Origin of the sequence: Streptomyces sp. NPDC090045 (assembly GCF_044747975.1) — a bacterium.
GTDB lineage: Bacteria > Actinomycetota > Actinomycetes > Streptomycetales > Streptomycetaceae > Streptomyces.
Genome location: NZ_JBIVFA010000012.1, coordinates 57672 through 113654, shown reverse-complemented (window position 1 = coordinate 113654; position 55983 = coordinate 57672). Strand labels below are relative to the sequence as shown.

The 55983-nt window shown below is 72.2% G+C and carries 48 protein-coding genes and 5 pseudogenes (2 of these 53 running past the window's edge); 28 read left to right on the top strand and 25 right to left on the bottom strand.

Annotation, left to right across the window (positions count from 1 at the left end):
- Both ACIPYQ_RS28455 and ACIPYQ_RS28450 read left to right on the top strand, forming a co-directional pair.
- On the top strand, positions 1-1033 hold the 3' portion of the coding sequence (locus ACIPYQ_RS28455) for an APC family permease (protein WP_401256516.1). The gene continues 1022 nt to the left of window position 1, outside the view; only the last 1033 of its 2055 coding nucleotides appear in the window; its start codon lies off the left edge, out of view; its stop codon occupies positions 1031-1033.
- 92 nt (positions 1034-1125) lie between these two features.
- Positions 1126-2463: a class I SAM-dependent RNA methyltransferase gene (locus tag ACIPYQ_RS28450; protein ID WP_401256514.1), complete on the top strand. Its 1338-nt coding sequence runs from the start codon at positions 1126-1128 to the stop codon at positions 2461-2463.
- 769 nt (positions 2464-3232) lie between these two features.
- Here ACIPYQ_RS28450 and ACIPYQ_RS28445 read toward each other — a convergent pair.
- Positions 3233-4312, bottom strand: a complete 1080-nt coding sequence (locus ACIPYQ_RS28445; RefSeq protein ID WP_401256512.1) for a TerC family protein — start codon at positions 4310-4312, stop codon at positions 3233-3235.
- A 280-nt stretch (positions 4313-4592) separates the two neighbouring features.
- Here ACIPYQ_RS28445 and ACIPYQ_RS28440 point away from each other — a divergent pair.
- Positions 4593-4876 (top strand): annotated as a pseudogene (locus ACIPYQ_RS28440) (Tn3 family transposase); the annotation flags it as partial.
- Positions 4877-5002: 126 nt separating this feature from the next.
- Here the strand turns inward: ACIPYQ_RS28440 and ACIPYQ_RS28435 are convergent.
- Positions 5003-5821, bottom strand: a complete 819-nt coding sequence (locus ACIPYQ_RS28435; RefSeq protein ID WP_401256510.1) for a helix-turn-helix transcriptional regulator — start codon at positions 5819-5821, stop codon at positions 5003-5005.
- A 173-nt stretch (positions 5822-5994) separates the two neighbouring features.
- On the opposite strand from ACIPYQ_RS28435, the gene ACIPYQ_RS28430 reads away from it, so the two are divergent.
- Positions 5995-6981 carry an aldo/keto reductase gene (locus ACIPYQ_RS28430; RefSeq protein ID WP_401256508.1) on the top strand — a complete coding sequence of 329 codons (987 nt, stop codon included), beginning with the start codon at positions 5995-5997 and terminating at the stop codon, positions 6979-6981.
- A 180-nt stretch (positions 6982-7161) separates the two neighbouring features.
- On the opposite strand, the gene ACIPYQ_RS28425 is transcribed toward ACIPYQ_RS28430, so the two are convergent.
- Positions 7162-8025 (bottom strand): LysR family transcriptional regulator, encoded by an 864-nt coding sequence (locus tag ACIPYQ_RS28425; protein ID WP_401256506.1) that lies wholly within the window; start codon positions 8023-8025, stop codon positions 7162-7164.
- Positions 8026-8117: 92 nt separating this feature from the next.
- Between ACIPYQ_RS28425 and ACIPYQ_RS28420 the strand changes: the two genes are divergently transcribed.
- Positions 8118-8855 (top strand): SDR family oxidoreductase, encoded by a 738-nt coding sequence (locus ACIPYQ_RS28420; RefSeq protein ID WP_401256504.1) that lies wholly within the window; start codon positions 8118-8120, stop codon positions 8853-8855.
- A 231-nt stretch (positions 8856-9086) separates the two neighbouring features.
- On the opposite strand, the gene ACIPYQ_RS28415 is transcribed toward ACIPYQ_RS28420, so the two are convergent.
- Together ACIPYQ_RS28415 and ACIPYQ_RS28410 are read right to left on the bottom strand one after the other, a co-directional pair.
- The gene (locus tag ACIPYQ_RS28415; protein WP_401256502.1) at positions 9087-9668 is read right to left on the bottom strand and encodes a TerD family protein; all 582 of its coding nucleotides are present in this window, start codon (positions 9666-9668) and stop codon (positions 9087-9089) included.
- 284 nt (positions 9669-9952) lie between these two features.
- Positions 9953-10528: a TerD family protein gene (locus ACIPYQ_RS28410; protein WP_401256500.1), complete on the bottom strand. Its 576-nt coding sequence runs from the start codon at positions 10526-10528 to the stop codon at positions 9953-9955.
- 217 nt (positions 10529-10745) lie between these two features.
- Here ACIPYQ_RS28410 and ACIPYQ_RS28405 point away from each other — a divergent pair, with 217 nt between their 5' ends.
- The 4 genes and pseudogenes from ACIPYQ_RS28405 to ACIPYQ_RS28390 form a co-directional block, all read left to right on the top strand.
- The gene (locus ACIPYQ_RS28405) at positions 10746-11147 is read left to right on the top strand and encodes a BlaI/MecI/CopY family transcriptional regulator (protein ID WP_401256698.1); all 402 of its coding nucleotides are present in this window, start codon (positions 10746-10748) and stop codon (positions 11145-11147) included.
- A gap of 5 nt (positions 11148-11152) precedes the next feature.
- Positions 11153-12085: a M56 family metallopeptidase gene (locus ACIPYQ_RS28400; RefSeq protein ID WP_401256498.1), complete on the top strand. Its 933-nt coding sequence runs from the start codon at positions 11153-11155 to the stop codon at positions 12083-12085.
- 124 nt (positions 12086-12209) lie between these two features.
- Complete coding sequence (locus ACIPYQ_RS28395; RefSeq protein ID WP_401256496.1) at positions 12210-13097, top strand: universal stress protein; 888 nt, start codon at positions 12210-12212, stop codon at positions 13095-13097.
- A pseudogene (locus ACIPYQ_RS28390) lies at positions 13003-13335 on the top strand (CNNM domain-containing protein); the annotation flags it as partial. The gene ACIPYQ_RS28395 and the pseudogene ACIPYQ_RS28390, both read left to right, overlap by 95 nt.
- A gap of 180 nt (positions 13336-13515) precedes the next feature.
- Here ACIPYQ_RS28390 and ACIPYQ_RS28385 read toward each other — a convergent pair.
- Positions 13516-14406 (bottom strand): annotated as a pseudogene (locus ACIPYQ_RS28385) (NAD(P)/FAD-dependent oxidoreductase); the annotation flags it as partial.
- A 37-nt stretch (positions 14407-14443) separates the two neighbouring features.
- Positions 14444-14697, bottom strand: a pseudogene (locus ACIPYQ_RS28380) (phosphotyrosine protein phosphatase); the annotation flags it as partial.
- 119 nt (positions 14698-14816) lie between these two features.
- Here ACIPYQ_RS28380 and ACIPYQ_RS28375 point away from each other — a divergent pair.
- From ACIPYQ_RS28375 to ACIPYQ_RS28365, 3 genes are all read left to right on the top strand, one after another.
- The gene (locus ACIPYQ_RS28375) at positions 14817-15164 is read left to right on the top strand and encodes a GntR family transcriptional regulator (RefSeq protein WP_401256494.1); all 348 of its coding nucleotides are present in this window, start codon (positions 14817-14819) and stop codon (positions 15162-15164) included.
- The gene (locus tag ACIPYQ_RS28370; RefSeq protein ID WP_401256492.1) at positions 15161-16129 is read left to right on the top strand and encodes a DUF1648 domain-containing protein; all 969 of its coding nucleotides are present in this window, start codon (positions 15161-15163) and stop codon (positions 16127-16129) included. The genes ACIPYQ_RS28375 and ACIPYQ_RS28370 overlap by 4 nt, the downstream gene beginning before the upstream one ends.
- Before the next feature lie 177 nt (positions 16130-16306).
- Positions 16307-17206 carry a hypothetical protein gene (locus ACIPYQ_RS28365; protein WP_401256491.1) on the top strand — a complete coding sequence of 300 codons (900 nt, stop codon included), beginning with the start codon at positions 16307-16309 and terminating at the stop codon, positions 17204-17206.
- A gap of 415 nt (positions 17207-17621) precedes the next feature.
- Here ACIPYQ_RS28365 and ACIPYQ_RS28360 read toward each other — a convergent pair whose 3' ends face one another.
- Positions 17622-18632, bottom strand: coding sequence for an Lrp/AsnC family transcriptional regulator (locus ACIPYQ_RS28360; RefSeq protein WP_401256489.1), 1011 nt, complete (start codon positions 18630-18632; stop codon positions 17622-17624).
- A 141-nt stretch (positions 18633-18773) separates the two neighbouring features.
- Here ACIPYQ_RS28360 and ACIPYQ_RS28355 point away from each other — a divergent pair, with 141 nt between their 5' ends.
- From ACIPYQ_RS28355 to ACIPYQ_RS28345, 3 genes and pseudogenes are all read left to right on the top strand, one after another.
- A complete protein-coding gene (locus ACIPYQ_RS28355; RefSeq protein WP_401256487.1) occupies positions 18774-19574 on the top strand; it encodes an inositol monophosphatase family protein in 801 nt (266 codons plus the stop codon).
- A pseudogene (locus ACIPYQ_RS28350) lies at positions 19571-20414 on the top strand (alpha/beta fold hydrolase). Before ACIPYQ_RS28355 ends, ACIPYQ_RS28350 begins: the two are co-directional and overlap by 4 nt.
- Before the next feature lie 34 nt (positions 20415-20448).
- A complete protein-coding gene (locus ACIPYQ_RS28345) occupies positions 20449-21705 on the top strand; it encodes an RICIN domain-containing protein (protein WP_401256486.1) in 1257 nt (418 codons plus the stop codon).
- 100 nt (positions 21706-21805) lie between these two features.
- Here ACIPYQ_RS28345 and ACIPYQ_RS28340 read toward each other — a convergent pair whose 3' ends face one another.
- Positions 21806-22720: a PaaX family transcriptional regulator C-terminal domain-containing protein gene (locus ACIPYQ_RS28340; RefSeq protein WP_401256484.1), complete on the bottom strand. Its 915-nt coding sequence runs from the start codon at positions 22718-22720 to the stop codon at positions 21806-21808.
- Positions 22717-23361: a GNAT family N-acetyltransferase gene (locus ACIPYQ_RS28335; RefSeq protein ID WP_401256482.1), complete on the bottom strand. Its 645-nt coding sequence runs from the start codon at positions 23359-23361 to the stop codon at positions 22717-22719. The genes ACIPYQ_RS28340 and ACIPYQ_RS28335 overlap by 4 nt, the downstream gene beginning before the upstream one ends.
- A 98-nt stretch (positions 23362-23459) precedes the next feature.
- On the opposite strand from ACIPYQ_RS28335, the gene ACIPYQ_RS28330 reads away from it, so the two are divergent.
- The 3 genes from ACIPYQ_RS28330 to ACIPYQ_RS28320 are packed head-to-tail and all read left to right on the top strand — an operon-like array spanning position 23460 to position 26208.
- The gene (locus ACIPYQ_RS28330) at positions 23460-24518 is read left to right on the top strand and encodes an alpha/beta hydrolase family protein (RefSeq protein WP_401256480.1); all 1059 of its coding nucleotides are present in this window, start codon (positions 23460-23462) and stop codon (positions 24516-24518) included.
- Complete coding sequence (locus tag ACIPYQ_RS28325) at positions 24515-25753, top strand: DUF418 domain-containing protein (RefSeq protein ID WP_401256478.1); 1239 nt, start codon at positions 24515-24517, stop codon at positions 25751-25753. Before ACIPYQ_RS28330 ends, ACIPYQ_RS28325 begins: the two co-directional genes overlap by 4 nt.
- On the top strand, positions 25750-26208 hold the full coding sequence (locus tag ACIPYQ_RS28320; RefSeq protein ID WP_401256477.1) for a hypothetical protein: 459 nt from the start codon (positions 25750-25752) through the stop codon (positions 26206-26208). Before ACIPYQ_RS28325 ends, ACIPYQ_RS28320 begins: the two co-directional genes overlap by 4 nt.
- A gap of 85 nt (positions 26209-26293) precedes the next feature.
- Here the strand turns inward: ACIPYQ_RS28320 and ACIPYQ_RS28315 are convergent, their stop codons facing one another.
- Positions 26294-26959, bottom strand: coding sequence for an ArsR/SmtB family transcription factor (locus ACIPYQ_RS28315; RefSeq protein WP_401256475.1), 666 nt, complete (start codon positions 26957-26959; stop codon positions 26294-26296).
- An 86-nt stretch (positions 26960-27045) separates the two neighbouring features.
- Between ACIPYQ_RS28315 and ACIPYQ_RS28310 the strand changes: the two genes are divergently transcribed.
- The 6 genes from ACIPYQ_RS28310 (at position 27046) to aac(3)-VIII (ending at position 32148) form a co-directional block, all read left to right on the top strand.
- Positions 27046-28410 (top strand): rhodanese-like domain-containing protein, encoded by a 1365-nt coding sequence (locus tag ACIPYQ_RS28310; protein WP_401256473.1) that lies wholly within the window; start codon positions 27046-27048, stop codon positions 28408-28410.
- A complete protein-coding gene (locus ACIPYQ_RS28305) occupies positions 28407-29681 on the top strand; it encodes an MFS transporter (protein ID WP_401256471.1) in 1275 nt (424 codons plus the stop codon). The genes ACIPYQ_RS28310 and ACIPYQ_RS28305 overlap by 4 nt, the downstream gene beginning before the upstream one ends.
- A gap of 195 nt (positions 29682-29876) precedes the next feature.
- Positions 29877-30473, top strand: coding sequence for a DUF2589 domain-containing protein (locus ACIPYQ_RS28300; RefSeq protein WP_401256469.1), 597 nt, complete (start codon positions 29877-29879; stop codon positions 30471-30473).
- Entirely contained in the window at positions 30470-30787 is a 318-nt protein-coding gene (locus ACIPYQ_RS28295; RefSeq protein ID WP_401256467.1) for a hypothetical protein, read from the top strand. The genes ACIPYQ_RS28300 and ACIPYQ_RS28295 overlap by 4 nt, the downstream gene beginning before the upstream one ends.
- Positions 30788-30836: 49 nt before the next feature.
- Positions 30837-31181 carry a hypothetical protein gene (locus ACIPYQ_RS28290; protein WP_401256465.1) on the top strand — a complete coding sequence of 115 codons (345 nt, stop codon included), beginning with the start codon at positions 30837-30839 and terminating at the stop codon, positions 31179-31181.
- Between the two features lie 100 nt (positions 31182-31281).
- Positions 31282-32148 (top strand): aminoglycoside N-acetyltransferase AAC(3)-VIII, encoded by an 867-nt coding sequence (gene aac(3)-VIII, locus ACIPYQ_RS28285; protein WP_401256463.1) that lies wholly within the window; start codon positions 31282-31284, stop codon positions 32146-32148.
- A gap of 4 nt (positions 32149-32152) precedes the next feature.
- On the opposite strand, the gene ACIPYQ_RS28280 is transcribed toward aac(3)-VIII, so the two are convergent.
- Positions 32153-36001: a hypothetical protein gene (locus ACIPYQ_RS28280; RefSeq protein WP_401256461.1), complete on the bottom strand. Its 3849-nt coding sequence runs from the start codon at positions 35999-36001 to the stop codon at positions 32153-32155.
- Positions 36002-36080: 79 nt separating this feature from the next.
- On the bottom strand, positions 36081-37331 hold the full coding sequence (locus ACIPYQ_RS28275) for an aminotransferase class III-fold pyridoxal phosphate-dependent enzyme (protein ID WP_401256459.1): 1251 nt from the start codon (positions 37329-37331) through the stop codon (positions 36081-36083).
- Positions 37332-37450: 119 nt separating this feature from the next.
- Between ACIPYQ_RS28275 and ACIPYQ_RS28270 the strand changes: the two genes are divergently transcribed.
- Positions 37451-39370, top strand: coding sequence for a hypothetical protein (locus ACIPYQ_RS28270; RefSeq protein ID WP_401256457.1), 1920 nt, complete (start codon positions 37451-37453; stop codon positions 39368-39370).
- A gap of 131 nt (positions 39371-39501) precedes the next feature.
- Here ACIPYQ_RS28270 and ACIPYQ_RS28265 read toward each other — a convergent pair whose 3' ends face one another.
- The 12 genes from ACIPYQ_RS28265 to ACIPYQ_RS28210 form a co-directional block, all read right to left on the bottom strand.
- Positions 39502-40386, bottom strand: a complete 885-nt coding sequence (locus ACIPYQ_RS28265) for a PIG-L deacetylase family protein (RefSeq protein ID WP_401256455.1) — start codon at positions 40384-40386, stop codon at positions 39502-39504.
- Positions 40376-41428, bottom strand: coding sequence for a hypothetical protein (locus ACIPYQ_RS28260; RefSeq protein WP_401256453.1), 1053 nt, complete (start codon positions 41426-41428; stop codon positions 40376-40378). Before ACIPYQ_RS28260 ends, ACIPYQ_RS28265 begins: the two co-directional genes overlap by 11 nt.
- Positions 41421-41708: a DUF6137 domain-containing protein gene (locus tag ACIPYQ_RS28255; protein WP_401256451.1), complete on the bottom strand. Its 288-nt coding sequence runs from the start codon at positions 41706-41708 to the stop codon at positions 41421-41423. Before ACIPYQ_RS28255 ends, ACIPYQ_RS28260 begins: the two co-directional genes overlap by 8 nt.
- A gap of 5 nt (positions 41709-41713) precedes the next feature.
- Positions 41714-42403, bottom strand: a complete 690-nt coding sequence (locus ACIPYQ_RS28250; protein ID WP_401256449.1) for a histidine phosphatase family protein — start codon at positions 42401-42403, stop codon at positions 41714-41716.
- The gene (locus tag ACIPYQ_RS28245; protein ID WP_361754621.1) at positions 42400-43302 is read right to left on the bottom strand and encodes a radical SAM protein; all 903 of its coding nucleotides are present in this window, start codon (positions 43300-43302) and stop codon (positions 42400-42402) included. Before ACIPYQ_RS28245 ends, ACIPYQ_RS28250 begins: the two co-directional genes overlap by 4 nt.
- 63 nt (positions 43303-43365) lie before the next feature.
- On the bottom strand, positions 43366-44991 hold the full coding sequence (locus ACIPYQ_RS28240) for a GMC oxidoreductase (RefSeq protein ID WP_401256447.1): 1626 nt from the start codon (positions 44989-44991) through the stop codon (positions 43366-43368).
- A gap of 84 nt (positions 44992-45075) precedes the next feature.
- Entirely contained in the window at positions 45076-46866 is a 1791-nt protein-coding gene (locus ACIPYQ_RS28235) for an ABC transporter ATP-binding protein (RefSeq protein WP_401256446.1), read from the bottom strand.
- Positions 46863-48782, bottom strand: a complete 1920-nt coding sequence (locus ACIPYQ_RS28230; RefSeq protein ID WP_401256444.1) for an ABC transporter ATP-binding protein — start codon at positions 48780-48782, stop codon at positions 46863-46865. The genes ACIPYQ_RS28235 and ACIPYQ_RS28230 overlap by 4 nt, the downstream gene beginning before the upstream one ends.
- Positions 48779-50044: a glycosyltransferase family 4 protein gene (locus ACIPYQ_RS28225; RefSeq protein WP_401256442.1), complete on the bottom strand. Its 1266-nt coding sequence runs from the start codon at positions 50042-50044 to the stop codon at positions 48779-48781. The genes ACIPYQ_RS28230 and ACIPYQ_RS28225 overlap by 4 nt, the downstream gene beginning before the upstream one ends.
- A gap of 156 nt (positions 50045-50200) precedes the next feature.
- Positions 50201-51361, bottom strand: a complete 1161-nt coding sequence (locus tag ACIPYQ_RS28220; protein WP_401256440.1) for a 2-deoxy-scyllo-inosose synthase — start codon at positions 51359-51361, stop codon at positions 50201-50203.
- Positions 51362-51438: 77 nt separating this feature from the next.
- The gene (locus tag ACIPYQ_RS28215; RefSeq protein WP_362232583.1) at positions 51439-52713 is read right to left on the bottom strand and encodes a DegT/DnrJ/EryC1/StrS family aminotransferase; all 1275 of its coding nucleotides are present in this window, start codon (positions 52711-52713) and stop codon (positions 51439-51441) included.
- A 67-nt stretch (positions 52714-52780) separates the two neighbouring features.
- Complete coding sequence (locus tag ACIPYQ_RS28210) at positions 52781-53803, bottom strand: zinc-binding dehydrogenase (protein WP_401256439.1); 1023 nt, start codon at positions 53801-53803, stop codon at positions 52781-52783.
- A gap of 226 nt (positions 53804-54029) precedes the next feature.
- Between ACIPYQ_RS28210 and ACIPYQ_RS28205 the strand changes: the two genes are divergently transcribed.
- The 3 genes from ACIPYQ_RS28205 to ACIPYQ_RS28195 form a co-directional block, all read left to right on the top strand.
- On the top strand, positions 54030-54512 hold the full coding sequence (locus ACIPYQ_RS28205) for a hypothetical protein (RefSeq protein ID WP_401256437.1): 483 nt from the start codon (positions 54030-54032) through the stop codon (positions 54510-54512).
- Positions 54513-55152: 640 nt separating this feature from the next.
- Positions 55153-55668 (top strand): hypothetical protein, encoded by a 516-nt coding sequence (locus ACIPYQ_RS28200; protein ID WP_401256434.1) that lies wholly within the window; start codon positions 55153-55155, stop codon positions 55666-55668.
- Positions 55658-55983 carry the 5' end (the start) of an MAB_1171c family putative transporter gene (locus ACIPYQ_RS28195; RefSeq protein WP_401256431.1) on the top strand. 868 nt of this gene lie beyond the right edge of the window, so 326 of the gene's 1194 nt are visible here — the first part of the coding sequence; its start codon is at positions 55658-55660; the stop codon falls past the right edge of the window. The genes ACIPYQ_RS28200 and ACIPYQ_RS28195 overlap by 11 nt, the downstream gene beginning before the upstream one ends.

Genomic DNA, 55983 nt, shown 5'->3' with positions numbered 1-55983 from the left:
GGCCGCGAACACCGCGTACAACGGCTTCCCGCTGCTCGGCTCGATCCTCGCCCAGGACCGCTACCTGCCGCGCCAGCTGCACACCCGCGGCGACCGGCTCGCCTTCTCCAACGGCATCGTGCTCCTCGCCGGCGCCGCGATCCTGCTCGTCTGGATCTACGACGCGGACTCGACCAAGCTGATCCAGCTCTACATCGTCGGCGTGTTCGTCTCCTTCACGCTGAGCCAGATCGGCATGGTCCGGCACTGGAACCGCCACCTGAAGACGGAGCGCGACACCGCCGCACGCCGCCGGATGCACCGCTCCCGGGCCATCAACACCTTCGGCGCCTTCTTCACCGGCATGGTGCTCGTCGTCGTCCTCGCCACCAAGTTCACCCACGGCGCCTGGGTCGCCCTGCTGGGCATGGTGATCTTCTACGGCACCATGAGCGCGATCCGGAAGCACTACGACCGCGTCTCTGCCGAGATCGCCGCCGCCGAGGGCCCCAGCGACGACAGCGTGCGGCCCTCCCGGGTCCACTCGATCGTCCTGGTCTCCAAGGTCCACAAGCCCACGCTGCGCGCCCTGGCCTTCGCCAAGCTGACCCGCTCGGACACCCTGGAGGCGCTCAGCATCAGCGTCGACGCGGCCGAGACCAAGGCGCTGCGCGACGAGTGGGACCGGCGCGGGATCAACGTACCGCTCAAGATCCTCGACTCGCCGTACCGGGAGATCACCCGCCCGGTGGTCGAATACGTGAAGGGCCTGCGCAGCGAGAACCCGCGCGACGCCGTCAGCGTCTACATCCCGGAGTACGTCGTCGGACGCTGGTACGAACACCTCCTGCACAACCAGAGCGCCCTGCGCCTGAAGGGCCGGCTGCTCTTCACGCCCGGTGTGATGGTCACCTCGGTGCCCTACCAGCTGGAGTCCTCGGAGCTCGCCAAGAAGCGGGCGAAGAAGCGCCAGGACTGGAACGCCCCGGGTGCGGTGCGCCGCGGCCCGGTCGACACTCCGCGGCCGCCGAAGGAGCCCGCCTCGAAGGGCTGACCGGGTTGGTGAACGGCCGGACGAGATCCACGTAAACTGGTGGGTCGGTCGTCCGGCCGTTCCCCGTTTCAGGTTTTTGGAGTCTCCCCACCATGACGAGCGCCGAGCAGAACGAGAAGCAGTCACTGGTGGGGGAGGAGTACGAGGTCGAGGTCGGCCCCGTCGCGCACGGCGGGCACTGCATCGCCCGCACCGCGGACGGCCGTGTCCTGTTCGTCCGCCACACCCTGCCCGGTGAGAAGGTCGTCGCCAAGGTCACCGAGGGCGACGTCGACTCCCGCTACCTGCGCGCCGACGCCATCACCGTGCTCGACGCCTCCAAGGACCGCGTCGAGGCCCCGTGCCCGTACGCCGGCCCCGGCAAGTGCGGCGGCTGCGACTGGCAGCACGCCAAGCCGGGCGCACAGCGCCGGCTCAAGGGCGAGGTCGTCGCCGAGCAGCTGAAGCGGCTCGCCGGGCTCACCCCGGAGGAGGCCGGCTGGGACGGCACCGTGATGCCGGCCGAGGGCGACAAGCTGCCGGCCGGTCAGGTGCCGCAGTGGCGCACCCGCGTGCAGTTCGCCATCGACGAGGACGGCAACGCGGGCCTGCGCAAGCACCGCTCGCACGACATCGAACTGATCGACCACTGCATGATCGCCGCCCCGGGCGTCTCGGAGCTCGGCATCGAGCAGCAGGACTGGCCGCAGATGGCCACGGTCGAGGCGATCGCGGCGACCGGCTCCCAGGACCGCCAGGTCGTCCTCACCCCGCGCCCGGGCGGCCGCCTCCCGCTCGTCGAGCTGGACAAGCCGGTCTCGGTCCTCCGCGTCGAGGAGAAGGACGGCGGCGTGCACCGCGTCCACGGCCGCCCCTTCGTACGGGAGCGCGCGGACGGCCGTACGTACCGCGTGGGCATGGGCGGCTTCTGGCAGGTCCACCCGCAGGCCGCCGACACCCTCATCAAGGCCGTCATGCAGGGCCTGATGCCGCGCAAGGGCGAGATGGCCCTCGACCTGTACTGCGGCGTCGGCATCTTCGCGGGCGCCCTGGCCGAACGCCTCGGCGAGACCGGCGCGGTGCTCGGCATCGAGTCGACGAAGCGCGCGGTCGAGGACGCCCGGCACAACCTGGCGGACTTCCCCCGGGTCCGCATCGAGCAGGGCAAGGTCGACCAGATCCTCCCGAAGACCGGTATCACGGAGTGCGACCTGGTCGTCCTGGACCCGCCCCGCGCGGGCGCCGGCAAGGGCACGGTCCGCCACATCGCGGGCCTCTCGGCCCGCCGCATCGCCTACGTGGCCTGCGACCCGGCAGCCCTGGCCCGCGACCTGGGCTACTTCAAGGAGGCCGGCTACCGCGTCCGCACCCTCCGCGTCTTCGACCTCTTCCCGATGACCCACCACGTCGAGTGCGTCGCGATCCTTGAACCCATCGCAAAGGGCGTCTGACCTGCAGGTTTCCCAGTGTGCGTTATGCGCATTGTGGGCGTTACGGGCGATATCTTGACGCTGAAATGACGCTCGAATGACGCTTGTTCTGACGGAGCGTCAGGGCTGTGATCGTGCAGGTAGCGCCGGGTGCTGAGCTCGGTTTGTGCGGTCTGGCTTTGCGGAGACTTGAAGAACATCGGTCCGTTTCGCCGTCGCTGGTTGCGGCGGCGGGCGCGCTGCCAGGTGTGGCATCGCGGCCGGCAGCCGGGCTCGAGTGGGTGCTCAGTAGCTGGGTCCGTAGGGGCTCAAGCCCTGCATGAACGGCTTGAGGTCCTCGGCCCGGGGCTCGGGGATTTCCGGCATCAGCGGTGAACCGTTGAGTGGATTCAGACGTTGTACGTGGCCCTCGGCCCAGGCGATCCACGCCTCGGCTTCGGCCTTGGCCGGTCCGAGCGGCAGGCTCTCCGCGTGGAGTCGGGGGCCGGGGCTCCGGGCCGCCTTCGGCCGCGGTGGGGCCTACGGGTAGTGGTGGCGCGGGGCGTGCGCCGTGTATTCCGCGCATTCGGGGCAGTCGGGATTGCGGCACGGACCCGGCTCCCACACGGGGACGAAGACCCCGAGTGTCTTGTGCCGTCGTTTGATCACGGTGTCGACGGGGTGCTTGCAGGCCGGGCAGGCAAGTGCGCCTTGCGGCCCGGTTCCATGCTCGTTTTTGCCCATTTTTTAATAATAGTCGGTGGTATGGGCAGTGGCTGGGGCAGCGATCTGCCGACGTGCGGCCACAGGGTCAGTACGCCGGCCCCGGCGGGTCATCGGGCCGCTGAGCCCGCTCAGACTCAGGGCCCGGGTCACCTCCGGGGGTGGCGGTGTCTGGGTCTGTGAGGGCTGCGGACTGCTCTCCCCTGTCGGAGGCCTCGGCTGCCTGGGCGGTGTGCGGGGCGGGCCGGCGCAGGCTGAAGGCGATGGATACGGCGAGGACGGCGGCGATGACGGCCAGGCTGACCGGGGAGGGGATCTCGGGAATCGCGGGGTTGATCATCTTGTGGGACGCCTGAAGGATGAGCTTCACGCCGATGAAGGAGAGGATGACCGCGAGGCCCACGTTGAGGTAGTGGAACCGGTCCAGGAGGCCGGAGAGCATGAAGTACAGGGCGCGCAGGCCCAGGATCGCGAAGGCGTTGCTGGTGTAGACGATGAAGGCGTCGTCACTGACGGCGAGGACGGCGGGGACGCTGTCGACGGCGAAGATCAGGTCGGCAGCTTCGATGGCGGCGACCACCGCGAGGAGCGGGGTGGCCACGCGCTTGCCCGCCTCCTTGACGAAGAACTTGGCTCCGGCGTATTCGTCCCGGACGGGGATAATCCTTCGCAGCAGCCGCACGGCGAAGCTGTTGCCCGGGTCGAAGCTGTCCTCCTCTTCCTTGAGGAGCTTGTAGGTGCTGTAGAAGAGAACGGCGGCGAAGGCGAACAGGACCGCGGTGAAGCGGCTGACGACGGCCACGCCGAGGGAGAGGAAGATCCCGCGGAAGACGAGGGCGCCGATGACTCCGAAGAACAGAACGCGGTGCTGGTAGGCGCGGGGCACTTTGAAGTAGCCGAAGATCACGGCGAAGACGAACAGGTTGTCGACCGACAGGCTCTTCTCCAGCAGCCAGGCGGTCGTGTACTCGGTGCCGGCCGTGGTGCCGAGGACGAGGAAGACGACCGCGCCGAAGATCAGGGCGAGGCTCACCCACAGGCCGCTCCAGGCGGCTGCCTCCTTGAAGCGGATGATGTGCGCGGTGCGGTGGGACAGCAGGTCTACCGCCAGCGACACGACCACCGTCGCGGCGAACGCTGCCCATAGCCAGAGCGGGACTTCGAGCACGTCGGCCACTCTCCCCGCGGCCGGTGCCGAAAAGTGCCGGCCCCTTACAGCAGTCTGCGGCATATCACCCCACGCGGCGCGGCGGCGGTGTGGCACCGAGCCTCGAGGTCTCGGGCCGCCGGACCTCCTGGCGTGTGTCCCGCATGGGAAGCGGAGGTGTGCGATGACTCGACCCCACCATTTCGCGATCGATGACACGTTGGACCTGTTCACGCTGCTGATGCAGGTGAAGCTGATCAGCGCCGCGCGGCGGGCGTCGGACGTGTTCCGGCTGTGGACGGGTCAGGAGGACCAGCTCGGCGCGCTCGGGTTGGTCCTGAACGCGTGGTGTTGTGGACGACCCGGTACATGGACGCCGCTGTCAGGGAGCTGCGGGCCCTGCCGGCCGAGGAACGCGAGCACGAGGTCCTGGATGAGGACGTCGCCCGCCTCTCCCCGCTGCGCCACGCCAACCTCAACGTGCCGGGCGCTATACCTTCCGCGGCTCCCCAGCCGTCCGGTGGGGGATTGCGGCCCCTGCGCGATCCGGCCGCCGCCGGCCTGGACGAGGACGACGAGGAGTAGGGGCCGCAGGAGTTCGCGGGCCAGGCGTGGCCCGCGGTCCGGCGGATCTTGATCTGGACCTGTCCGTCCGGGCGATGGTGCCCGGCCCGCGTAACCCCCCCAGGCAACCGTGGCCCCGACGTGAGGTCAGCTGGGCGGATTGCGGGTTTGTTCCGGTGTGGGCGCGGCCGTGGTGGTGCTGGTCCAGCTGGCGAGTATGCCGAGCGCTTCGGCGGAGGGTGAAGCGGGTTCGGGGGTGTAGATGGCGAGGCTCTGTTCGGGGTCGTCTTCGGTGGCGAGGACGACGTAGTCGTCGGCCCAGAGCCGGCGGAAAGTGTCGCTGTGCAGGGACAGCTCGCCGATCAGTTCGGTGAGCTGCGGATCGTCGGCGTGGCGTCCGGCGTACAGACGCAGCGCGGCCACCGTGTCCTGGGCCACCCGTTCCCATTCGGTGTAGAGGCTGAGGGAGGCCTGGTCGAGGAAGACGAAGCGGGCGAAGTTCCGGTCGCGGTGCGGGCGGGAGGCGAAGTCCGCGAACAGGGCGTAGCCGAGCGGGTTGGCTGCCAGGACGTCCAGGCGTCTGCCTTGGACGATGGCGGGGACACTGAGTGCGTCCAGGGCCCGGTAGAGGACGGGGCGGACTCGTTGCGGGGCGAGAGGGCGCTTGCGTCGGGTCCGGGCAGTGGTGGTGGGCTGGGTGAGGTCGAAGAGGTGGGCGCGTTCGGTGTCGTCCAGGTGCAGGGCGCGGGCGACGGCGTCCAGGACGGCTTCGGAGACGCCTTGGGCGCGGCCTCGTTCCAGGCGGATGTAGTAGTCGACGCTGACTCCGGCGAGCTGGGCGACTTCCTCGCGGCGCAGCCCCGGAACGCGGCGGGGCCCGACGTGGGGGGCGAGGCCGGCCTGTTCGGGGGTGATCCGGGCCCGGCGGGTGCGCAGGAACTCGCGGATCTCGCTGCTGCGGTCCATGCATCCACCGTACGGCGCGCCCGTGGACCTGCCGGGCAGCGAAAGGGGGGGTACTGCTGGACCCCTGGACGAACGCGCCCCTGTACGGGCCTCCGCAGCAGGCAGGCGGGTGGTTGCCTGGATAGCGGGCCCGCTGCACCGCACACCGCACCATCAGGAAGAGGGAGTATCGGATGAAGCACGTATCGCTGGGCGGGCTGGACGTCTCACGCATCGGCCTGGGCGCCATGACCATGGCCGGCATCTACACCACCGGCGGAGGGCTCGACGACAGCGAGTCGATCCGCACCATCCACCGGGCACTCGACCTAGGCGTCACACACATCGACACCGCCGAGATCTACGGCCCCTTCCACAGCGAAGAAGTCGTCGGCAAGGCCATCAAGGACCGCCGCGACCAGGTCGTCGTGGCCACCAAGTTCGGACTGGTCTCCCACTCCGGCGACAGCCCGGCCCCGGGCGTCACCGACAGCACCGCCGCCAACGTGAAGGCCGCCGTCGAGGGCTCCCTGAAGCGCCTTGGCACCGACCACATCGACCTGTACTACCAGCACCGCGTCGACCCGAACACGCCCATCGAGGAGACCGTCGGCGCACTGGCCGAGCTCGTCACCGAGGGCAAGATCCGCCACATCGGGCTCTCCGAGGCCAGCCCCGCAACGATCCGCCGCGCCCACGCCGTGCACCCGGTCGCAGCCCTGCAGACCGAGTACTCGCTGTGGACCCGCGACGTCGAGGACGAGATCCTCCCGCTGCTTCGCGAACTGGGCATCGGCTTCGTCCCCTACTCGCCGCTCGGGCACGGCCTGCTGACCGGGCAGATCCGCAGCGTCGACGACTTCCCCGACGATGACTGGCGCAAGACCAACCCGCGCTTCACCGGCGAGAACTTCCAGCGCAACCTGGCCATCGTCGACGAGGTGCAGGCAATCGGCGCGGAGATCGGCGCCACCCCCGCGCAGACCGCGCTGGCCTGGCTGCTGACCCGCGGCAACGACATCGCCCCCATCCCCGGCACCCGGCGGGTGGCACGCGTCGAGGAGAACACCGCCGCCGACGGCGTCGAGTTCACCCCGGCCCAGCTGGAGCGGTTGAACAACCTCACCCCCGCCGCGGGCGAGCGCCACGACGAGGCGAACATGGCCGCCATCGACCGCTGAACCCGGACGAACAGAGCACGCCAGCGGATCACGCCCGGCCGGCGACGCCCGCCCAGCCGACGCCGGGCGGGCGGCCGCCACATTTCGGTGTCCGAGTAGGAACGGACCGGAAAGCCGCGTTGCCGCCAAGACTTCACACTGCTCGGCCAAGCGGTGGTTACCGATGAGGGCAGGACCTGGTCATAGACGTGCGGCCGTGCGGACCAGGCCGGCCAGGGCGAGGGAGCGGCTGTGCGTGGGCCAGGCGATGTGGGTCACGACGGGAGGTGCGTCGGTCAAGGGGACGGCCGTGTGCTCGGCCCACAGCCAGGAGCGGGCGGAGTCGGGGACGACCGCCACGGTGCGTCCGAGGGCGATCAACTGAGCCAGTTGCGTCTGGTTGTGGATCTCGGGGCCCGGGCCGGGTGCGTAGGTGCCGTGGGTGGGCCAGCGGGCGAGGGGCAGATCGGAGACATCCCTGACATCAGCCAGGGACAAGGTCTCGCGGGCGGCGAGCGGGTGCCCGGCAGGCAGGACGGCGACCTGTCCCTCGGTCGTCAGTGCCTCGCTGTCGAACCCCGCGAGGGAGTTCCACGGCGCGTGCATGAGCGCGACATCAGCACGTCCGTCGCGCAGCAACTCCTCCTGCTCGCACATACCGCACAGCAGCACCTCGATCTCGGCACTGCCGGGCTCGGCCGCGTAGGCGTCGAGAAGCTTCCGCAGCAGTTCGTGCGACGCGGCGGCCTTCACCGCAAGGACCAGCCGACCGCGGGAGCCGCCAGGGCTGTCGGCACCGCCGGCGCGCCGGGTGCGGCGAGCAGCGGCAGCGGTCGCGTCGAGGGCCGCCCGGCCCTCGTGCAACAGCACCTCTCCGGCACCGGTCAGGCGGACACCACGGCGGTTGCGCTGCAGCAGGCAGACCCCGAGGCGCCGTTCGAGCTGCTGGATCGCCCGCGACAGCGGCGGCTGCGCCATGCCGAGGCGCTCGGCGGCGCGCCCGAAGTGCAGTTCCTCGGCGACCGCCACGAAGTACCTCAACTCGCGGGTCTCCAGGGTGTCCACGGCCGCAGCATACGCGGTGATACCTGGCAGGTATGACAGAACACCGTATCGGTGTTGGCCGCGCCACTCGTCCGCGAGCCAACATCATCAGCATGAGCGAAACGATGATCGCGCTGGTGACCGGCGCGAACAAGGGCATCGGGTACGAGATCGCGGCCGGGCTGGGCAGCCTCGGGTACCGCGTGGGCGTGGGAGCCCGCGACGCCACCCGACGCGAAACCGCCGTCGGGAAGCTGCGCGCCGGCGGCGTGGACGCGTTCGGGGTACCGCTGGACGTGACCGACGACCAGAGCGTCACTGATGCTGCGGAACTGATCGAACGGCTGGCCGGGCGCCTGGACGCCCTGGTCAACAATGCCGGCGTCTCGGGCGAGATGGACCCGGGGTGGGTGCAGGACCCGACCGCGCTCGACCTGGAGGTGCTCCGCACGGTCGTGGATACCAACGTCATGGGTGTCGTCCGGGTCACCAACGCGATGCTGCCACTGCTGCGGCGCTCGGCCTCGCCACGCATCGTCAACGTCTCCAGCAGCGTCGGCTCCCTGACCCGGCAATCGGACCCGGACATCGAGATCGGCCCGATCATGGCGGCCTACGCGCCGTCGAAGTCGTTCCTCAACGCCCTCACCGTGCAGTACGCGCGGCAGTTCGCCGGTACGAACATCCTGATCAACGCAGCCTGCCCGGGCCTGGTCGCGACCGACTTCACAGGCTTCCAAGGGCCCCGCACTCCTGAACAGGGCGCGACCACGGCGATCCGGCTCGCCACCCTGCCCGACGGCGGCCCGACCGGTTCGTTCTTCGAGGACGACGGCGTCGTCCCCTGGTGATCACGAACCCGCCAACGCACACGTCTCGGCTACCAGTGATCAGCTCCCCGCGAACCCACCCGCCATCCGCTACCGGGAGCTGTACCCCACCTGGAACTTCGGCTTCGATGACCACGACGAAAGGACTCGCCGACTGCCCCGCTTGGCAGCTTTCCACCTGGAGTAAGCGAAAGGTCGGGACGGGCCTGCACGGCAGCCCCGGCCTGCACGCGTCCGCTGCGCCTGGGCCGGTCACAGGTGGGAAGTGATGGCGGGCAACAGGTCTTGGAACGTTCGGCCGTTGGCCGGCTCACCGATCGCCGACATGTTCCACCCCTGCCCGGATCGGTGGACTTTGGCCATGACCTGAGCGGTGTATGTGCCGCCGCCGGAGAGGGTGTAGCGGGCCAGCTCCTGGCCGTTGGTCTCGTCGATGAGGCGGCAGAAGGCGTTCTGCACGTCCGTGAAGGTCTGCCCGGTGAAGGAGTTGACGGTGAAGACGATCTGGTCGACGTGCACGGGCACCCGCGAGAGGTCCACCAGGATCGACTCGTCGTCCCCGCCCTGTCCGGCGCCGCCGACGCGGTTGTCCCCGGTGTGGCGCACCGACCCGTCCTTACTGACCAACTGCTGGAAGAACACCACGTCCACCGGATCCTGGCCCGCGAAAAGTACGGCCGAGGCGTCGAGGTCGATCTCGCGCGCGGTCATGCGGGCGAGAAAGCCCTTGCGCGGGGCGGATTGCCAGCCCAGCCCCATGCGGACCACGCTCAGCGTGCCCCCGCCGGCCTTCTCCAGGCTGATCTGCTGGCCCTTGTTGAGATTGATTCCCACCGTGTCCTCCTGGTGATCGGCCGTCGAACAGCACCTTCGCTCAGCCGCCTTCGCGACCGACCTGAATCTACAACACTGTAGAAAGTGGTGGCAGGGTGCGTCGTGCCCCGTTCCCGGACGGCTTGCGCGGTCGTCCCGGGCCCTGGTGTGGGGAATTCGGCTCCGTCCTGCGGTTCCGGGCGGGCCCTCCTGCCGAAGAGGATCCCCGGATCGAGTGACACGGGTGTGGCCTTGTCGGGAGGTGGGGGCAGCCCGTCGGGCCACCCCTGTCCCCACGAGCTTGTTCAGACGCCGACGCCGAAGTCCGCGGCGATTCCGGACAGGCCGGAGGCGTACCCCTGGCCGACGGCGCGGAACTTCCACTCGGCGCCGCTGCGGTAGAGCTCTCCGAAGACCATGGCGGTCTCGGTGGAGGCGTCCTCGGAGAGGTCGTAGCGGGCGATCTCCGTCCCGCCGGCCTGGTTGACGACGCGGATGAACGCACCCCGCACCTGGCCGAAGCTCTGGCCGCGGGCCTCGGCGTCATGAATGGATACGGGAAAGACGATCTTGTCGACTTCTGCGGGCACCGTGGCGAGATCGACCTTGACGACCTCGTCGTCCCCCTCGCCCTCGCCGGTGAGGTTGTCGCCGGTGTGCTCGACGGAGCCGTCGGGGCTCTTGAGGTTGTTGTAGAAGACGAAGTGCTGGTCGGAGGGGACCTTCCCGGACGCGTTCACCAGCAGGGCGCTGGCGTCGAGGTCGAAGTCGACCCCGGTCGTCGTCCGGATATCCCAGCCAAGCCCCACCAGGACCGCGCTCAGGCCCGGGGCCTCCTTGCTCAGCGAGACGTTGCCGCCCTTGGACAGGCTCACACCCATGTCGTGGCTCCCATTCGATATCCCCGCGGCCCCGGCTGGCACGCCGTACCGTCGGATCAATCCGAATCTACAACACTGTAGAACTATATTGGTGGGTGTTCGGTCGGCGTGGCGGCTTCGCGGGCTGCCCGCGGACCGCCGAACAGTAAGCCGGTGGATCAGTACGATGAACCGCCACGCCACGTCGGGTGAGGCCATGAGGCGGGAGGTTGACGGCATGACGGTGAAAGACACGAGCGGTGCCGACCTGTCCCGCCGCCGGGGGCAGGGTGAACTGGAGAGCCAGGTGCTCACCGCACTGTGCCAGGCGCCGGGGCCTGTCACCGCGGGCTGGGTCCAGGAGTGGATCGGAGGCGGCCTGGCCTACACGACGGTGATGACGATCCTGACCCGGTTGCAGGCCAAGGGTGCTGTGGCCCGGGAGCGGGTGGGCCGGTCGTTCGAGTGGACGGCGGTTGCCGACGAGGCGGGACTGGCTGCATTGCGGATGCGGAAGGTCCTGGACGCCGAGAGTGACCGGCAGGCCGTGCTGGCCAGCTTCGTGACCGCTCTCACGCCCGGGGACGAGGAGCTGCTGCGGGAACTGCTGGGCAAGGCGTCCGAGGCTGGGGAAGGCTGAGTGGCATGGGGGTTTTCGTGTTCCTGCCGCTGGTGCTGCCGTTAACGGCGTGGCCGATCGCGCGGCTGGCCGGGCATCATCTGCACCCGCGTACCGCAACGTGGCTGTTGACCGGCGCCGCGGCGGTGCTGGCGGTGTGCAGCACGCTGTGCCTGGCGCTGCTGATGGTGGTGGGGACCGCGCAGCTGCCCGGCAACCCGTTGCCGGACGGCTGGTCCGATCCCGAGGTACGCGAAGCGGTCCCGTACGACGAGGTCGCCGGCAAGGCCGCCATCCCCGCCCTCCTCGCGGTGATCGCCTCGTGTGCGTCCGCGGCGTGGCGCCACCGGCGGGTGCGCCGATCCAGCCGGCGTGCTCTTGCCGGGCTGCCCGCAACCCCGGTGGCCGTGTTGCGCGATGAGGTTCCGTACGCGTATGCGCTGCCCGGCTCTCGCCGGGACCGGATCGTGGTGAGTACGGGAATGCTGGCCGCGCTGACCTCCGGCGAGCGCCGGGCGCTGTTCGCCCACGAGCGCGCCCACCTCACCGGGGGCCACCACCGGTTCCTGCTGGCCGTGCAGCTGGCCGCCCGCGCGAACCCGTTCCTGCGGCCCCTGAGGTCGGTGGTGGCCTATACCGCCGAGCGGTGGGCCGACGAGGAGGCGGCGGCCAAGGTCGGCAGCCGCCGTACGGTGGCGGTGGCGATCGGGAAGGCGGCGCTGATCAGCCGTGGCGCCCCGCTGGCGACGCTGGCCTCGTTCGCGGCGGCGGGGCCGGTGCCGAGCCGGGTCGCCGCTCTGCTGGAGCCCGCCCCGGTTTCAAGTCGCTGGCCGTCGGTGTTCACCGCGGTGGGCATGGCCACGTGGGGTGCGGCGGCCGGCACGGCGGTGTCCGCGCTGTCCTCGGCGAATTCCGCCGTCACCCTGTTCTTCATCCTCCACGCCGCCACACCCCTGTGACCTGGAGGGCGGTGTCTGACGCGGCTGCTGCTGGTGGCGCGGGTGTGGGGTGCGGGAGAAGCTGGGAAGGCGCACGGCGCGCCCAGTCCCGGCAGAGGGGCTGTGGGTGAGGAGAGGCGGGGCGATGTCCGGTCCGGTCGTGGTCGGGGTGGACGGCTCGCCCTCCGCCATGGCCGCCGTGGACGCCGCCGCCCGCGAGGCACTGCTCAGAGGCGCCGAGCTGCATGTGGTCCACGCCTTCATCTGGCCCGCCATGCACGTCCCGCCCGGGACCTCGCCTCTCGGGCCGCCCGCCGGGGGCGTGCGGGAGTCGGTCGAGCGCCTGCTCCACGAGGCCGTCGGCCGGGCCCGGTCCGCGGCCCCGGGAGTGCGGGCCACCAGTGCGGTCATGCCCGGAGAGGCGGTGGCGGCCCTGGAAGCGGAGTCACGGACCGCGCAGCTCATCGTGGTGGGCCAGCGCGGCTCGGGCGGCATCAGAGCGCTTCTCCTGGGATCGACGGCCGTCCACCTCGCCGCACACGGCCATTGCCCGGTGATGGTCGTACGCGGCCGACCCGAGCCCGAGGGGCCTGTGCTGGTGGCGGTGGACGGCTCCCCTCAGGGCCGGAGCGCGATCGCGTACGCGTTCGCCGAAGCATCGATGCGGGGCAGTGAACTGGTGGCCCTGCACGCCTGGAGCACGTGGAGCGATCACGGCGAGAGCGGCCCGGATCATTCCGTGGAACTGGTGGACCTGATCGGAGACGTTGACGAGCTACGGGCGGTCGAGGAGCGGCTGCTGGCCGAGGCGCTGTCCGGGCATCGCGAGCGGTACCCGGAGGTGACCGTACGCCCTCAGGTCGTTCGGGGTCGGGTCCGGCCGACGCTGATCGAGGCGAGCGACGGCGCCCAGCTGATGGTGGTGGGCGCGCGCGGACGTGGCGGATTCGCCGGCCTGCTGCTGGGCTCGGTCAGTCAGGCCGTCCTGCATCACGCCAACTGCCCCGTCACCGTGCTGCGCTCGGGCCCGTGACGCCCATCCGCACCGGGCCGCAGGGCCAGAACACAGCCATGGAGCGCAGGCATGCGCCGTGAACCACGTGTGGGATCTCGCCCTCATCGCCGCGCTGATCGTGGTCAACGCCCTGCTCGCGGGCACCGAGATCGCCCTCATCTCGCTGCGCGAAAGCCAGCTCCGCAAGCTTCGCCGCCGAGGCGGCGCTGGCGCCGCCCGGCTGGCCCGCCTCGCCGCGGACCCCAACCGGTATCTGGCCACGATCCAGGGGCATCGGCCCGGTTCTCGTATAACTACGGCCAGGTGGCGTGTAGCGCTGAGTAACTACGCGGGGCTGCGGTCGCGCTGCTGGAGGGCGGCGAAGTCGGCGTGCGCCGTCTCGATGGCCTCCGGGTATGCCTGGGGCTTCGCGTGCTCGGCCAGCGCACGGTCGGCGGGCCGCGGAGCAGTCGGTGCCGGCCGCGTGATGGCCTGGCGGTAGGTGTGGTCGACGACGTCGCCCGCGGCGAAGACGCCGGGGAGGCTGGTGCGCGTGGAAGGGGAGTGGACCTTGGGGTATCCCTCGCCGTCGACGTCGAGCTGTTCGGTGAACAGCTCGGTGCGCGGGTCGTGGCCGATGGCGATGAACAGGCCGGTCACGTCGAGGTGTTGGACCTCTTCGGTGAGCACGTTACGGACGGCGAGGCCGGAGAGCTTGCCCTCCTTGTCTTCCAGCTCGGTGATCTCGCGGTCGAAGAGGAAGGCGATCTTGTCGTCCGCGAAGGCTCGGTTCTGCATGACCTGGGAGTCCCGCAGGGTCGAGCGGCGGTGGACGATGGTGACCGAGCGGGCGAAGCGGGTGAGGAAGGTGGCTTCCTCCGTGGCGGTGTCGCCGCCGCCGACCACGACGACGTCGCGGTCGCGGAAGAAGAACCCGTCGCAGGTGGCGCACCAGGACGCCCCGCGGCCCGAGAGGTCCTCCTGCCTTCGGCAGGCCGGGCTTGCGGTAGCCGGAGCCAGCCGTGATGATCACGGCCTTCGCGCGGTGGACCGTGCCCTCCGAGTCGGTGACGGTCTTGATGTCGCCGGTCAGGTCGACCGAGACGATGTCGTCGCCGATCATCTCGGCACCGAAGCGCTCGGCCTGGGCCCGCATGCTTTCCGTGAGGACCGGGCCGTCGATGCCCTGGGGGAAGCCGGGGCAGTTCCCTACCTCTGTGGTGGTCGTCGGCGAACCGCCTACGAAGATCGCACCGCCGAAGACGAGGGGGTGGAGGTTGGCGCGGGCGGTGTAGAGGGCTGCGGTGTATCCGGCGGGGCCGGAGCCGATGACGACGACGCTGCGTATGCCGTCACCGGTGGTGGTCGTCGCGTCGGTCACGGGGTCAGGCCTGCTTCTTGGCGTCGATCTCGGCGATCAGGCCTCGATGAGGCCCTTGATCTCGTCGCGGATGGGTCGTACGGCCTCGACGCCCTGGCCGGCCGGGTCTTCGAGCTGCCAGTCGAGGTAGGTCTTGCCGGGGAAGTACGGGCAGGCGTCCCCGCATCCCATGGTGATGGTGTCGTCGGACGCCTTGGCGGCCTCGGGGGTGAGGACCTTCGGCTTCTGGCCGGAGATGTCGATGACCAGCTCGGCCACGCGATCTTTCGGACACGCTCAAGCGCCGGTCCGGTCCGGGGGCGGCCTCGTGCCCGCGAGCCCATGGGGCGGCGTGATGGATGCCAAATAGAGCCGATGGTGCTAGTTTCATTGGCATCATGTTGCTGAGGCTGAACATCGCAGACAATCGCCCCTTGCACGAGCAGGTGGCGGGGGCCATCCGGCGGGCCATCGCCGAAGGGGAGTGTGCGCCGGGAGACCGGCTTCCCCCGGCGCGGGAGCTGTCGCTGGCGCTCGGCGTCAACGCGAACACCGTCCTACGGGGGCTGCGCGCGCTGCGGGACGAAGGGCTGCTGGAGTTCCGGCGCGGCCGCGGCGTGACCGTGGCCGGCGGGGCCGTCGGCCGGTCCGCGCTGATGGAGCGGGTGCGGGAGCTGGTGGCCGACGGAGCGCGCTTGGGCTACAGCAAGGGCGATCTCATGGAAATGATCAAGGAGGCGCAGTGAAGGACCGCGACGACCGTGGTGGCTCGAAGGATGGGGCCTCGTGGGGCGAGGCCGCGTGGGCGGCCGGGATCCTCGCCCTGCTCGTGGTGTTGCCGTTGACGGTGCGCAGGGGGTTGAGGGAGCGGCTGGCGACGCACTGGGGCGGCTCGGGGGAGCCCGACGGGTCGCTGCCGCTGTGGGCGGTGGTGGTGGTGCCGGCCGTGATCTGGGCGGTGCTCGTCGCGGGCGCCGTCTTCTGGCGGGCGGCGCGGGGGTGGACGACGGTGGTGCTGGCCTCGGGCGGCGTGCTGCTGGCAGGGGTGCAGGTGTCGGTCGTCCGGGCGAATCTCTATGCCGCGGAGTGGCGCGACGCGGACTCGGTGACCGTCGGGGCGGTGGTGACGGTCGCCGCGAGCCTGGCGGCCGGTCTGGCCGTGGCTCGGGTCGGCCACCGGCCTTGGGTGGCGGAGGGGGCGGCCGGCGAGGGGCCACGGATGGACATACCTGCAGGTGAGCGGCGGGTGTGGCTCTCCCGTACGGCGAATCCGTGGCTGGGCCTGATCTCTGCCGTCGTCGGGGTGGCGGCGTCCTCCGCACTGCTCATCGGGCTCAGCGGCCTGACGGAAACGATGTGGATGCTGATCGTGCCGCTCGCGATGGTCTCGCTGACCGTCCTCACTTGTTCCTCTGTGCGGGTGCGGGTGACCGGGCGGGGCTTGGAGGTGGCCTTCGGCCCGCTCGCATGGCCGGTGCGGCGCTGGGCGGCGGCGGACATCGAGTCGGCGCGCGTCGAGACCCGGACGCCGGCGCAGGTGGGCGGCTGGGGTTACCGCCTGAGCGGGCTGGGAACGACCGTCATGCTGCGGACCGGTGAGTGCCTGGTGGTCCGGGCCAAGGGGAAGGACTTCGCGGTCAGCGTGAACGACGCCGAACGGGGTGCCGCGCTGCTGAACTCCCTGACCGGAATGCGGGCCGGACGTCCCTGAGCCCGGACGGTGCCGCCTGCGGCTGGGGCAGCCCTCGGCAGGCGCTGGCCAAACCGCCGCTCGGCCCGCGTACGGGTGCCCCGGACGTACGCCGACCCGCCGTGAGCGCCCTGGGTGTCGGTACGGACGGCCGTCCGTACCGGGGTGATCTTGCGGAGTATCCCTACGGCGAAGCTCTTGCCGGGGTCGAAGCTCTCCGCTGACAGCGACCTGCGCGCCTGGTTCGCCGGGGCCCTCGCGGGGCACTACCGGGGCCTCGGCGCCCTGCACCGGAAGGCGTGGGCACGCTCGCCAGGGCCCTGGTGGATGCCCGAACTGATCCTGCCCGTCCTGGACGGCTTCGACGAGATCGGCGCCGCCGCGCACACCGACCTGCTGCGGCAGATCCACGGCTGCGGGCAGCTGCCCTTCGTGCTGACAAGCCTGCCGGATCCCTACATGGCGGCGGTGAGGACCGCGGGCCCCGTCTCCGGTGCCGCAGTGGTCACGCTGGAAGACCTCACCACCGACGACCTCACCGGCTATCTGCCCCGTATACCGGGTGTGGCCGGCCGCCGGTGGAGCGCGGTACTGGATCAGGCCCGTCAGGCACCGGACGCACCCGGGTGCGCGGCGGTCCGCTCGGCGCCGGCCACCCCGCTCATCACCGGGCTGGCTCGGACCGTATACAGCGGCGACCGCGACCCCCACGTACTCCTGGATGTACGCCGGTTCGGGTCGGCAGCGGTGCTCGAGCAGCATCTCCTCGACCAGTGGGTCGACGACGTCTACCGCACCGGCAGCCAGGAACCGGGCGGGACCACCGGACCGGGCGGGGCCGCCAGGCGACGCGGGCGACTGCGACAGCATCGGGCCGAACTCGCCATCCACCGGCTCGGCTTCCTCGCGCACAGCGGACAGGACTTCGGCTGGTGGGCCCTGGCGCCGGTCGCGGCGGCCGGCAATGCCTTTGGTAGCGCGCTGTCCAGCTGGGGCCGGGGGGAGGGCGGGCGCTTCCGCCGCCGTGCGATCGGACTGGCTTCGGAGGCGGAGGCGGAGGCGCGGGCGGAGGAGCCATCGCCCTCATCGGCACGCTGATGGACCGGTCATTCGGTCCGTGGGGGAACCGGCTCACACTCGGCCTGACCATCGGTGCGATGGTCGGCGTCGGCTCCGGGATGATGGCCCGTCCCGCCATCGATGCTGTCGTCGCGCCGCGGGAACTCCTGGCGGGCAACCGCGCGCACACGCTGATGCAGACCTGCACCGTGGGGTGCGGGTATGTGGTCACGGCCGGGGTGCTGGGTGGGCTGAAGGCCATGCTCGTCACCGGTCCGGTCATAGGGCTCGCCTTCGGGGTCGCGGCGCACGCCTGGGGGCGATGGGTGGTCCTCGGCCGCCTGTGGCTCCCGCTCAGAGGCCGCCTGCCCTGGCGGGCCGCGCACCCGGCTGCGTTGGAGCCGTTCAACGGGCGGTTCTACCCGCGAGTCGTTCACGCGGATTCAGCGCGGGATCAGGAGCGTGGTGACGGTGCTGGCGCGGGTGATGGGGACAGGGGGCGAAGCTGCTGTGCTCCGACGGGTTTGGCTGTTCTCGAGATGATCGCTGTCTCGGCGGAGGTGACACCGAGGGGGCCGAGTACGTCGGTGGTGAAGGCGAACAGGGCTGCCAGGTCGGGGCAGTACACGGCGGCTATCAGGTTGGCGGGTCCGGTGGTGGCCGCCACGGCGTGGGTGTGGGGGTGCGCGGCCAAGGCGTCGCCGACTTCCCGTAGGCGCGCGGGGGGAACGTTCAGCCAGAGCGCGGCGTCGATGTCCATGCCGAGCAGGCGGGGATCGATGACGACGTGGGTCCGCAGCATTCCGGCGTCGGTCAGTCTGCGCAGTCGGCGCCGGACCGTGCTCTCCGGGGTTTCGGCGAGTTGGGCCAGCGTGGCGTGCGGCAGGCGGGCGTCCTTGCCGAGGAGTGCCAGCAGTCGCTCGTCGAGCGCGTCCGTCGCGAACGCCCCGATACCTGCGGGGGCCGGGGCGAGGGCGGCGATCTGATCGGAGGTCAGGGCGTCGGCGCGCCAGTGCGCCGCGTCGGCGAAGACGTGCAGGACGCTGTGGGCGGTGGTGGAGACGACGGCGCCGGTGGCGGGGAGCTGGTGGTGGAGCAGCCGGTCGCGTGTGAGAGGGCCGCCGGTGAGGACGACGTTGATCTCCTCGCCGCCCAGGACGATGTCCGCCGTGAGTACGTCCGGGCGCCTGGCGAACGACTCCGCGATGGTGTCGACCTTCCCGCGCAGGACCCGCACGCGGAGCACGGTGGCGCCGACCGCCTGCGCCGTTCCGGTCGTACGCACCACGCGGAGTACCCCTGCGCGCTGCATCCGCTGGAGTCGGCGGGTGACGGTGCGAGGGGAGACTTCCAGGACCGCGGCCATGCGGGAGATCTCCGCCCGGCCGTCGATCTGCAGCGCCCCGACGATGCGCCGGTCGAGTGTGTCGAGCGGGATGCCGGAATCCGCAGGTCTGATCTCCATGGAGTCCAGTGTCCGCCACATTCTGCCTGTGCTGGACCGCTTGCGTTTCCGGTCGCGTAGTTGTGGTGCCAGCCGGCCGCACACACGCCGAGGCCGGCCCGGACGAACGCCTGTTGGGGCGTATAGGTCAAGGAGTCACGCATGAAAGAGTTCCAGGAACTGCTGCCCCAGGTGGTCAAGGCCGTTCGGGAGGTGGGTGCCTTCGTGGCCGCCCGTCATACCGGTTCCGCACTGGGTGGACTGGACGTCGACGGAGTGATCGCGGTGTTCCGGATGGTCGACGCGCCGGCCTCGGAGCTGCTGCGCGAGCGGCTCAGCGCCCTTCGGCCGCAGGCCCGGTGGGCGCCGGACGAGATCGGCACGGCGGTGGCGTCCACCGGGGAGCAGTGGGTGTGCGACGCAGTCGACGGGGCGGTGCACTTCCTCCAGGGGCTGCCGTACTGGGGCGTGACCGTCACTCTGGTGGCTGACGGCCGTCCCGTGCTGGCCGTGCTGGACGCGCCACACCTGGGCTTCCTCTACACCGCGGTTGAAGGCGGTGGCGCTCATCTCAATGGCCGTCTGCTCAGTACCTCGGGCAAGAGCCTGGCGGCGGCACTGGCGTGCACGAGCCAGCCCCCGTACAACCGGGAACCGGAGAAGGCGGGCGCCTCGCTGACGGCGATGCTCCGGCACACGCTGGCCGTGCGGAACCTGGGCCCGACGGCCCTTCAGGTCGCCCAGGTGGGATCCGGTCACGTGGACGTCTTCTGGGAGTACGGCGAGGACGCGAACAACCTCCTGTCGGGCGCACTGATCGCCCGCGAGAGCGGAGCGCTGGTCACCGACGCCGAGGGCAAGGCCTGGACGCCGGCGTCGACCAGCTTCGTCGCCGCCCCTGCGGCCCTGCACGCCGACGTGCTGCGCGTGCTCGCCGCCGCCCCCGTGCACAACGCCGCGTGAGCGGCGGCCCCGCAGTGGAACTGCACCGCATCCCGGTGGGTGACATCGAGTTGAACGTGGCCACGGCAGGCGAGGGCCCGGCCATCCTGCTGCTGCACGGATTCCCGCACACGTGGCAGCTGTGGACCGACGTCCTGCCCGTACTCGCCGGCCGATACCGGGTGATCGCGCCGGACCTGCGGGGCTTCGGCGCCAGTACCCGGGCCGCGGACGGCTACGATGCAGCCACCCTCGCGGCCGACGCCGAATCCCTCCTGGACGCGCTTGGCGAGAGGTCCGCGGTGGTCGGCATCGACGCCGGCGCCCCGCCCGCCTTCCTGATGGCCATGCGCCGCCCCTCTCTCGTCCGGCGCCTCGTCCTCATGGAATCCCTGCTGGGATCCCTGCCGGGCGCCGAGGAGTTCCTGACCGGCGGACCGCCGTGGTGGTTCGGATTCCACCAGGTCCCCGGCCTCGCGGAAACGGTACTGACCGGCCACGAAGCCGACTACATCGACTGGTTCCTCGACTCCGGCACCCTGGGACAAGGGGGTGCGCAAGGACATCCGGGACGCGTTCGTCCACGCCTACACGGGCAGCGAGGCCCTGCGCTGCGCCTTCTCGTACTACCGGGCACTGCCCACCAGCGCCGGCCAGATCCGGCGCGCAGCCGACGACGGGCGGCTCACCGTCCCCACCCTGGCCATCGGCGCCCACCCCGTGGGCGACGCCCTCGCCCGCCAACTGCGACCCCTGGCCGACGACCTCGCCGGCCACGTCATCGAGGACTGCGGCCACATCATCCCCCTCCACCGCCCCGAAGCCCTCCTCAGCCTCCTGAACCCGTTCCTCGCAGCGTGACCCGTTGCGCCACGTCTCGAGAAGGAAAGACGACATGCCCACACCCGCACGCCGCAAGCGCCTCGCGCTGCTCCCGACGGTCGCCGTGCTGCCGCTCGCCCTGCTGGCCGCCCCGCCCGCAGCCGCGGACGACTACGATCCCAACAGCCCCGCCCAGCGGCTGTGCAAGGACGCGGCCGGCCTCGCCGGCAACCCCTTCGACTCGCAGACAACCGCCACCCTGATCGGCTGCGTCAACGCGGTGGCCGAGAACTCCGCGCACAACCGACACCTGCGCAACGTCTTCGTCGAGGAACTGACACGGCAGATCTCACTGGCGCTCGACGGCCGCCACAACTTCGTCATCTTCAACACCGACGAATGGGACGAGTACGGCATCCACACCAGCCGCCGCACCGCCTACCACGCCGATCTCACCGATGTGGCCACCGAGTTCGACCTCCGCTACGAGCTCCCACCGGACTTCTCGAAGGCGAAATACAACTACCACGTCTGGATCTTCAAAGGCGGCGGCACCTTCCTCAACGAGCTCGACGGCGGCTACCTCAACTGGGCCTTCGGCGGCTACTGGCAGCGCAGCACCAGAACCCGCACCTGGCAGTGCGGACCCTCGGTCTTCAACACCTGCTCCCACCAGGACGCCCTCGTCACCTTCTCACCGGCCCCAGACCGCCCCGGCATCCCCGCACAGCCCACCGACCCGGGCGACCCCCTCACCCCCGGCACACCCGCAATCCCCAGCGACCCCGGAAACGCCCAGGCCCCCGCCCTCCCCGCCGAACGAGTCGGCAACGGGGTCCCCAAGAGCCCACCGCTGCTGCGCCCCGGCAGCTACACCGTCCTGCGCAACAAGAAGACCGGCCTGGTCGCCGAACCGTACCGGGGCCGCACAGGCAACGGCACCCGCGTGGACGCACGTACCAGGACCTCATCGGTCTGGCAGAAATGGACCCTGAACAAGCGGAACAACGGCAAGTGGTCTCTCGCCGTCGCCGCGGAGAGCGCACAAGTCCTCAACGCCAACAACAACTCCAAGCGCACCCTCGACGGAGACGCCGCCTTCGCACAGCTGTGGGCCTGGAACCAGGGCGGTGACAACAAGGAATGGACCCTGCGCCCGGCCTCGGGAGGCACTCACCAGATCATCGCCCACAACGGCCGCTGCCTCACCGCGACCGCCAACGGCGAACCCCTGCGTCTGCGCGCCTGCGCCGCTTCCAACACGGCACAGCAGTGGCACCTCGACGAGATCACCGTCACCGGCGGCCCCACGCAGGGAGGCGATGCCTGACCCGACGACCCCAACCCCGCGTCCCGGCCAGTCGGGTGTGATGACTGGCCGCGGTCCGGAGAGGGCCTCCGGGCTCAACGTCCGCCGGAGCTTGTGCTGATCACCTTTCATCGAGCTCTGGCGGCCGTACTGGGCCCGTGGAGGTGGCGATGTCGCCGTAGAGGCGGAACAGCCGCAGCCGCCCGGGGTCCTCCTCGTCGTCGGAGGCGAGGGCTTCCCAGCACTGTGCGGCCAGTGTGCGGGCGCGGGTGCCCGGCCAGGGCTGGGTTAGCAGTTCAGGGGGCAGGAGCGGGTCGGGTTCCATGGCGGTGGTGAAGGCCGCGGCGAGCTCGATCGCATACGTCAGCCGCTCGATGCCGGTGGGCGGTCGCGGCGCGGACAGCCGGGTCAGGCGGGCCGAGGCGAGCGCGGCCAGCTCCTCGTACCGTGCGGCGATCGTCGGCAGCGGCCAGAGCCGGGCGGCAAGCCGGGTGGCTTCGCCCTCCTCGCCGAGCCGCAGGTCCCGGCTGGTCAGGCGGGTCAGGGAGGCGAGGACCCCGAGGTGGCGCGCGTGCGCCTCGACGATGTCGCCGATCGCGTTGGCGCTGACGTAGAGCCCGCCCTGGAGGGGGGCCGCGCCGAGGTGGAGCAGGGTGTCCCGCAGCGCGTCGCGGGCCTGCCGGGCGGTCTCGGGGATGGCGAAGGCGAACAGGTGCCAGGTCCCGTCCCAGGGGGCGAGGCCCCGGTCCTGCCGGTAGGCGTGGCGGACGTACTCCACGTCGGGCGCGACGGCTCCGGTGGGGTCGGCGGTGGCCAGCAAGCGGGCCTTGCGGCCGCGGCCCTCCTGGGTGAACCGGCCTTCGGCGATGAGCCGTTTGAGGCAGAGCCGGACCTGTTGGTCGGTCATGCCGAGGGCCTCGGCGACGGCGTACAGCTCGCCGGCGTCGACCCTGCCGTCCTCACGGACCAGGGCGAACACCAGCGTCCTGGTCCCGATCTCGGGCGCGACCGGTTCCGTTGAGTGTCCGCTGGTCATCGCTGCTGCTCCTCGAGGCTGCCGGGGGTGCCGTCGCCAGGACGGGCGGCGACGGCCCGATGCATGGTAGTCACCGCGCCGAAGCCCATGAGGCCCTTCAGGTACGGCGTCTGCTCGGTGCGCACGGCGTCGAAGTCGTGGTGTTCGTACAGGGCGCGGGCGCGCGGATTGACGTCGATGACGTCCAGGCGGACGCGTGAGCAGCCGTGTTCGGCCGCGACGGCCGCGATCTCGGTGAGCAGCAGGCTGCCGACGCCCTTGCCCCGCCCGGCCGGGTCGACGGCGATGCCGTCCATGACCAGTTCACCGGGCTCGGGGGTGCGTTCGAGCAGGGCCAGCACGGCGAGCCGGGGCAGCCCGCGGAAGAGCCCGTAGGCCGACAGTACGTCGCGCACCGTCCCACCGGTCAGTCCGCGCCCGCCCAGCCGGTACCCGGCCACCCCGACCACCCGTTGCCCGTCCGGGGCGAGGGCGACCACGGCGCGGTCGTGGTGGAGGTGGCGGGCGATGAAGGCCCGGCCGTGCTCGGGCGGGTTGAGGGCGGCCCCGAGCTTGCGGCCGAAAGCCTCCCAGTACAGGGCTGCGACCTGGTCCTCGGCTCCGTGCGGTACGCCGCGCCGGATGACGACTGCTGTGTTCATGATTCCTCCTCGCGCTCTACGTACGAACATAGTACGGTCGAAACTGAAACGAGCGTTCTTTGTTCGATAGTTTCCGGGGGAGGGGTGGAATGCCACCGATGACAGCGGTACGTACGAGACGCCGACGGGTCGCGCGGGCCGTGGGCGCAACGCTCGCCGCACTGGCCCTCGTGGCGGCGGCGCTGGGAGGGCTGGCGGCCTGGCAGAACACCTACGACCTGCGCGAGCGAGAGGTGACCGTACGCCACGGCGGACGCACCCTGAACGGCGTGCTGGCCCTGCCCAAGGAGGGGAAGGGCCCGTTCCCCCTCGTCGTCTTCGTCCACGGCGACGGCCCGGTCGACGCCACCCACGACACGTTCTACCGGCCGATCTGGGAAGCCTTCGCCCGCGCCGGCTACGCCTCGCTGTCCTGGAACAAGCCGGGCGTGGGCGGCTCACCGGGCGACTGGCTCGACCAGTCCATGGACGACCGCGCCGATGAAGCCGCCGACGCCATCGCCTGGGCCCGACAGCAACCCGACATCGACGGGCACCGGATCGGCCTCTGGGGCGCCAGCCAGGCGGGCTGGGTACTGCCCAAGATCGCGGCGAAGGACCACGGCGTCCGGTTCGTGATCGCCGTCTCGCCCGCCCTCAACTGGCACCAGCAGGGCCGCTACAACCTCCTCGCCGAACTGCACCGCGACCGCGCCTCCGACACCGAGACCGCCGCCGCGCTGTGCCGCCGCGAGACGGGCCTGCAACTGCTCGCACGCGGAGCCCCGTACGAGGAATATGTCCGCGCCGTCGGGGACCCGCAGGGCATGACGCCCGCCCGCTGGCGGTTCGTCTCCAAGAACCACACGGCCGACGCCACCGCCGACCTCCCGGCGCTGCGCGGCACCCCCGTCCTGCTGGTCCTCGCCGGACACGACGTGAACGTGGACACGACCGACACCGAGACCGGCTACGAGCGGCTGCTGCCCGGGCCCGCCCTGCACGTCGCCCACTACCCCGGTGCCACCCATGGCCTGGTCAAACACGACGTCGAGGCCTCGCGGCTGCGCCTCACCGCTACCGCGGTGTTCGCACCGAGGGCCTTGTTCGCCGAAGGCTTCCTGACCGATCAGCAGAACTTCCTGGCCTCCGTCGACGAGGAAGGCGCAAAGCGATGACCACAGAATCCACCACAGGACCCGCCGCCCGAGAGAACTCCGGAGGGGCCGCTCCGACCGCTCGGCGCCTCGCCCACGTCGACGCACTGCGGGGCTTCGCACTCTGGGGCATCCTGCTCGTCAACATCACCTTCATGGCCTCCGCGTACCGGGGGAGCGGAGTGGACGACCCGGCGTTCGGCTCCGCCCTGGACACCGCCGTCCGTTTCGTCACGGAGGTCTTCTTCGAGGCCAAGTTCTACCTGCTGTTCTCCTTCCTCTTCGGCTACAGCTTCACCCTCCAGATCGCCTCCGCGGAACGCGACGGGGCGAGTTTCCTGCCCCGGTTCCTGCGGCGCTGTGCGGGTCTGTTCGCCCTCGGCCTCCTCCACGCCGTCGTCCTCTTCCCCGGCGACATCCTCACCACCTACGCCGTGCTCGGCCTGGTCCTGCTCGCCGTGCACCGGATCCGGCCGCGCACCGCCGTGCGCACCGCCGTCGTCCTGCTCGGCGCCACCGCCGTCGCCTATCTGCTGCTGGCCGCGCTGGTCGCCGCCGCCGGGGGCGGCGGCGTCGACACCGCCGCAATCACCGAGCAGGGCAGGCAAGCCACCGAAGCACTGCGCGGCGACGCGGGCTCGGTGATCGCCGCCCACCTGCGGCAGCTGCCCGAGGTCGCGTTCATGTTGGCCTTCTTCCAGGCCCCGGCAGCCTTCGCCGCGTTCCTGCTCGGCCTGGCGGCCGGTAAGCGGAAGGCATTGACCGACCCCGCCTGCCACCTGCCGCTCCTGCGGCGCCTGCAATGGACCGGCTTCGCCATCGGTGTGGCGGGCGGCCTGGTCTGGGCACGCGCGAGCCAGGGATACCCGGGGACCGCCTACCAACTGGTCGCGGTGGCCGTGGACGTCGTGACCGCACCGCTCCTAGCGGCCGCCTACGGCGCCACCGTCCTGCGGGTCCTGGCCGGCCCCCGAGGCCCACGGCTGGCGGCGGCCCTGGCTCCCGCCGGCCGGATGACACTGACCAACTACCTCACCCAGTCGCTGGTGCTGGCCTTCGTGTTCACCGGCTTCGGTGCCGCCCTCGTCGGCCGCGTCGCCCCCGCCCTGGTCACCCTGACCGCCCTGACCCTGTTCGCCGCCCAACTCCTCTTCAGCCGCTGGTGGCTGGCCCGCCACCGCTACGGGCCCGTGGAGTGGCTGCTGCGCGCAGCTACCCTGGGCCGTCTGCCGAAGTGGAGGGGGAAAGCAGCATGACGGCACGCCTCTGGCTGGCCCAGGGCCTGGATCCGGTAGATCCGGACGTCGTACTGCCGATCGTGGCCGTCGATCCCGAGGGCGACCCGGCCGAACGCGCCGTCGCCCGACTGTGCAACCAAGGCTACGAAGGGGACAGGTGCCTCTACCTGGTCCGCACAGACGGCTGGGCCGAGCGGCACAGGTCCGACGACGGCACACTCACCGTCTCCGTCGTGGCCTACCGCCCGGCCGGCCAAGGCGACCCGGAACCATCGGACTGCTCGAAACACGACCCGCAGGCCGTACTGCTGCTGACCGTGAGGGCGCCAGTCGCGGCGCACATGCACGCCCGGGCGTCACGCGCCACCGCACTCGTCGTGGCGGAGCGGGAGCGCTCGCTCGGGGACATCGAGGCCGACCTGGCCACCGGCGCCCTGTGGCCACTGATCCTCGCTCCACCACCCGCCGCCTGAGGCGACCGGCCTGTCCTCAGCCACATCGACTGCCGCGGCAAGGGGCGAGTACTTCCGTCGGTGGCGCCGCGACGAGGTGCCGAACTCAGGCGGCCTCCGCCTCGACCGGCAGTTCGGCCAGCCGCCACTCGAGCATGCCGTCCATCAGTCGGATCGCCTTGCGGCCCTCCCTCTGCAGCAGGCGTACGGCGTCGTGGGCGAGGACGCAGTAGGCGCCGCGGCAGTACGCGACGACCTCGACGCCGTCCGGTAGTTCGGCGATGCGTTCGGCGAGTTCCTCCACCGGGATGGAGATCGCGCCGGGGATGTGGCCGGCGGCGTATTCCTCGGCCGGGCGGACGTCGAGGACGACGACTTCGCCCGCTCGTGCACGGGCGAGCAGCTCCTCGCGGTCGACCTCTTCCGCCGCGTCCGTGCCGAGGTATGCGGTGCGTGCCGGTTCGACGGCGGGCTGGTGGGTGTGGGCGACCTGGCGCAGGAGGGCGTAGAGGGTGGCGACATCGTCGCCGGCTAGGCGGTAGTGGATCCGCACGCCCTCGCGGCGGGTGGCGACGAGTCCAGCCTGCTTGAGGGTCTGCAGGTGGGCCGAGGCGGTCGTCAGGTTCAGTCCCGCCGCCTTGGCGAGCGCGTCGACGGTGCGTTCGCCCTGGGCCAGCAGGTCGAGCAGTTCCAGGCGCTTTCCGCTGCTCAGCGCCTTGCCCGTGCGGGCGAAAGCGTCGTACAGGGCCGACTTGCGCGCGGCGTCTCCCATTCCATCCTCCATAGATCCATGGAATATTATATCTATGGGTGGGCGCTGGGACCACCGAGCCCCTACCGTGGCACTTGGAGGACCTGATGGGCTTCGCCGACGATCACTTGACGCCGCTGGTGGACGAGGGGCTGGGCAACAGCGCCTACCTCGTCGACCTCGGCGACGGCCGCGCCCTCGCGGTGGACGCGAGCCGGGACCTGCGCGCGCTGCGGGCCGCTGCCGGACGTCGTCGGCTGCGTGTGGCCTACGCGGCCGACACCCACCTGCACGCCGACTTCCTCTCCGGCGCCGTGCAGCTCGCGCACGACGACGACGCGACAGTGCTGGCCTCGGCCGCCGGCCACCGCGCCTTCCCCCACACACCCCTCGCCGACGGCGACGAGACCGACCTCGGCGGGCTGACCCTGCGAGCCCTGGCCACCCCCGGCCACACCGACGAACACCTCTCCTTCCTCCTCCTGGATGGAACGCGCGAGCTGGGCGTCTTCACCGGCGGCTCGCTGATCGTCGGCTCGGCCGCCCGCACCGACCTCCTCGGCGCCGACCGCGCCGAGGAGCTGGCCCGCGCCCAGTACCACTCGCTGGCACGCCTGGCCGAGCTGCCGGACAGCACGGCGGTCTGGCCCACCCACGGCGCGGGCTCCTTCTGCTCTGCCCCTCCCGGCGCCGAACGCACCACCACCATCGGGGACCAGCGACGGGCCAACCCGCTGCTCGCCGCGCCGGACGAGGACGCCTTCGTGCGGCAATTGCTGGGGAGCCTCGGCTCCTACCCGGCGTACTTCGACCGGCTCGGCGAGGTGAACCGGCGCGGGCCCGCGGTCCTAGGCTCCGCGCCCACGCTCGCCCCGCTCACGGTGGCCGAGGTCCGCAGCCTCATCGACCAGGGCGCCCAGCTCGTCGACGTCCGCTCCGTCGCCGATTTCGCCGCAGGCCACATACCCGGCGCGATTTCCAACCCGCTGCGCGGGCAGTTCGCCACCTGGCTGGGCTGGCTGCTTCCTGGCGACAGCCCGCTCGTGTTCGTCACCTCCCCCGGCCAGGACCTCGCGGAGCTCACCTGGCAGGCCCTGAAGATCGGATACGAGCGGCTGGCCGGGCACCTCGAGGGCGGCATGGACGCCTGGACCTCCGCCGGGGGACAGCGCCAGAGCATCGAACTGCTCACCGCCGACCGCATCGGGGGCCGGCCCGTCCTGGACGTCCGCCAGCGGGCGGAACACACCTTGGGGCACATCGTCGACGCGGTCCACATCGAACTGGGCGATCTCGCAGCCCGCTCCGGCGAGGCTCCGGTCGGCGCCGTCGTGGCCTGCGGTCACGGCGAGCGCGCCATGACGGCCGCCAGCCTCCTGCAGCGCGCCGGGCAGCGGGACCTCGCCGTCCTCGACGGCGGCCCGGGCGACTGGGCCGAGGCCACCGGCCGCCCCCTGCAGGAAGGAGCGTGAGCATCCACGCAAGCGGCGATACCGGTACCGGTTCCGGCATACGGCTCGGGCTGCGGGCCAACCTCCCCCAGTTCGCCCTGCTCGTCGCGGTCAACGCGCTCGTCGGCGGGATGCTCGGCCAGGAACGCACCGTCCTGCCGCTGCTCGCCGACGACGTCTTCCACCTGTCCGCCTACACCGCCGCCCTCACCTACATCGTGGCGTTCGGCGCGACGAAGGCCGTCACCAACTTCTTCGCCGGCACCTGGTCGGACCGCTTCGGCCGCAAGCCGGTCCTGATCGCCGGATGGCTGATCGCCCTGCCCGTGCCCGCGATGCTCGCCTGGGGCCCGTCCTGGTGCTGGATCATCGCCGCGAACATCCTGCTCGGCATCAACCAGGGCCTGACCTGGTCCACCACCGTCATCATGAAGATCGACCTGGCCGGCCCCGAACGCCGAGGACTGGCCATGGGCTTCAACGAAGCCGCCGGATACGGCGCCGTCGCCGTGACCGCCATGGCCACCGGCGCCATCGCCGAACACGCCGGACTGCGCCCCGCCCCGTTCCTCCTCGGGGCCGCCTACGTCGTCCTGGCCCTGGGCCTGTCCGTCTTCGCCGTACGCGAGACCCGCGACCATGCCCGCTTCGAAGCCGTCCGCCACACCAACCCCACCGGCAACGGTCACGACGCGGAACTGACCACCGGCCAGATCGCCCGCCTGACCAGCCTCCGCGACAAGGCCCTCTCCTCCGCCAGCCAGGCCGGACTCGTCAACAACCTCAACGACGCCCTCGCCTGGGGCATCTTCCCCCTCCTCTTCGCCACCCACGGCCTACCCATCGCACAGATCGGCATCCTCGCCTCCCTCTACCCCGCCGTCTGGGGCACAGGCCAGATGCTCACCGGCTGGTGGTCCGACCACATCGGCCGCAAACACCTCATCACCACAGGCATGCTCCTCCAGGCCGCCGCCATCGCCCTCGTCGCCGCCGGCACCACCTTCGCCGTCTGGGCCACCGCCCAGATCCTCCTCGGCATCGGCACCGCCCTCGTCTACCCCACCCTCCTCGCCGTCATCGGTGACGTCGCCCACCCCGCCTGGCGCGCCCGCGCCGTCGGCGTCTACCGCCTCTGGCGCGACGGCGGCTTCGCCGTCGGCGCCCTCACCGCCGGCATCCTCGCCGACGCCTACGGCCTCACCACCGCCATCTACACCATCGCCGCCCTCACCGCCGCCTCCGGCCTCCTCGTCGCGGCACGCATGTACGAAACCCACCCCCGCACCTAGCCACCACACCGGCGAGGTTCATCAGGACCCGGGCTCGGGGGTCTGTCGATGGACGGTGAGCCCCGAGCGTCGTGCGCGCGCCGGGGCTGGTCGCGGCACGGCCACCCGTGCCCCCGAGCGCCTCCCCACACGCCCTGCACGCCACCTTCCGGCGCAGGCAGTCTGGCTCCCGATCCGGCACATCGGAGGACACACATGACTGACCCCGGAACCGAACTTTCGACCCTCAACTTCGAGAGCCTCATCGGCGGCCCCTTGATCGCCGCCGTGCACGCGCAGGTGCAGTCCGCTCTGGCCACCGTCAACTTCGTCAAGCAGGTCGGCTTCAACCCGCCGGCCGACGGCCGGGTCACCCCGGGCAACCAGGTCACCGGCGAGCCCGCGATGGTGACGTTCACCTACCAGAAGCAGGTCCCCAAGCCGGACGGAACGAGCGAGGCCAGGCCCGTCCAGCTGACCGTGCCGCTGCTGGCGATCCTGCCGATCCCGTTCCTGCGGATCGAGGAGGTCGACATCGACTTCCTCGCCAAGATCGACTCCGTGCAGTTCCGCCAGGTCGACGAACAGGTGAAGGTCGGCGCCGACCTTGATGCCAAAGCCTCCTGGGGCTGGGGATCCGCCCGGCTCAAGGCCAGCTTCGCCTATCAGCGGGACACCAAGGAGGGCAACAAGGACACCCGCTCCTACTCGATGGGCGTCAAGGCCCGGGCCGTGCAGGAGGAACTGCCCGGCGGCCTCGCCAAGGTGCTCTCGATCCTCGAGAGCCTGATCCAGGAGCAGATCCAGGCGTGACCCGGTTCTCCGACCTCGTGGGCGGCCTCGGCACCGATCTCGTCCGGGGCCGCACCCACGCCGACCGCGCCTCAGTCGAAGCCGCACGGCTCTACGCGGACGAACCGCTCCTGCGCGGGGCCCGAATACCCCACATGTCACTCGCCGACGTCACCATCGAAGTCAAGTACGCGATCTCCCTCGTCTCCCACAAGGGCACGGAGATCCTCGTGACACCGGGGGAACTCGCCGACACCCGCCCGGAACATCTCGGAACCCTGACCCTCCGTTTCACCGAGGACGACCTGGAACCGCCGGCACACCCCGCTGGATGACAGCACCGCAAAGCCCAAGATCCCCCCCACGGCCAAGGAGGTTCCGATCATGCCCGTCGCAAGGCTGCTGACTCTGACCTGCAACGCGACCGAGGACAACGGCGGCGACGACGAGGTGCTGGTCAAGGTCTTCGGCGGCACCCGTTACGGCCAGGCATCGCTGGCCATGAACACCGGCCAGACCTGGGACATCAACCTGGACGTCCCGTTCTCGAAGGACTCGCACGTCAAGGTCGAGGTCTGGGACCAGGACGCCGGCTGGTGGCTCGACCCCGACGACCTCCTCGGCGTCCACCACATCAACGCCGCCCAAGCAGGAGCCGGCGCGAAGTCCGCGGAGTTCAACTCCGACGGCGCCAGCTACACCCTGGCCTACGAAGTCGTCGCGGACTGACGGCCCCGCAGGCTGATTCTCACGCCCGTCTTCACGGGCCGGATCAACAGGCGGCCGGAATGTGATGTTCGTGGGGCGGTGCGGCGCTAGGTTTTCCGTCGTGGACGAGAAGGAGCTCATCGAGCGGGCCGGTGGGCCGGTGACCCGTAGTCGCCTCGCGCGGGGCTTGGGCGCGTTGGGTGTGGGGCGCGGCGACACCGTCATGGTCCATACCCGGATGTCGTCCATCGGCTTCGTCCCGGGTGGCACCCGGACCGTGATCGAGGCCCTAGTGGAGGCCGTCGGGCCCTCCGGGACTCTGATGGCGTATTGCGGTTGGAACGACGCCCCGCCCTACGACCTCGCCGACTGGCCCGAGGACTGGCGGGAGGCGGCCCGGGCGGAATGGCCCGTGTACGACCCGTTGCTCAGCGAGGCGGACCACGGCGTCGGCCGGATCCCCGAGGCGTTGCGGCACTGGCCGGGCGCCGTGCGCAGCCGCCATCCCGACGCCGGCTGCGTGGCCGTCGGGCCGGCCGCCCACCTGTTGATGGACGACCACCCCTGGGACGACCCGCACGGTCCCGACAGCCCGCTCGCCCGGCTCGCCGCGACCGGCGGCCGGGTCCTCCTCCTCGGCGCCCCCCTCGACGCGCTGACCCTGTTGCACCACGCCGAGGCCATGGCCCGGGCGCCCGGCAAGCGGTACGTCACGTACGAGCAGCCGATCACGGTCGACGGGGAGCGGGTGTGGCGCCGGTTCACGGACGTCGACACCGAGACCGAGGCGTTCGACTACGGACGGGTGGTCCCCCCGGGCGTATGGCCGTTCACCGTCATCGCCGAGGAGATGCTCGCCGCCGGTCTCGGCCGCACCGGTCTGGTGGGCGCCGCCCCCAGCCACCTCTTCGAGGCCCCCGACGTGGTCCGGTTCGGGGTCGACTGGATCGAGAACCGCCTCGGCGCTCCGGCGCCGCCCACCGACTGAGCCGTCAGGCGGCGAGGCCGGCGCCGCCCACCCCCGGCTTCGTACGGATGTCCCGGCGCAGCCGGCCACCGGCCGCGGCCACCGCGGCCGCGAGCGGCTCCTCCTGCCGCGGCCCGTGCCCGTACGGCACCACCTCTAGGCCGGCCACCAGGTCCGCCAGCAGACCGGCGTCCGCCAGGACGTCGGCGTACCGGTGGGCCAGGAACTGCTTGCAGCGGCGGTGCGCCCCCGGGCGGGCCGCGACGCGGCGGGCGACCTCCGCCGCGTTCGCCGCCGACAGCACCAGCCACGGTGCCCTGTTCAGCAACAGCCCGTGGCCGTCCGGCCCGTCACCGAACGCCCGGACGACCGCGTCGCGGACGTCCGCCCGGGGCAGCAGCGCCGCCGCCAGGACGTCCGCCCAACCCGGCTGTTCCGGTGCGGTCAGGGCCGCCACCGCCGTCTCCGGGAACCGCGCGGCCACCAGCAGCGCGAGCTGCTGCACCGTGTTGTGCCCGGCGATCCAGTCCGTCGGATCCGTCGTGCCGGCCAGCCGCCGCCACGCCGCGTCGAGCCGGGCCACCGCTCCCTCCCCGCCCGCTGCGGAAGCCGCCGCCACCTCGGACCGGATCCGGCGGTCGACGCAGAGCATGCCGATGGCGGTGCCGAGCGGCAGCGTCTCCAGGGTCTCGAACAGCTCGGCGTCCTCGTACACCAGCCGGTAGTCGACCAGCGCGCGGAACACCGCCGCCCACTCCGGCTCCCGGAACGCCCCGCCGAGGTCGGCGACGTCCTCGGCCGGCACGTACGAGAAGTCGTACGACCCGTCGAACAGGGTGCGGAACACGCCGAGCGCCAGCCGCATCCCGGCCGGTGAGAAACGCTCCGAACCCGTCGGGCGGGCCTCCACCCGCAGGGTCCAGGTGCCGGCCATCCGCACCCGTTCGCAGCGGAACTCCAGCTCCGGGAACCAGCCGCCGCAGCGCTCCAGCAGGACCGTCAGGCCCGTCAGCCGGCCCGCGTCCTCCTCGGTGACGTCCGGCGGCTCCGTCCACTCACCCTCCACCCGGTCGGGGCGGAACATCAGGCTCGCCTTGTGGATGCCGAGCGGGACGTCCAGCTCGACCGCGTCACGGGTGAAGCGCAGCAGCTTGTTGCCGCCCGGCCCGAACCGGTCCGACAGCCGCTGGAGTTCACGTACCACCGAGGGCGCCCGCTCGGCGGGGTAGCGGGCGGTCCGGGACAGCAGCCACTGGTGCAGCGCGTTGTGCAGCTGATGCGGGTTGCCCGGTCCGTCGTCACCGTCGGCCGGCTCGCCCGCGGCAGCCAGCTCCAGCAGCCGGCCCCACGTGAGCTCCTCGTCCAGCATGAAGTCCTCGGGCACCGGGCGGCCGCGCCACTCGCGGACCCAGGCGCCGAAGCCCGAGACCGCCCGCTCCTCCTGGGGCGACAGGCCGTACGCGCCGGCCAGGGACAGCCAGGCGTCGAGCACGTCCAGATAGGCGCGGTAGGCGCCCGGTTCCGGGCGGTCCACCAGGTCCAGCAGCAGCCGCTTGAGGGTGCTGTCGTACGCCTCGATCAGGTCGCTGCGCATCAGGTCCAGCAGGACCGCGTCCCCGCCGGCGCCCCCTGCCTCGCAGGCGCCCCCGCCCCCGGCCCCGCCGTCGTGCCACGCATCGGCGCACGCGTAGGCCCGGTAGGCGTCGTTCAGCGCGCGCCCGCGCCGCCCCGCGTCGCCCGCGTCGGCCGCCGAGAGGTCGACCCGGCACCGCTCGACCGCCAGGTACCGCGCGGCGAAGTGACGGTCGGCCGCGGCCAGTTCGAGCAACCGGTGGGTCTCGGCCGGCGGCGCCGAGGAGCGGGTGGCGAAGCGGCACAGCTCCTCCGTGCGAGCCGGGTCGTCGGTCGGCAGGACGGCCACCGTGCGGCCGATCACCTCGTCCCGCTCGGCCGCGTCGTACACGTCCAGCGCGTTCATGGCCGCCGAGAGCGACTCCACCGCCCCCAGCAGCGCCAGCGCCGCCTCCGTACCCGTGCCGCCGGGCGCACCCGCCAGGGCGAAAACGCGGGGGAGCACCGCCGTCAGCGCCGGGTCCGACAGGGTCGTCGAGTCCTCCAGCCGGGCCAGCGCCACCGGCAGCCGGAGATCGGCGGCGCCCGCCACCGCCGCGCCGAGCGTCCCGGGCGGCGCCGTCCGGGCGCAGCGCGGCAGCGCGGCCAGGGCGGCGCCGGCGGCCCGGGCCGCGACGAGCCCGCGCACGTACCCGCCGGCCGCCTCCGGCACCAGCTCCGCCACCCGCTCCGGGGGCACCCCGTCCACGAGGAGGGCCTCCGCCGTGCGAGCGGTGAACGCCGGCGACGCCACCTCGGCCCCGTGCCGGACGAACAGGTCCGGCGACGGCCGGAAGCTGTCCAGCACGATCCGGTCCCGTACCCGGGACGGCAGGTGGGGCAGCTCGTAGAGCCGTGTGACCCCCGGCATCAGCGCCGGGCCGGGCGCTGCGCCGTCCGCACGCACCACGGCGGCGGCCTCCGCGCAGTCCGCCCGGGTGAACAGCAGCCGGCAGCCCTGCGGCACGGAGGACATCCGCCGGGTCTCGACCACCACCTCCGGGGGCCGGCCCGTGCCGAAGTGACACTCCTGCGTCCAGGGGTCGGCCAGGGCGTACGACGCGGTCTCCGGGATGTCCTCCGGGCGGCCCCGCAGCACCGCGACGCCGTGCTGCCGGAACATCACCGCCGCGTGCTCCGCGGGGCTGCCCCGTTCCACCAGTACGTGGCCGAGCCGCTTCCGTTGCTCCGGCTCCAGCCGCAGGTAGCGGCTCCAGGCGTCCTCCAGCCGCACCGACGTCAGGAACGACGAGGCGCGCACGCGGCGCGGCGGCACGAGGATGTCGACCGGGGCGGCCACGCAGGCGTCCCGCCAGGCGTCCCGGCACTCCTCGGTGAGGACGTCCAGCGAGGGCTCGGGTTCGAACGCGGCGGCGGGCCGGACCTGGACCAGCCGGGACCTCGCGGTCTCCACGCGGCGCAGCACGGCCCCCCGCCACAGGACGGTGCCGGGTACGCCGGTCAGCCAGGCGAGGCTGTTGTCGCCGTCGCCCAGCCGCTGGGCCGACGCGAAACCGAAACCGAGCGACAACTGGCCCACCAGCCGCCCGTCCGGCGTGAGTTCGGTCAGGCCGGTGACGGACACGGTGCCCGCGTCGGTCTCCAGCACCCACTCCGAGTCCAGCCTCGGCATGCCGAACCGCTCGTGCAGCCGGCCCAGCAGCCCGGCCAGCGCGTCCACGTCCGCCGGTCCCGGCAGCGGGGTCTCCACGGCGGCCACGGCCGGGCCGGCCGTGAGGGGCGCCGCGTCGACGAGGGGCTGTACGAAGGCGGCGATGGGCGACGGACGGTACGACGGGTCGGCCAGCCGCTGCTGGGCGACCGCGTGATCGCCGTAGCCGCTGAAGACGACCGCGGCGACCGTGGCGTACAGCTCCTCGGGGCGCGCGCACACCAGGCTCTCGTACCCGCCCGCGTTGACGTGCTCCTCCTGGTCCTCGTCCCCCGAACTGCGGACGATCCACGGCGCGTCACCGCAGACCGCGGCCAGCGACTCACCGAGGTCGGGAAGCCGGTCCCGCAGGAACGCCGCGTATCCCGCGACGAGTTCGCCCTGCGGAAGGGGACCCGCGGTGTCGCCCGTGCCCGCCGCGCCTTCCTTGGCCAGGTATTCGTACGCGTCGGCGGAAGCGAGCGGATACACCGGTAGGGCCACCGCCGCGAATTCCGGGTCGCGGTACAGCGCGAGGAGGCGGGCGCATTTCGCACCGTACTTCTCCGTTTCCCATGCCGGATCGCGCTGCAATTCCTCTTCTGTTCCCATTTCCGTCGCCTGTTCTGTTCCGTGTGCGGTGCCGGGTTCGGTTCGCCTCGTGGGCATCTTTTTTCGTCCGGGCCGGGGATCAGTCGTCGAGCAGCCGCGCCAGCAGCTCCGTGGTCGCGGTCCGGTCCCGGCCGGCGTCCCGCAGGCCGTCCAGCACGTTCCAGGCGACGCGGTACCGGGCCGTCTCGTCGACCGGCGCCGTACCCGCGTGGCCGGCGAGCCGCTCGCACACCCGGTCGAACCGCTGCTCGGCATCGGTCAGCACGGCGTCGTCGAAGGCCGCGGACACCGCCTGGTTGTCGCCCGCGTAGAAGAGCAGCCCCTCGGCGTCCGACGCCCGGTAGAAGTCCTCCTCCAGCTCCTCGGTGGCGGGCACGAACTGGAAGAACGTGCCGTCACCGGCTATCTCGACGGGCAGCGAGGCATCCGCGAGGGCCTTGCGGGCGTGACGCAGGAACCGGTCCCCCGCCGCGCGCGCGGCACGCTGTGGCTCCCCGGTGGCGACGCGGGCCAGGGCGGCGTCCGCCGCCGCCAGGATCGTCGGTTCGAAGAACGAGGTGAACGACACCTCCTTCAGCGGCCGGAGGAGCGTGCGCGACCCGCCGACCGCCGAGACCGCGTGCCCGTTCGCCATGCCCTTGGCCACCGTCCACACGTCCGGCGCCAGCAGCTCCGCCGTCGACAGGCCCGGCCCGTACCGCAACCCCACCTTGACCTCGTCCGCGACGACCACGACTCCGGCCTCGGTGCACAGCCGGCGCAGCTCCCGGTACCACTCGGGCGACAGGTGCATGTGGTCCGGGGACACCACGACCGCGGCGACCCGCTCCGGCGCCGCCAGCAGCTCCGCGAGCAGTCCGAGGTCGAAGAAGAAGTCCACCACCCCGTCCGCGTTGGGCTCCAGCAGCGTCGGCGACGGGTACCACATGGGGTCGTAGCCGTGATAGCCGCAGCTCAGCAGCAGCGGCCGGCCGGTCGCCTCGCGCACCGCCAGCACCGCCGCCCGCACCGCCGCCGTACCCGACCGGAAGAGGCCGACCACCTCGCCGCCGCACAGCGCGTGCAGCCGCTCCAGCACGGTGTCCACGCGGGGGCTCCAGCCCGTGGCCGAGCCGTCGGCGCCGGTCGCCGCCCGTGCGACGGCCTCGGCGACGACCGGGGCGCCGTGCCCCAGCAGAACCGACCCGCGCGCATTGTCGAAATCGATCCAGCGGAATCCGGATTCATCGATGAGATGGGCGCCGGAAGCCGAAGCGAAAACCCGCGGTCGTTTGTTCGCGTCGCGCGGGCAGGTGGGAAATTCGGCCAGCAGTGAAGAGTTTTCCGTCATTGTTCACCTCGTGGGAAAGACTTGTGTTGAACGGGAATCGGGGCGGGCGCACAGTGGCCGTGCGGTCCGGACTTCTTCAGGCCGGAATTCCGCTGCCCACACCCCGGGAGGAAATGGACGTGGATGCGATGACATCCGATGTGGCGCTGCCGGCCCTGCACCGCGCCTTCGTGGACACGGCCCGGCGGGACGGGAGCACGGCGGCCCTTTACGCGTGCGCCTGTTTCGCCGAGCAGTTGTTCTCCGACGCCGCCGCCGCGGCGTCGCAGGCCCTGGGCGCGGCGGCGGACCCACGTGAGCGGACCGTGGGGCCGTCGGACGGGACCGCCGGACCGCAGGCCGTCGTCGCCGCCCGGCTGCGCGCCCTGTGCACCGCGCTCGCCCGGGAGACGGCCGCCGCCCCCGGAGCGCCTGCCCGCGACGCCGAGCGACGGCTGGGCACCGTGGAGCGGGCACTGCGTCTGGCCACCGGGACCACGCACTCCCTGTGGCGCTCCGCCGAGGCGCACCGGGACCCCGTCACCGCCGCCCTGTTGCGGCACGCCACCGACTGGAAGACCCCGGAGTGCCACGGCTACGACCTCGCCGACCCCGAACTCTCCCTCGCCCAGGCGGCCGACTGGCTGACCGGCCGGGAACCGTCCCGGCCCGTCCTCGTCGTCGCCGTGCGCACCGGCGGGTCCTACCTCGCCCCCTTCTGGCAGGCGGCCGTCGAGGACGCCGGACGCGCCACCGGTCCCTGGCACAGCCTCCGACCGGTGCGCGGAGCGGATGCCATCACCCTGCCCGCGGCCGAACTCGCGGCGCTGCCGGCCACGTTGCCGGCCGGCACGGTCCTCGTCCTGGTGGACGACCAGCCGGACACCGGGGCCACCGCCATGGCGGTGCGCGACCACCTGGCCGCCCGGTTTCCCGGGGCACACGGCTTCGTCCTCGCCGCGCCGGGGCGCCTCTACGGCCTCGACGGCCCCGCGGTGCGGCTGACCGCCGAACGCCCGCCGGTGCGGACCGGTGAGCTGCGGCTGTGGCAGCTCACCGGGCACGCCTCGACCGGGTCCGCCGGTACCGGCCCGCTCGTCGCCCGGGCCCGCAAGGCCGGCGTACCGCTGCCGGCCGGCACCGACTACCGGGCCGAGCCCTTCCGGGGAACCTTCACCACCGTGTACGGCACCCCGTCCGCCACCGCGGCGAAGGAGGGCGCAGCCCGCCGGGTCGACCCGCGCCGCCGGCCGTTCACCCTGACTCCGGTCCCGCCCGCCGGGTCCGACGGAGCCGCGTACCACTTCCGGTTCATCGGGACCGGCACGCACGGCCTGCACTGTGCGCGGACCCTGCACGCCATGGGCGACCTCCTCCCGGCCGGCACCGTCTTCGCCGACGGCTACCTGGTGACGCCCCACGAGCCGGGCCTGCGCCCGCTGCGTGAGGCCCTGCCGGAGCTCACCCGGGCCGAACGGCGCCGGGTCCTCGACGAGGTGGCCCGCTCCTGGCACCGGCTGCGCGAACTCGGCGAGCTGGGACGTCCGGGGCCGGACGCCACGTACGACCCGCGGGAGCGGCTCGGCCTGGCGCTGCGGCGGCTGCGCGACCGAACGGGCCGTCCGCTGCCGGTGGACGAGGCCTGGCTCACCCGCCGGGTACCGGACCGGGCGCCGCTCGGCGGCGTCCACGGGATGCTGTTCCGCACCCCGCTGCCGTACGGCCACGCCCACTGGCACTGGCAGCTCGCCGGAACGGGGCTGAGGCGGTTCGGACTGGACTGGATCTGGGGCGGGGGCGGCTGCCTGGAGAGCGAGATCGCGTCGTTCCTCGTCGAGAACCGGCTCGACGGTTCCGCGCGGGACCTGCTGCGCGAGGCGGTGGCCGGGACCAGCGGCGACACCAGGGCCTTCGACGCCGGACTCCACCTGGCCGGTGAGGCCCTCTACTGGAACGTCAAGACCTGGCTGCGCCGGTATCCGGCGCCGGCCGGACCCACCGTCGACCGCGTCACGGCCGAACTCGAGGCACAGGCCGCGTACGTGGAGACCCTCGGCTGACGCCGGCCGCCGGCCGGGCGGGCCCACCGGCTCCCGGCCGCGCCGGCCGACGTGGCCGGCGCGGCCGAACCGCCGGTCCGGGTCCGGCACGTGACCGGGCCCGGTCGGTGCGAGGCGGTGACCGAGCCCGTTCACCGGGCCCCCGCCGGGTCGGCGGCAGGGGCCGCGGGGGCCGCGATCCACAGCCGTTCGACGTGTGATGCGGTCCGACCGGGACCGGGCGGGGCACCCGGCGCAGCCCCCGCCACCGTGGAGCCCGGCGCCGCCGTGGCGGTGCGGCGCGCGTGGTGGAGGGCCTCGCGGACGCATTCGTCGTCGGTCTGGCTGCCGTACACGTACATGCCGCGCACCTTCTGCTCGACGACACCGGATATGTCGACACCGGCGAACGGCACCAGCCTCCGTTCGTCCCGCAGCGTCCGCTCCACCGCCGCCGCCTCGTGCTGCCCGGCGTACGGCAGGTCCTCGTAGAAGAGGACGAGCGCGCCCTCACGCGCCGCGCCGTGCACGGCCCCGTGGACCAGCAGGTGGTCGATGTGGCTCCCCACGGCCGCCGGTGCGAGCACGGTGTCGGCGTCCGACCGGCGCACCGCGTCCGCCACCGCCTCCTCCACCGCGTCGCGCATGCCGTCGGCCTCCAGCGGGGACGACACCTCCGCCACGTCGTCGTAGCCGCGCAGACTCGCGTCCGCGAAGCCCAGCGGCCAGTACTCCGCTAGCCCCCGCATCCGGCAGTAGCGCAGCTCCTCCTGGCGCCGCTGGGCGCTGATGACGCGGGCCCCGGCCCGCCGCAGCCGGCGGGGCAGCGCCCACGCCGACCGCGTGAAGACCGTCAGCAGCGTGGCGTGCGCCGGCCGCCCCACGGCTGCGAGCAGGCCGCCGCACGAGTACGCCACGTCGTCCGGGTGGGGCGAGACCAGCAGGGTCCGCCCCTCCCGCAGCCGCTCGGCCAGGGCCCTCTCGCCCGGTGGCCGCGCCGGCTCGCAGGCCGGTCCGCGCAAGGAGTCACCGCCCACCGAGGACCGCCCCCTTCCGGACGAGATCCGCGTACCGGGCGGCGACGTCCCGCCACCCGGCCGGCGGACGCGGACGGGGTGCGGGCAGCCGGCCGCCCGCACCCGTACAGGCCACCACCCGGTCCAGCAGGGCGTCCACCGTCGGCGCCCGCAGCGAGGCGAAGCTCGGCAGGTTGCCGCCTTCGCCGAGGGTGGCGACCGGCACGCCCAGCTGGACCGCCTCGGCCGCCGCGAAGTTGAACGTCTCGTGGAACACGGACGGCAGCAGGAACAGCGCCGCGCCGCCGAAGACCCGGTTCCAGTCGGTACGGATGTCGTACGCGTCGAGCACCTCGATCCGCCCGTCCGGGTCCGCCAGTCCCCGTACCAGGTCCCGGGCCTCACGGCCCCGGCGCGACCAGGTGGCGAAGATGACCCGCAGCCGCAGTCCGGCTTCCAGCAGGCGGCGCAGGCACCGCTCCGCATCCACCGTGTCGATCTTGCCGAGTTGGAGGACGACCGGGCCGGACGGGTCGTGGAGGTCCTTGTCCGGTACGTGATCGGCCGCCCAGCCGATCACCGACCGGTCCGGGAAGCAGCGCGTCCACGCCAGGTCCCGCAGGAACACCTCCCGCATCGGTCCGTCGGGGTGCGCCCCCCGCGCCGGACACCCGGCCTGCGGGGGCGCCCCGGGCAGGGCCGGCGCGGCGGCGTGCACCGGGCAGGCCGGCGGGGTGGACAGGTCGGCCGACAGCAGACTGACGTCGTGCCAGATCCGTACCGTCCGTCGGTGCAGCCCGGGCAGCCGCCGCCATGCCGCGCCTGCGAAGAGGGCGCTCTCGACCAGCGGGAACACCGCGTCCACCCGGTCCTGCTCCACCCGCGCGGCCAGCGCGTCCAGGTCGGCGCCCTCCGACTCGCGGTAGAAGGAGGCGTCGATGCCCGCCTCGCGCAGGCTACGCGTCAGATGCCACAGGGCGGTTTCGACGCCGCCCCACGACGGGGACGCGAACCCCTCGTCGTAGATCTCGAACAGGGCGCGCGGGCCGGATGCCTCAGGCACGGTCGGCCTCCGACGCGGCCCCGGCCCCGACTCCGGTGCCGGCTCCGGCGCCGCTCCCGGCTCCGACCGTGGCCGTGGCCGCCGACACCAGCCCCACCAGCTCGTCCACCAGGAACCGGCGCTCCGACCGCGACCGCAGCCACAGGGTGCAGTCGAAGTAGCCCTCCAGCCGGTTGACGATGTTCGCGAACTCCCGGTCGTCCACGTCCAGGAACCCGCGCGCCACGATGGCGCCGGCGTCGTCGCCGGTCTCGTCGGCGAGGCACTTCAGGACGAGCATCCGGGTCAGGCCGTCCTGGCCAGGTGCGTCTTGCTGTTCGCCACCACCAGGGAAGCGCATCCGTCCTCCGTTCTGTCCACGATGAACACACCGGTATTGCTGATCTTGAAACGGGTGCGGTGCAGCAGGACGTCGTCCAGCCCCAGCAGTTCGAAGAGCAGGGCCTGCATCGTCTCGGAGTGCGACACGAGCACCCGCAGCCCGCCGTCGCCCGCCACCGGGCAGCACGCGTCCAGGAACTCCCGCACCCGCCGCCGCTGGTCGACCCAGCTCTCCACGCCGGACACCTCGGCGGCCGGCCGGCGCAGCCGGTCCTCCAGGACGGCATCCCACTCCCGCACCGTGATCGGATGCGGGAACACCTCCGGTGCCCGCAGTTCCGCCAAACGCCCGTCCGCCACCGCCGGTACGCCCAGTGCGGTGGCCAGCGCCGCCGCCGTGCGGGCGGCCCGGGCCTGCGGACTGCAGTACAGCCGCACCACCGGGCCCGGGCCGGGGCCGCGCGGCCGTACCGCCGGGTCGCCGGGCAGATGCCGGGCGAGCGCCCGGGCCTGCCGCTCGCCGAGGGGGGTCAGCCCGGCCCGCGGGTCGAAACCCGGCAGCAGGTCCTCGTCCTCCAGCACGTTCAGGCTCGCCTCCGCGTGCCGTACGAGCACGAACCGCTGGGCGGCGCCCGTACCTCCGCCGCCGGTCATGCCATCGGCAGCGGGATCCGGCCCGGCTGCGGTGCCAGCATCCGCTCGCGCGAGTTGTTGAACTCCTGGTTGGCGATGCAGGTGCCGCACGGCCAGTTGTCGAACTCGCGGATCGGGCCGAAGCCGTGCACCAGGTGCTTGGGCACCGAGTAGCAGTCGCACTTGACCATCCGGATCTCGTCCCCGGACACCTGGTAGTTGTAGCCGTTGGTGATCTGGTCGCAGACCGCGTCCCGCTTGCCGGTCTCGAAGATGTGGTTCCACCGGCGGTAGTACTCCGGCGGCGCCAGGAAGTCGGCCGGGTGGAGGTCGGCGTAGCGCAGGTTGACCGTCAGCGGCTGCCCCTTGAACGCGAGCAGCGGCATGAAGTGCAGCCGGCCCTTGTAGCCGCGCGACTCCAGCAGGTCGATCCAGTCGTTGACCTGCTCCACCGGCTGGCCCCAGTACACGGCCTGGAGCTCCGCCTCCACTTCCACCGCGGCGTCGATGATGCGGTCGACCTGCGCCTGCTTCAGGCCGCGTTTGGCGTTCATCTCCTCGGTGTGGCCGTCGACGGAGAACACCCACAGCAGGTCCGGGCGGCCCTCCAGAGCGGTCGGCACCTTGGTGCCGTTGCTCAGCACCTCGATCCGGTACCCCTCGGAGGCACGCTTCTGCAGATGGTCGACGATCTTCCGGTACAGCGTGATCTCACCGTCGGACTCGACCCGGAACAGCACCCCGTCCGGCTCGTAGTCGGCGAAGATCCGGTCCAGGGAGCGGATGGTCGCCGCCTGGTCCACCTTCGCCTTCTTGACCTCGCAGTAGGAGCACCGGATGTTGCAGGCGCCGTCGACGACGATGTTGCGGTAGGCGCGGATCCGCCGTACGGGCGGCGGCCAGACGATGTCGGATGCCATGGTCGTGACTCCTCGGTCGGGTTGGGCAAGGGCAGGGCAGGGACAGGGGGAGGCGGGGCCGTCTCAGACGTGGACGGCGCGCCGGGCCACGAGATCGCCCAGCACCGCCTTGGAGCTGCGCAGGGCGTGGGCCTGGATGGTCAGGGTGGGGTTCAGCCCACCCGGGTAGGGCATGAAGCTGCCGTCGACGACGTACACGTTGGGGGCCGAGTGGACCCGCCCCCAGCCGTCCACCACCGAGGTCGCCGGGTCCTCGCCGGCCCGGCAGGTGCCGTGCAGGTGGCAGCTGCCCTGGGCGAAGTCGCTCTCCTCGTGCCGCACGGACCGTGCCCCGGCCTGCCGCAGCAGGTCCTCGCAGCGGTCGGTCATGTACGCCAGGCGGCGCAGGTCCCGGGGGTCGGCCGTGTAGTCGATGACGGTGGAGGGGACGCCGTCCTCGTCGAGGTGGTCGGACAGCCGCACGCGGTTGTCCAGGCTGGGGTGGTCGGCCAGGATCGTCTCGATCCGCAGCTCCAGCGCGTCGTGCCGGATCAGGCGGGGGTCGTCGTTCTTCGACTCGTAGATCATGCCGCCCACGCCCGTCGGGCAGTCGGGGTCCAGGTAGTGGTCGAGGAAGGCGATCGTGGAGAACGGGCCGCCGTGGGTGCGCCAGTCGGCCAGCGTGATGCCCTCCGGCGCCTCGACGACCCCGCTGACGTACTCGCTCAGCTTCATCGTCAGACCGCGCCCCACCAGCCCCGAGTGGTTGCCCACCCCCTCCGGGGCGTGTCCGCCGCGGGACCGCAGCAGCAGGGCGGAGGTCTGGATCGCGTTGCAGGCGACGACGAACGACCGGGCCCGGATCCGGTGGGCGGTGCGCGACAGCCGGTCCAGGCACACCACGGAGGTGACGGCGTCCCGGGCGTCCTGCTCCAGCCGCAGCGCCCGCATCCCGGTGCGCAGGGTGAAGCAGGGATGGCCCGACAGCGGGGCGAGGAACACCGAGACGGCGTCGGCCTTGGCACCCGTCGGGCACTGGTGGCTGACGCACAGAGAGTCCCGACCGCAGGCCGAACGCCCGCCGTGGGACTGCCGGTTGATGGCCAGCGGGGTGGGGAACGGCTCGTAGCCCAGGGCGGTGCCCGCCTCGTACAGCAGCTCGGCCGCCGCCGTCGGCGGATGCGCGGGGCCGCGGCTCCCCTCGCCCTCCTCTCCGCCGCAGATGCCGAGCCGGCGCTCCAGCACCTCGTAGTACGGGGCGAGTTCGGCCGGCCCGTACGGCCAGCGCACGTCGAGGCCGCCGGCGTCGATCAGCGCGCTCGGGTCGAAGTCGAAGGGACGGTAGCGCCAGGAGGCCCCGCCGTAGAACACCGTGCCGCCGCCGAGGTTGGAGGTGGTCCAGGGCCAGCCCTCGTCGCTCCAGCCGCCCTTGCCGTCCGGGACCAGGGCCGTACGGCACATGTCGTCCAGCTCGGGGTTGCCGAGCTCGGGGGAGAGCCGGAACCCCTCCTCCAGCATCAGGACCTCCAGGCCCTGCCGGACGAGCCGGTCGGCGGCCACCGAACCGCTGGCCCCGCTGCCGATCACGACGACGTCCCAGACCCGGCCGTCGTCCCGGGTGTCCCACCCGTCGCGGTGGGCCGGCCCCAGCGGGTCCGGGTGCCATGCGTGCGGAGCGTCCGTGGGCAGGGTGCCCCGAAGGCGTTTCATCGTCTGCCTTTCGTAGAAGTGAGGGGTGCGGTGCCCGCCGCGCGGGCGGGGCCGGCGGGGCCGGGCGCGCCGGACGGGGGCGGGTCATACGGAGGTGGCGGCCAGCCAGCCCCGCTGCATCCCGGCGAACAGGCCGCCGGAATCGGCCAGTTCGGCGGGGGAGCCGTCCTCCACCACCGCCCCGTCCTCGATGACCAGGACCCGGTCGGCGATGGTGACCGTGGACAGCCGGTGCGCGATGATCACCGCGGTACGGCCGGCGAGGACCCGTACCAGCGCCTCCTGCACGGCCCGCTCCGACGGGACGTCCATGCTGGACGTGGCCTCGTCCAGGATCAGCACCCGCGGGGAGGTCAGCATGACCCGCGCCATGGCGATCAGCTGCCGCTGCCCGGCCGACAGACCCGCGCCGCGCTTGCGCACGTCGGTGTCGTATCCCTCGGGCAGCGCGCTGATGAAGCCGTGCGCGCCCACGGCCTCCGCCGCCGCCCGGATCTCGGCCGGGGAGGCGTCCGGCCGGCCGAGCGCGATGTTCCGCGCCACCGAGCCGGAGAACAGGAACGCCTCCTGCGTGATCATCGAGACCGCGCCGCGCAGCTCCCCGTCGGCCAGATCGCGCAGATCGACGCCGTCCAGCGTGATCCGCCCGGCCGTGGGGTCGTACAGCCGCACCAGGAGCTTGGCGATGGTCGACTTCCCGGCCCCGGTGGTGCCCACCAGGGCCACCGTCCGGCCCGCTTCGAGCGTCAGGTCCACGCCCGAGAGCACCGGTCTGCCCTGCTCCCCGTACCGGAAGTGCACGTCCTCGATCCGTACGGCGCCCGCGGTCCGGCCGCCGAGGTCCCGTCCGGCCGGCAGCGGGACCGGCTGCTCGGGCTCGGCCACCGCCGGGTGGCGCACGAACAGGGCGCCGATCTTCTCCAGGCCGGCCGAGGCCGACGAGAAGGCGTTGGCGAAGCTCGCCAGCTCGTCGATCGGGTCGTACAGCCGGTGCACGTACAGCAGGAAGGCGGTGAGCGTGCCGATCTGCAGGTGCCCCTGGTCGATGCGGAAGACCCCGAGCGTCAGCAGACCGACCAGGGACAGGTTCCCGATCAGTTTCACGCCGCCGCTGAACGCGGCGCTCACCCGTCCGGACTCCCCGCGCGCCACCGCGTACCGGTCGTCGAGGCCGGACAGCCGCCGGGCGTTGGCGTCCTCGCGACGGAACGCCTGCACCGCCCGGATGCCGTTGTACGCCTCCACGGTGTGCCCGACCACGCCCTCGACGGCGGTCCTGGTGCGCCGGTAGGCGAACCGCGACCGGCGCCGGAACCACCGCGTCAGCAGGAACAGCGGCAGGAAGAGCACGATGACCACCGTGGCCATCGGCCCGTCCAGCCACAGCATCACGGCGAGGATGCCGACCATGGAGAACAGCGCGGAGAACAGACCGTCCAGGCCCATCTCCAGCATCTCCTCCACCGACTCCACGTCGCTGGACAGCCGGGTGATGACCCGGCCGGACGGGTACGACTCGTGGAACGCCAGCGGCTGGCCCGTCACGTGGGCGAAGGCCCGGTGCCGCAGCTCGAACAGCAGGTCCTGGGCGATGCCGCCCGAGTAGCGCAGGAAGCAGTACTTCACGGTCGCGGTGGTCAGCCCGGCCGCCAGGGCGGCGGCCGTGAACCCGATCAGCGGTGACCACCGGCCGTCCGCCGCCGCCGGGACGCCGCGGTCGATGGCCGCGGCGATCAGCAGGGGCGGGACCAGCCCGCAGGCGTTCTCCACCAGGGCGAGCGCCGTGGCGGCCGCCAGCCTCAGGCGTTTCGGCCTCAGCAGCATGCGCAGCAGGGCGTTGCGGGCCCCTGTGCCCGTGTCCTCGGTGTCGCTCATCGCGTCTCCGCCCTCCCCGCCAGGCCTCCCGCCGGTCCGCCCGGTCCGTGCGGTCCGTGTGGTCCGTGTGGTCCGTGCGCGTCGTCGGCCGGCCGGCCGGCCGCCCGGTCCTCGCCGTCGGGGGCGTTCGCGCCGTCCGGCGCCGTCCGGATCAGCAGCCGGTACTCCGGCTCGCGCGCCATCAACTCGTCGTGCGTGCCCGTCGCCGCCACCCGCCCGCCGGACAGGAACACCACCTGGTCGGCCTGCCGGAGCGTGCCCGGCCGGTGCGCGGCCACCACCGTGGTGCTCCGGCCCGGCACCTGGCTCAGCGCCGCCTGCACCTCCCGCTCGGTCTTGACGTCCAGCGCGGACAGCGCGTCGTCCAGGACGAGCACCGCGGGCCGCGGCAGGACCGCCCGGGCCAGTGCCAGGCGCTGCCGCTGACCGCCGGACAGCCCGAGGCCCTCCTCGCCGATGACCGTGGACAGCCCTTCGGGCAGCGCCGAGACGAAGCCGTCCGCCCGCACCACGCGCAGCGCCTGCCAGACCTGCTCGTCCCGCGCGGACCGTTCGCCGCCCGTGCCGCCCGTGCCGCCCGCGGGCCGGTCGGCGCCGTCGGCGGCCTCCCGGGCCACTCCCAGCAGGACGTTGTCCCGCACCGTCCCGGAGAACAGCGCCGGGTCGTCGAACGCGCAGCACACCACCGCCCGCAGGTCCGCCAGGGCCAGCTCCCGCAGGTCCGTGCCGTCGAGCGTGACGCGCCCGGACGTCGGATCGTCCAGCCGGGACAGCAGCGACAGCAGCGTGCTCTTGCCGGAGCCGGTGGCCCCGGCCACCGCGACCGTGGTGCCGGCCCGGATCGCCAGGTCGACGCCGCGCAACGACGCGGTCCCGCCCGGATGCGCGTAGTGCACGTCCTCCAGCCTGATCTCGCCGCGGACGGGCCGCGCGAGCGGGCGGGGGTGCTCCGGATCCGTCACCGTCACCGGCTCGTCCCGGAGCTGCCAGTACCGGTCGGCCGCGGCGGCGGCGGTCGAGGCGTCGGCGGTCAGCCAGCCGAGCGTGTCCGCCGGCCAGCGCAGGTAGGTCGCCACGGTGACCGAGGCCATCAGGGTGCCCAGGGTCAGCGAGCCCGTGGCGACGCCGTGCCCGCCGTACCCGATCATCGCCACGATCGCCAGGTCCGGCAGCGCCGTGATGAGCCACCACAGGGCCGCCGTGTACGACAGCTTGCGCACCTCCAGGCCGCGCAGCCGGCGGGCCTGCTCGGTGAACCGGCGCACCGTATCCGGTCCCCGCCCGAACACCTTGAGCACCCGTACGCCGAGCACCGACTCCTCCACCGTGGTGGACAGGTCGCCGCTCACCTCCTGCGCCGAGCGGGCGACGATCCGGAACCGTCGTTCGAACACCGTGGTCGCCAGCACCATCGGCGCGTACGCGAGCAACACGATCAGGGCGAGCAGAGGGGCCAGCCAGGCCAGGACGACGAGACCGACCGCCAAGGCCGCGACGTTCACCATCAGGTACACCGCGGAGAACGCGGTGAACCGTCCGATCTCGGTCACGTCCGACACCGTCCGCGACAGCAACTGCCCGGACTGCCAGCTGCCGTGGAACGACAGCGGCAGGCGTTGGACGTGCGCCGAGAGGTCCGCCCGCATCGCCGTCTCCAGCCCGGTCGCCGGCCGTACGACCAGCAGCCGGCGCGCGCCCAGCAGCACCGCCTCCACCAGCCCCAGCAGTGCGAACCCGCCGATGTACCAGGGCAGCGCGGCGAAGTCGCCCCGGGCCACGGGTCCGTCGACCAGCCTTCCGAGGACCAACGGCATGAGCAGTCCGGCCAGCATCGACCCGAACGCCGCCCCGCACGCCCCGGCCATCAGCCACCGGTTCGGGCGCAGGTAGACGGCACACCGCCGCAGCGAGGTCATGGCCGCCACCCGGCACCCCCCTCGGCTTCGGGGCCGAGCGCCCGCTGGTAGTGCTCCAGCGCCCGGTCGGTGGTGTCGTCCCCGTACGCGGCCAACAGGTCGGGCAGCGCCGCGTCCACCGCCTTGCGGTGTGCGGGCGCCTCGGTCACCGCGTGGCCGGCCGCCCGGGCGAGCGCGTCCACGTCCCCGCGCTCCACCAGCAGCGAGGGAGTGACCCCGCCGACGGTGTCGCGCAGACCGCCGACCGCGTACCCGGCCACCGGCGTGCCGCACACCATCGCCTCCAGGGCGCTGCCGCCCAGCTCCTCGTGCGCCGACGGCATGACCAGCACGTCCAGCGCGGTCATCACCGACGGCACGGCGTCGTGCGGGAGGAATCCGGTGAACACGAAGCGGTCCGCCAGTCCCGCCGCGGCGACGGCCTCCCGCATCCGCCCGGACTGCGGCCCGTCGCCCACCACCAGGAACACCGCGCCCGGCGCACCCGACAGCTCGTCCCAGCGCGCGGCCATCGCGACGAAGTCCCGCCACCCCTTCTCGTGGGCGACCCGGCCGACCCAGCCGACCACCGGCACACCGCCCGGCACGCCCAGCTCCCGTACGAACCCGTCGGCCAGCGAGGCCGGAACGGGCCGCACCGCACCGACCGAGTCGGGCAGTACGTCGATGCGCGCGCGGTCCATCGGCAGTACGCGCGCGACGGTGTCGGCGGTACGCGAGGTCAGCGTGGACACCCTGCGCGCGTGCCGCAGCGCGTACCGTTCGACCGCGTGCACCAGCCGGTGCTGGAAGCGGTCGAAGCGGGACATCGGTTCGTACACCGCCAGCCGCGAGCAGTGCAGCGTCAGGCAGTACGGGGCGCCGGTGATCCGGGACACGAGCGGCCCGGCGAGCAGCGCCCACAACTGGCCGTCGGCGTGCACGTGGATCAGGTCCGGCCGCCATCTGCGGCGCAGCGGGAAGCTGGAGGTGAGGACGGCCGCCAGCCACGCCTGGTTCAGCCCCACGAGGCCGGTGAGTTCCGAGCGGAGCCGGGGGAGCGGGGCGCGGGTCACGCGCACGACGAGTCCGGGGCGGTCCGTCCGGGTCCTGGGCAGGCCGGGGAAGCCGACGGTCATGACCTGCTGCTCCACGCCGCGGCCGGCCAACTCCCGCGACAGGTGGAGGATCTGCACCTGCATGCCCCCGACGGCGTCGAACTCGGCGGGCCATTCGGTGACGCAGTCATGGTGGAAGAAGGGGGTGAGCCGTAGCACTCGCACGGGGACTCCACGGAAGGGAACGGCGATGGGCGAAGGACGGGTACGGTCAGGGGACCTCGGGGGCGGTCCGCCGCCGGAGCGGACCACTGCCGGTGCGCCGCGCCCGCCCGCAAGGGGCGGGTCCGCCACGGCAGGGGACCGCTCAGGCGTGAGCCGCTACCGCAGGGGACCGGCCGCCGCGTAGGCGGCGCCGTCCCCGGCTGGCCCGCGGTCGGCGCCCGTGCCCCGGACGGCGGCCTCGTCGACGACTTCGTCGAGCAGCGCGAGGGGAACCGGCACCAACGGCATCGGGCCGGTGTGGAGCACGTGGCCGGGCTCGGACAGCAGGACCATCGGCGTGTGCCCGGGCCGGTGTTCCAGGTAGCCGCGCTTGTTGTCGTACGTCAGCCAGTTCTTCACCCGGGCGGGATCGACGTGCGCGGGGATCGCGGGCTCCACGCCGGCCGCGGCGACCAGCTCGCGGTGCAGGGAGACGAGCCGGCCGTCGGTGTGGCCCAGGCGCCGGGACACCTCGGCGGCGATGGTCATGCCGACCGCCACCCCGGCTCCGTGGGCGACCTGGCCGTGCGAGGCGTGCTCGACGGCGTGCCCGACGGTGTGGCCGTACTCCAGGACCAGGCCGGCCCTCCGCTCGTGCTTGTCCTCGCGGGTGACGTCCGCCTTGGCGGCGAGGCTCTCGGCGATGATCCAGCGCAAGGTCTCGTCGTCGTACCGGGCATCGGGGCGCAGCGCGGCGCCGAGCCGGTCGAGCATGGAGGGCCGGATCGCGAGGGCGTTCTTGACGACCTCACCCATCCCCGAGCGGATCTCGCGCTCCGGCAGGGTGCGCAGCATCGCGGTGTCCGCGAGCACCTCGACCGGCTGGTGGAAGGTGCCGACCAGGTTCTTCCCGAAGGTGGCGTTGACGGCCTGCTTCAGCGAAAGGACCGAGTCCAGCATGGCCACCACGGTGGTGGGCACGTGGACCAGGCTGATGCCGCGGAACAGGAGCGAGGCCAGGAGGCCGGCGATGTTGCCGGTGACGCCGCCGCCGAGGGCGACGATGACGGAGCGGCGGTCGGCGCCGTGTCCGAGGGCCTGCTCGGCGAGCGCGCCGACGGTGGCGAGCCCCTTGTGCACCTCACCCACCTCGTGGGTGAGCAGGTGGGCCGGTCCGGCCTCCTTGCCGATGCGGGCGGTCAGGCCGAGGCCGTACAGCTCCGCCACCGTGGTGTCCGCCACCACCAGGTAGCTGCTGGCCCCGTACGCGGCGAGGCGTTCGACGACGTCCTCGGCGCAGTCGGTGCCGAGGCGGTAGGGGAATGACGCGTCTTCCATCGCTATGGGTGTGACCTGCATGGGATATCCCGATCCTCCGGGGGGTCGCGGGCCTGGGACGCGGCCGGGTGCCGCCGTCAAAGCGCCAGCTCGGCGCCGTGCCGCAAGACCTTGCCGAAGGCCGCGGCGATGTCGTCCATGTCCTCGGCGTCGCCGAGGAGGGCGGTGTGGTGCAGGGTCACGGTCCGGCGGGCGGAGTCCTCGCACACCGGCAGCGCGAACCGCTTGGGGTCGATGCGCTCCTCGTGGACCAGGCCCAGCGTGTAGCGCCTGCGGGTGTGCGGCGCGTACAGCCTGTTGGCCGGGATCGGGGCGTAGCACGGGGCGGCGGAGAAACCGAGTTCCGCGCTGAGCGCATCCGTCACGGCGGTGATCGGGGCGGTCTCCAGTTCCCCGTCGGGCAGCCGTACCGCATACGTGTAGTAGGTGCGCGAGGTGGTGCCCTCGGAGGTGCTCTGCGGGCGCAGGCCGAGGCCGGCCAGGCGCTCGTCGAGCAGTGCGGCGTTCGCGCGGCGGCGCTCGTTCTGTTCGTCGAGGATGGTCAGCTGCTCGGTGAGGATGGCGGCCTGGAACTCCGACAGGCAGCGGTTGTTGCCCATCAGCTCACCCGTCTCGACCAGCTCCATCGCGCCGGGGGCGGGCGGGGCGTCGGCGAGGCAGCGGCCGTCCGCCCGAAGGTGCTCCACCCGTCGTGCGAAGTCCGCGTCCCGGGTGATCACTGCGCCGCCCTCGCCGCTGGTGAGCACCTTGCTGTGCTGCATGCTGAAGGTGCCGGCGGTGGCCAGGGCGCCCGCGCGGACGTCCCGGTAGGTCGCGCCGTGCGCCTGGGCGCAGTCCTCGATCAGCGGCAGTCCGTGCCGCTCGGCGATCCGGTTCAGCGCGTCCATGTCGGCGAGCGCCGAGTAGAGGTGGACCACGACGATGGCCCGGGTGCGCTCGGTGATCAGGGCCTCGACCGCCCGGGGGTCGAGGCACAGGGTCGCGGGGTCCACGTCGCAGAAGACCGGGACGGCGTTGACGCCGAGGATGGTGGAGCCGGAGGCGACCCAGGACAGGCCCGGGACGATGACCTCGTCGCCGGCACCGACCCCGCACGCCTCCAGGGCCAGCATCAGGCTGGCGGTGCCGCTGGCGGCGGGCACGCAGTGCGGTACCCCGTTGTACGAGGCGAACGCGCGGGCGAAGCGCCGCTCGTAGGAGTCCGTGCCGCGGTACGGACCGCTGATCGACCACCGGCCCGAGGCGAGCACGTCCGCCACGACGTCCGCGACACCGGGGGCGGGCTGGGGCCAGACGGGCCAGGGACGCGTCCGTGTCGCGTCGCCGCCCTTCACTGCCAACCGGGAAACCATGGGACCTTCCTTTCCGACGTACCGGGGATGTGCGCGGGGAACGGATCGGTGCGGGTCGCGGCGCGGGTCATGCGCGGAGGTTGAAGTACGAGCGGGTGTTGCCGTCGGCGCGGCGCAGCGCCACGTCCAGCGCCTTGGCGTGGTCGTCGAGCGCGAACTCGTGGCTGAGCAGGGCGTCGACGTCCACGGCGCCGCTGGCCAGCATGCCGATGGCCTCGTCGAACCGGGTGCCGGGACCCATCGACGCCTGGACGCTGAGGACCTTCAGCACGATGTGGTGCGGGGTCATCGGCCCGGTCTCCTCGATGCGGTAGCCGATGAGTCCGACGCGTCCGCCCGGGCGGACGGCCTCCATGGCCTCCTGCACGGCGGAGGGGTAGCCGGAGGCTTCCAGGACGACGTCGGGTACCGCCTCCGGGTTCTTGCGCATCAGCTCGACGAGGGCGCCCGGCTCCCCGGGCACCGCCAGCGGCACGCCCATGGCCCGTGCGGCGTCCCGGCGTTCGGACACCGGCTCGGCGACCGCCGTGACGATGCCGCCGCGCACGCGCGCGGCCTGGACGAGGAGCAGCCCGATGCCGCCGGCCCCGGTGACCGCCACCTTCTCGCCGGGTGCGACGCCCAGCCGGTCGACCGCGTTGAGCGCGACCGCCAGCGCCTCCGCCTGGCAGGCGCTGCGCAGCGGCAGGGCATCCGGAAGGCGTTTGAGGTTGGCGACCGGGATGGTCATGTACTCGGCGCAGGCGCCGTCGCGGGTGAAGCCGAGTTCCTGGAGGTCTTCGCAGAGCGTGGGCGTGCCGGCCGCGCAGTGCGCGCAGACGCCGCAGGAGCAGGTGAGGTCGCCCACCACGTTGGTGCCGACCAGATCGGAGCCTTGCGGTCCGTTCACCTCGACGACGGTCCCGCTCCACTCGTGGCCGGGTACGACGGGGTAGGTGGAGCCGTGCCAGACCCCCTTGTAGAACGAGAGGTCGCTGCCGCAGACCGCGTTGTAGGCGATGCGGACCAGGGCTTCGCCAGGGGCGGGTAAGGGGACGTCGCGGTGCGTGAGCACCGCTCGCCCAGGGGCCTCGAACACCAGAGCCTTCATCGTGCCGAACCTCCGAAACGAGGAGCGCCCGGCGGACCCCCGGGCGGGTGTTGTTCGCTAAAGCGGATGAAGCTGAACGTGATCGTAAGCTGATTCGGCATCAAGTTGTCAATGCCAGCGGATGGTTGTTTAATGACTGGTCGAGTGTTGTCCGCTGAAGTGGGCGAAACGTCCGGGGTCGCGCCGAGCGCACCCGGCGGTGCGGTGAGGCGAGGGGAGAGGGCGTATGACCGGCAGCGGGCCAGTCCCTGAGCCGTCGGGAAGGCCGCTGCTGCGGGGGTTCGACCAGCGGCTCAACGAGCTGATCGCCGCTCTGTACCCGGACGAACGCAAGCGCCCGGGATACGCCCGCCTGGCGAAGGAGATTCGTGAGACCACCGGCGGGACCATCTCCGGCACCTATCTCTGGGAACTCGCCAGGGGCAAGAAGCGCAACGTCACGCTGGAACAGCTGGACGTCCTGGCCGAGTTCTTCGGGGTGCCGCCCGAGTACTTCCTCAACGAGGAGACGGCCCAGCGGGTCAACGTGCAGCTGAAGCTGGCCGCGGCGCTCCGCGACGCCCGCGTGCGCAACCTCGCCCTGCGGGCCGAAGGGCTCTCCGCGGAGAGCCTCGACGCCCTGCTGATCATGGTCGACGCGGCCCGCAAGGTGCAGAACCTCGAAGTCGTCGGCGGCGAGGACCGCGCCGGCACACCGGACGGCGGCTGAACCGCGACACCCGGACGGCGTGACCGGCCGGGAGGAACGACGGGGGCGGAGTGACGCGGGCAGCAGCAGCGGGGGACACTGAAATATGGCCGCAGGCGTCGTGGGGAGACGCCTTGCCTGGGGAGGCTGTCACTATTTCTCGTATCGATGGGCCGGGCCGTGGGATGAAGGCATCCGTGGAACCCGCCACACGTCATTCCCGTAAACGTCCAGAGCGCCGAAGAAACGTCTTTCCTTTTCTTTTCGTTTTCTTCGCAGCGGAGTGGTAACGCATCACAGGCCGCACCGCAGGACCTAGTACACGGTTGCTGCCGGCCACCCGCCCCCCACTCGCCTTCTGCGCGCAACCCCGCCGAGGGGTGCCCGTCACGCGGCACCGGCCCGCCACGCCGGCCCGACCGCCCGCACCGCTCCGGCGACCCGCCGGACGGATCGGGTGCCGGGGCTCCGCCGTGCCCGCCCCCGGTGGACCAGCCATGTCGTCACCGTGCCATGCGGTCGGGTCCTCGCCATGCCGCCGCGGCCGGGTACGACCACGGGCCGGCCCGGTCGCGCGGCTCGGCGGGAACGGGCGGGGTACGGCGGTGGATCCGTGCCTCAACGCCCGCATCGCCGAGGAAGGCCGAACGGTACACACCGCATGACGTACAGGATCGCCAGGCTGCGCCGACGCTGTCGGCCACTGCTGGGCCAGCTCAACCTCCCCCACCCCTTCTCCATCGAGACGCTGTGCGCCCACCTCTCCGCGCACCGGCGGCGCCCCCTCCACCTCCACCGACTGCCCGGCCAGGCCGCCGTGGCCGGAGTCTGCGGACTGTGGATCGCCACCGACACCGACGACCACATCTTCTACGAGCAGCGCACCGCCCGATCCCACCAGGAACACATCGTCCTGCACGAGATAGGCCACATGCTCCTCGACCACAACGCCACCGCCGATTCCGGCCTGCCCGGCGGCCTGTTCGGCGACCTCAGCCCCCGACTGGTCCGCCGCATGCTGTCCCGCGCCAACTACTCCACCCGGCAGGAGCAGGAGGCCGAAATGCTGGCCACCCTGATCCGCACCGGCGAGACCGGCACCGGCTGGGGCCAGCCGTCGGACGCCTACGGCAAACTGCACGCGGCTCTCGGGGTGCGCACGGAACATGACCTGTGACTTATCCGGCGGCTGGGGTCTCCGCCTGGACCTCTTCAGCGTGTGCCTGCTCTGGACCGCCGCCCTCCTGCGAGCCCGCCCCGCCATCCGCCACCCGCACCAGCGAGCCCTGTGGCTCGCCGTCGTCGCCGTCGCCGTCGCGATGACCCTGCACCTGGAACCGGTCTGCGACTGGCTCACCACCCTGACCGGCTCCGCCCGATGGATCACCGTCACCAAGAACCAGGCCGGCGTCGTGTCCGCCGGCGCCGTCCTGCACTTCACCGTGCACACCACCGGCCGCCGTCGCACCGGCACCGTCCTCCTGGGCGTCGT

What these genes read in the sequence shown, in the direction of transcription:
- ACIPYQ_RS28450 (WP_401256514.1), top strand. Translation starts at nt 1,126, where the DNA reads ATGACGAGCGCCGAGCAGAACGAGAAGCAGTCACTGGTGGGGGAGGAG.
- ACIPYQ_RS28435 (WP_401256510.1), bottom strand. Translation starts at nt 5,821, where the DNA reads ATGGACCGCAGCAGCGAGATCCGCGAGTTCCTGCGCACCCGCCGGGCC.
- ACIPYQ_RS28430 (WP_401256508.1), top strand. Translation starts at nt 5,995, where the DNA reads ATGAAGCACGTATCGCTGGGCGGGCTGGACGTCTCACGCATCGGCCTG.
- ACIPYQ_RS28420 (WP_401256504.1), top strand. Translation starts at nt 8,118, where the DNA reads ATGAGCGAAACGATGATCGCGCTGGTGACCGGCGCGAACAAGGGCATC.
- ACIPYQ_RS28410 (WP_401256500.1), bottom strand. Translation starts at nt 10,528, where the DNA reads ATGGGTGTGAGCCTGTCCAAGGGCGGCAACGTCTCGCTGAGCAAGGAG.
- ACIPYQ_RS28405 (WP_401256698.1), top strand. Translation starts at nt 10,746, where the DNA reads ATGACGGTGAAAGACACGAGCGGTGCCGACCTGTCCCGCCGCCGGGGG.
- ACIPYQ_RS28400 (WP_401256498.1), top strand. Translation starts at nt 11,153, where the DNA reads ATGGGGGTTTTCGTGTTCCTGCCGCTGGTGCTGCCGTTAACGGCGTGG.
- ACIPYQ_RS28395 (WP_401256496.1), top strand. Translation starts at nt 12,210, where the DNA reads ATGTCCGGTCCGGTCGTGGTCGGGGTGGACGGCTCGCCCTCCGCCATG.
- ACIPYQ_RS28375 (WP_401256494.1), top strand. Translation starts at nt 14,817, where the DNA reads ATGTTGCTGAGGCTGAACATCGCAGACAATCGCCCCTTGCACGAGCAG.
- ACIPYQ_RS28360 (WP_401256489.1), bottom strand. Translation starts at nt 18,632, where the DNA reads ATGGAGATCAGACCTGCGGATTCCGGCATCCCGCTCGACACACTCGAC.
- ACIPYQ_RS28355 (WP_401256487.1), top strand. Translation starts at nt 18,774, where the DNA reads ATGAAAGAGTTCCAGGAACTGCTGCCCCAGGTGGTCAAGGCCGTTCGG.
- ACIPYQ_RS28345 (WP_401256486.1), top strand. Translation starts at nt 20,449, where the DNA reads ATGCCCACACCCGCACGCCGCAAGCGCCTCGCGCTGCTCCCGACGGTC.
- ACIPYQ_RS28340 (WP_401256484.1), bottom strand. Translation starts at nt 22,720, where the DNA reads ATGACCAGCGGACACTCAACGGAACCGGTCGCGCCCGAGATCGGGACC.
- ACIPYQ_RS28335 (WP_401256482.1), bottom strand. Translation starts at nt 23,361, where the DNA reads ATGAACACAGCAGTCGTCATCCGGCGCGGCGTACCGCACGGAGCCGAG.
- ACIPYQ_RS28330 (WP_401256480.1), top strand. Translation starts at nt 23,460, where the DNA reads ATGACAGCGGTACGTACGAGACGCCGACGGGTCGCGCGGGCCGTGGGC.
- ACIPYQ_RS28325 (WP_401256478.1), top strand. Translation starts at nt 24,515, where the DNA reads ATGACCACAGAATCCACCACAGGACCCGCCGCCCGAGAGAACTCCGGA.
- ACIPYQ_RS28320 (WP_401256477.1), top strand. Translation starts at nt 25,750, where the DNA reads ATGACGGCACGCCTCTGGCTGGCCCAGGGCCTGGATCCGGTAGATCCG.
- ACIPYQ_RS28315 (WP_401256475.1), bottom strand. Translation starts at nt 26,959, where the DNA reads ATGGGAGACGCCGCGCGCAAGTCGGCCCTGTACGACGCTTTCGCCCGC.
- ACIPYQ_RS28310 (WP_401256473.1), top strand. Translation starts at nt 27,046, where the DNA reads ATGGGCTTCGCCGACGATCACTTGACGCCGCTGGTGGACGAGGGGCTG.
- ACIPYQ_RS28300 (WP_401256469.1), top strand. Translation starts at nt 29,877, where the DNA reads ATGACTGACCCCGGAACCGAACTTTCGACCCTCAACTTCGAGAGCCTC.
- ACIPYQ_RS28290 (WP_401256465.1), top strand. Translation starts at nt 30,837, where the DNA reads ATGCCCGTCGCAAGGCTGCTGACTCTGACCTGCAACGCGACCGAGGAC.
- ACIPYQ_RS28280 (WP_401256461.1), bottom strand. Translation starts at nt 36,001, where the DNA reads ATGGGAACAGAAGAGGAATTGCAGCGCGATCCGGCATGGGAAACGGAG.
- ACIPYQ_RS28275 (WP_401256459.1), bottom strand. Translation starts at nt 37,331, where the DNA reads ATGACGGAAAACTCTTCACTGCTGGCCGAATTTCCCACCTGCCCGCGC.
- ACIPYQ_RS28255 (WP_401256451.1), bottom strand. Translation starts at nt 41,708, where the DNA reads ATGCTCGTCCTGAAGTGCCTCGCCGACGAGACCGGCGACGACGCCGGC.
- ACIPYQ_RS28250 (WP_401256449.1), bottom strand. Translation starts at nt 42,403, where the DNA reads ATGACCGGCGGCGGAGGTACGGGCGCCGCCCAGCGGTTCGTGCTCGTA.
- ACIPYQ_RS28245 (WP_361754621.1), bottom strand. Translation starts at nt 43,302, where the DNA reads ATGGCATCCGACATCGTCTGGCCGCCGCCCGTACGGCGGATCCGCGCC.
- ACIPYQ_RS28240 (WP_401256447.1), bottom strand. Translation starts at nt 44,991, where the DNA reads ATGAAACGCCTTCGGGGCACCCTGCCCACGGACGCTCCGCACGCATGG.
- ACIPYQ_RS28235 (WP_401256446.1), bottom strand. Translation starts at nt 46,866, where the DNA reads ATGAGCGACACCGAGGACACGGGCACAGGGGCCCGCAACGCCCTGCTG.
- ACIPYQ_RS28230 (WP_401256444.1), bottom strand. Translation starts at nt 48,782, where the DNA reads ATGACCTCGCTGCGGCGGTGTGCCGTCTACCTGCGCCCGAACCGGTGG.
- ACIPYQ_RS28220 (WP_401256440.1), bottom strand. Translation starts at nt 51,361, where the DNA reads ATGGAAGACGCGTCATTCCCCTACCGCCTCGGCACCGACTGCGCCGAG.
- ACIPYQ_RS28215 (WP_362232583.1), bottom strand. Translation starts at nt 52,713, where the DNA reads ATGGTTTCCCGGTTGGCAGTGAAGGGCGGCGACGCGACACGGACGCGT.
- ACIPYQ_RS28210 (WP_401256439.1), bottom strand. Translation starts at nt 53,803, where the DNA reads ATGAAGGCTCTGGTGTTCGAGGCCCCTGGGCGAGCGGTGCTCACGCAC.
- ACIPYQ_RS28205 (WP_401256437.1), top strand. Translation starts at nt 54,030, where the DNA reads ATGACCGGCAGCGGGCCAGTCCCTGAGCCGTCGGGAAGGCCGCTGCTG.
- ACIPYQ_RS28200 (WP_401256434.1), top strand. Translation starts at nt 55,153, where the DNA reads ATGACGTACAGGATCGCCAGGCTGCGCCGACGCTGTCGGCCACTGCTG.